Raw genomic sequence first — 52,064 nt, forward strand, 5'->3', positions numbered from 1 at the left:
GGTGGGGTATCGCCTGATTCCAATGGTCGATTTCCAACAAAACGGCGAATTGCTTGGGCGTATCCGCAGCATTCGTAAGAAGTTTGCACAAACCATGGGCTTTTTACCGCCGGTGGTACATATCCGCGACAATCTGGAGTTGAGCCCGTCGGGTTACCGAATTTTGCTCAAAGGGATTGAAGCGGGACGCGGTGAGGCACATCCGGGCCGCTGGTTGGCGATTAATCCGGGCAGTGCGGCGGGAACTTTAGAAGGCGAGGCCACGGTCGATCCCGCGTTCGGTCTTCCTGCCATTTGGATTGATAACGCTTTGCGGGAGCAGGCGCAGATTCAAGGTTTCACGGTGGTCGAAGCCAGCACGGTGGTGGCAACGCACCTTAACCATTTGGTCGGCAATCATGCCAGCGAGCTGTTTGGTCGCCAAGAAGCCCAGCAGCTGCTGGAGCGTGTTACGCAGGAAATGCCTAAGCTGACCGACGATCTGATCCCAGGCACTGTCACCCTGACTACGTTGCACAAAGTTCTGCAAAATCTGCTGGCGGAAAAAGTCTCGATTCGTGATATGCGCACAATCATTGAAACACTGTCTGAACATGCGCCGACGCAAAGTGACCCTTATGAACTAACGTCGGTGATCCGCGTGGCGCTAGGCCGTGCGATTACCCAACAGTGGTTCCCAGGCGAGGGCGAGATTCAGGTCATTGGTTTGGACACGCCGCTTGAGCGCTTGTTACTACAGGCACTACAAGGCGGTGGCGGTTTAGAACCCGGTTTGGCCGATCGTTTATTAGAGCAGGCGCAGCAGGCATTACAGCGTCAGGAACTGCTCGGTGCGCCGCCGGTGCTGCTGGTCAACCACGCGCTGCGCCCTCTGTTAGCGCGCTTCCTGCATCGCTCGCTGCCGCAGCTGGTGGTATTGTCGAATATGGAGATCAGCGACAACCGCCAGATACGAATGACGTCAACCATTGGTTCAGCATAATGAAACGCGCCATTTCACTCACACTTCTGATGATATTTTCCAGCTCTGCCAGCGCCGCTGGCGGCAGTTGGTCGGCAGATAGCACTGGCGCAACGCTCAGCCATAAAGGCGTGAGCGTCACGTCACGCCCGTTAAGTCCTTCAGTGGGAATTCCTGCTGGAGCCACGATTCAAGATGTGGTTTGGCGCTATCAGCTACTAAATCCTGCGCCAGCAGGATTAGCGGTACAGCTTTGCTCCCCGCAACGCTGCTTTTGGCTAGACAGTGCCAATGGACAAAGCTCGGCGCTACAGGGCGAATCCGCCGCATCCCCATTGACGATGACGCTACAAATTCCGGGCAAAGGCGTGATTTACCCACCGGTACGCGTGGTGAGTCAGCAGGTGATTGTGAATTATCGCTGAGGCGAACCATCCCACCGTTTTAAACATAGATAAGTACTAATCCCCATCCCAACCCTCCCTGTAATGGGGGGGAACCAAACTGCGTAAATAGATAGGAAGCTCGATCCGCCTTTCTTTTTAAAAAGGGAGGTTATCTATGCCGTAGGTGGAGAAGTTCAAATGTTATCTTCGAGATATAAGAATATCTCGATCTGCTCCTCCCCCTGCGAAGGGGGAGGCTGGGAGGGGGTATTTCTAGAGGCTCTGAGATATCTGGTGTGGTCGAACTAAATACTCAACTTCCTACCCGTAATCATCCCGCTTTGCGCCTGCCCATCGGGGCCATACAGCGACTGGCCATGACGGCTTTTCAGCGTATCCAGTGCGCCTTGATTGCGAGTGAGGTGTTGGTTAAGCAACATGCCGTTGTGCTGGTTCATATCGTGTAATCTCTTGGTGAGATCCATGATGTTTTGCCACAGCGTGAAAAGTTCGGCATCTTCTGAATGGGGGGCTTGATCGCCGGTATTATGACGATGCTGTTCCTGATGGCGAAGCGTGGCGAGCAGATTCTCTTTTTCTAACGTGGCGGCCTGCAAACGCACAGCGTCTACACGACCGGCACACAATAGCGACTGTTCGTTTTCAAGCTCAACTTCAAGCGTTTTCAGGGTGTCCAACATGTGTTGCAGCACGTCTAACGTTCCGGGCATAAATGACTACCTGTCAGTCGTTTGATTTCAGTAAATCGTGGGTATCCTGCAACAGTGCGTCGGCAATTTTTCCGGTATCCATGCTCAGTTCGCCGTTGCGGATAGCCAGCTTCAATGCTTCAACGCGTTCAACGTTGATGTCTTGGCCGTTAGGCTGCATCAAGCGTGACTGTGCATCGCTTAATTTAACCTGTGCGCCGTCAACCGCAGGTTGGCTGGCCGCCTCTTTGCGTTTCTGTTGCTGAATTTCGGATGCTTCTCTTGGCTGAATCGGACTTACACCGCTCAGCGAATGGGTGCGATCTATGCTCATTGTCATTATCTCACTGGTTAGTTGGCGCTAGCCTGTTCTGTCATTAAACACAGCGACAACGTGTTTTTCTCTGTTTGTACCATCGGCCCGGCAGCCAATAACTTTAGTCATAATTGCTTTTTTCGCTCGGTTTATTGCATTTTTTTTTCAAAAAACGCTAAAAAACGCCGTCAAAGCCTGAAACGATTACATTAACAGCGTTATTGAGCCCTGTTCGGTGGCTTTGCCGGTGATAATTTGTCCTGATGCTAGCCGAACCCGAACGCTGTCGGCGATAGCCGCATTGTTGAGTGCCTTCCCTTCGCTGGTGACGTTGAAGCCGTCTCCCTGAGCCAAAATCTGCACCGACTGTCCCGCTTTGATTATCCATGAACGGCGGATCATAGATGTGGTGACCGTTTGACCTGCGGCTAAATCACGCGTTAATACCGCGCTGTCGAGCTGGCTTATTTCCATAATGCTGCCCGCCGGAAGCTTATCCAAACGTCCCTGCGTCATTTTAAAATCCGCTGGGCTGATATGCTGCCCGCGCGTCAACGGAGATTGAGCAACGGGGTATTCCCCAGTCACTTGAACTTCAACCTGCAAATAGCGTTTATCCTGAGGACATTGGGCAAGCACGCTCACGGTTCCCCAACGACGCGCCGAAGAGGGCATGGAAAACTGTGGCATTTCACACTTTGGCCATTGTGACTGCGGGGAGCGGATATTAACGTTTACCTGCTGATTCTCTGCGCTGTATTGCTGGCTAAAAAACTGGTGCAGCCCTTCTTCAAGCGCTGATGCCGCTTGAGCAGCTGGCAAGAATAAACAGCCTAATAGGGCGGCATTTATGATGAACAGCGGCTTTAATGAGCCAAAACGCATATGGCCTCCGCAGGCGATAATGACGGTATTGGGATAACTTAAGTTCCTTAGTCTAACGTCTTCATCGCAAAATAAAGGCCACAAATAGCGCCGCATTATGCCCTTATTCCTCCCATCACCTGTATTAACCCACGTCTATGCTATCCACTCCAAATTGTCATTCTTGACGATCTGCTGGCCCGTTTTACGCGGCGGCAGCCCGTCCTAAACCACTTAGCGGAGAAGGTATGCTCGATAAACTGGATGCTGCGTTACGTTTTCAGCAAGAAGCTTTAAACCTACGCGCACAGCGTCAGGAAATCCTGGCTGCCAATATCGCCAATGCTGATACCCCTGGTTTCTAAGCCAGAGATATTGATTTTTCATCACAGCTCACGCGAGCCATTGAACAAGGCCGAGTGAACGGCAGCGGTGTCTCTCTGACGACCACCTCCAGCCGTCATATCCCAGCCCAGAATTTCCAGCCACCTGAATTGGACATGCTTTATCGCGTGCCCGATCAGCCTTCGCTGGATGGCAATACCGTAGATATGGATCGCGAACGTACACAGTTCGCTGATAACAGTCTGCGTTACCAAACCGATCTCACCGTTATCAGCGGGCAGATCAAAAGCATGATGTCTGTGTTGCAACAAGGATAACGACCATGTCGATGCTCAGCATTTTTGATATTTCCGGATCGGCGCTAGCGGCTCAGTCGCAGCGTATGAACGTGGCGGCCAGCAACATGGCTAACGCCGACAGCGTAACCGGACCGGACGGCGAACCATACCGCGCCAAGCAGGTGGTATTTGAAGTTCAGGCTGCGCCAGGGCAGGAAACCGGCGGAGTGAAAGTCTCGCAGCTGGTGGACGATCCGTCGCCAGAGCGTTTGGTGTACCAACCGGGTAATCCGTTAGCCGATGCCAAAGGGTATGTGCGGATGCCTAACGTCGACGTCGTAGGGGAAATGGTGAACTCCATTGCCGCCTCACGCAGCTATCAGGCGAACGTCGAAGTCCTCAACACCACCAAATCGTTAATGATGAAAACATTAACGCTTGGCCAATAACAGGAGGCGCTATGGCAGTTTCTGTCTCGCTTAATGATCCGGTTGATATTTCCAGCGCAACCAACAAAAACACCAAAGTTACGGGCAGCGATGGATTAACCAGCCAGAACAGTCAGGACTTAAGCAACAGCTTCCTGACGCTTCTGGTTGCGCAGCTAAAGAATCAGGACCCAACCAATCCACTACAAAACAATGAGCTGACCAGCCAGCTGGCGCAGATCAACACCGTTAGCGGCATTGAAAAACTCAATACCACGCTGGGATCTATTTCCGGCCAGATCAATAGCAACCAGTCTCTACAGGCCAGCAACCTGATTGGTCATGGCGTAATGATCCCAGGCAAAACTATTTTGGCCGGTAAAGAAGAAGGTGACACCACGACCAGCACCACACCGTTTGGGTTTGAGCTGGAAAGTGGGGCGCAAAGCGTGGTGGTTAGCATCAGCGATGCGAACGGCGTGGTTGTTAAGCAAATTGACTTAGGCACCCAAACCGCGGGCGTCCACAGCTACACCTGGGACGGTACGCAAACCGACGGCACCAATGTGCCAAACGGTGCTTACACCTTCAGCGTTAGCGCCACTAACCAAGGCCAGCAGATGGTGGTTCAGCCCCTGCACTTTGGCTTAGTTAACGGCGTAACCAAAAACGGCAATGGCGCATTGCTGGAGCTCGGTATGGCGGGCACTGCTTCGCTTGATGACGTGCGCCAGATTTTGTAGCACTGACGGATTTATCTAATCGCTTATTTTGACCTTCAGATACAGGACCTCACATGGGATTCAACCAAGCAGTCAGCGGCTTAAACGCCGCCGCCAGTAACCTCGACGTTATCGGCAACAACATCGCTAACTCACAAACCGTAGGGTTTAAATCCGGCTCTGTAACCTTTGCCGACATGTTTGCAGGCTCAAAAGTGGGTCTAGGCGTAAAAGTTGCCAGCGTACAGCAGGACTTCACCGACGGTATCACCACCACCACTAACCGTGGTTTGGATGTGGCGATCAGCGGTAACGGTTTCTTCCGTATGCAAGATGCCAACGGTGGCGTTTATTACTCACGTAATGGCCAGTTCACCAAAAATCAGGACAACTACCTGACCAACGCGCAGGGCGTATTCCTGACTGGCTATCCAGCAGCAGGCTCACCGCCAACCATTCAGCAGGGTGCGCAGCCTTCACCAATTCAGATCCCAACCGGCATGATGCCAGCCAAGGCCAGTAGCTCAGGCAACATGAGCATGAACCTGAACTCGGCGCATGAAGTACCGAAGAATAACCCGTTCAAAGTGGACGACGTTGATTCCTATACCTATGCCGCGTCCATCACCACCTACGATTCGCTGGGTAACTCCCACAACATGAATCTCTATTTTGTGAAGGGCCCATCTACCGCGGCAACACCTCCAGCGACTGGTACCACAACACCGTGGACGGTGTATAGCGTGGACAGCGCCGCCGCAACGGGTACTGCACCGCAGAACGCGGGGCAACTGGTGTTTGACCAAAACGGTACGCTGCAAAATTCCGGCACGCCTTTAGCGCTGAACATGGCGGCTAACAACGGTGCGCCAGCGCAAAACTTCAACCTGACCTTCACCGGTTCTATGCAGCAAAACACCGGTAAAGATGGTGTGACCGCCAAGAGCCAAGACGGCTACGCCGCAGGTGAGATGACCGGCTATCAGATTAACGATGACGGCACTATTACCGGTACCTACTCCAACCAGCAAACTCAGCTGCTTGCCCAGATTGTGATGGCCAACTTTGCCAACCCAGAAGGCCTACAGTCTGAGGGCAACAACATGTGGAAAGAGAGCGCGACTTCCGGTCAGGCGATTGTGGGGGTTCCGGGCGCAAGCGGCTTGGGCGCATTGACCAGCGGCGCGGTGGAAGCGTCAAACGTCGATCTGAGTAAAGAACTGGTCAACATGATTGTTGCTCAGCGTAACTACCAGTCCAACGCGCAGACCATCAAAACGCAGGATCAGATCCTGCAAACGCTGGTTAACCTGCGTTAATTATCACTTACCCACATCTTCTGGGCGCAGAGGAAACTCGCTGCGCTCAGAGGTAACAGGCAGATGCTATGGATCACGCGATTTATACCGCGATGGGGGCCGCAAGCCAAACCCTCGAACAGCAGTCAATTACCGCCAACAACATGGCGAACGCCAGCACGCCCGGCTTTCGTGCTCAGTTGGCCGCGCTACGCGCCGTGCCAGTTGAAGGCGATAGCATTGAAACCCGCACGCTGGTCACCGCCTCAACGCCGATGCACGACATGAGCATGGGCAAGCTGGACTATACCGCGCGCCCTCTGGACGTGGCTTTGCAGCAGGATGGCTGGCTGGCAGTGCGTAATGCTGACGGTACGGAAGCCTATACCCGTAACGGTAATTTGCAGATTAACACAGCAGGACAGCTGACCTCGCAGGGCAATTTAGTGATAGGCGATAACGGCCCGATTGCGATTCCCGATCGCGCTGAAGTCACTATCGCGGCTGACGGCACCATCACCGCGCTCGGCGCAGGCGACCAGCCAAATACCACGACTCAGGTTGGGCGTTTAAAGCTGGTGAAAGCCACGGCGCAGGAAGTTCAGCACGGTGACGACGGCCTGTTTCATCTCACGGCTGAAGCACAGCAGCAACGCGGTGCCACGCTGACGCTCGATCCTGAGGTTCGTCTGATGCCCGGCGTGTTGGAAGGAAGCAACGTTAAACCGGTGGATACGATGGTCGATATGATCGCCAACGCCCGTCGTTTTGAAATGCAGATGAAGGTCATTCGCAGCGTGGATGACAACGAACAAAAAGCCAACCAGCTGTTGTCATTGAGTTAATAGCCGCTGCGCGATTTGAATAACTGTAGGAGTGTTTGAATGATCCGTTCACTGTACATCGCAAAAACCGGGCTCGAAGCCCAGCAAACTAACATGGATGTTATCGCCAACAACTTGGCGAACGTCAGCACCAACGGCTTTAAACGCCAACGTGCGGTATTTGAAGATCTGATGTACCAAACGCTGCGCCAGCCGGGAGCACAATCTTCCGAGCAAACGACGCTGCCTTCGGGGTTACAGATTGGTACCGGTGTGCGTCCTGTTGCTACCGAGCGCCTGCATAGCCAAGGCAACCTGTCGCAAACCGACAACAGCCGTGACGTGGCAATCAAAGGTCAAGGTTTCTTCCAAGTACAGCAGCCGGACGGCACGCTGGCCTATACCCGCGATGGTTCATTTCAGGTTGACCAAAATGGTCAGTTGGTAACCTCAAGTGGTTTCCAAATTGTGCCTGCGATCACCATCCCTGCCAACGCCACCAAGCTGACCATCGGCCGTGACGGTATTGTGAGCGTGAACCAGCAAGGTCAAACCGCGACCACGCAGGTTGGACAGCTGACGCTAACCACCTTTATTAACGATGCGGGTTTGGAAAGCGTGGGTGAGAATCTGTATCAAGAAACAGAAAGCTCTGGCGCACCGACCGAAAGCACGCCTGGCCTGAACGGCGCTGGCATGTTGTATCAAGGCTATGTTGAAACCTCGAACGTCAATGTGGCGGAAGAGCTGGTCAATATGATCCAAACTCAGCGCGCCTATGAGATCAACAGTAAAGCAGTGACAACGTCTGACCAGATGCTGCAGCGCTTAACGCAGCTCTAAGGACTGATAGCCGCATGTTTATTGAGACATCAGACGTCAGCTATAACCCCACCTTACCCCATACCTCTGGGGACGGTAGGAATGCGATCGGCTCCTTCCCCTGCAAAGGGGAAGGCTGGGAGGGGTTTCAAGCAAACTTATTATAAGTGCCGCACTGAGTGCGGCTTTACTGCTTTCCGGCTGTGCCTACATTCCACACGATCAAATCGTGAAGGGAACCACCACGGCCTCACCGGCACCGGCGGCACCGCCCATTGCCAATGGTTCTATCTTCCAAAGTGTGCAGCCGATGAACTACGGCTACCAGCCGCTGTTTGAGGATCGCCGTCCGCGCAACGTTGGCGATACGCTCACCATCGCGCTGCAAGAAAACGTCAGCGCGAGCAAAAGCTCTTCGGCGAACGCCAGCCGTAACGGTAAATCCAGCTTTGAAGTGGCCACGACGCCGCGCTATCTGGAAGGGCTGTTTGGCAATGCGCGTGCCGATATGAATATGTCTGGTGACAACCAGTTTGGCGGCAAAGGCGGCGCCAACGCGAACAACACCTTTAACGGCACTATTACCGTGACCGTGGCGGAAGTTTTAGCCAACGGCAACCTGAAAGTGGTGGGCGAAAAACAAATTGCGATTAACCAAGGAACCGAATTTATTCGTTTCTCCGGCGTCGTGAATCCTCGCACCATCAGCGGCAGCAACACCGTGGTTTCAACGCAGGTGGCTGATGCGCGTATCGAATATGTTGGCAGCGGGTATATCAACGAAGCGCAGAACATGGGTTGGTTGCAGCGATTCTTCCTCAACCTTTCACCGTATTAATAAGGTCTGACCCTATGTTGATAAGGAATGGTTTTATAAAAATGAGCTTACTGAAATATGGCTCTATACGTGCGGCATACCGGACAAAAACGCTATTAGTTGGATTGGTAGTGTGTCTTGGTCTGGTAGCACAAAGCGCGAGCGCCGAGCGAATTCGTGATCTTACGACCGTTCAGGGCGTGCGCGATAACGCCCTTATCGGCTATGGGTTGGTCGTTGGGTTGGATGGTTCGGGTGACCAAACCATGCAAACTCCGTTTACCACCCAAAGCCTGAACAACATGTTGTCACAGTTGGGGATCACCGTACCTGCGGGAACCAACATGCAGCTTAAAAACGTGGCTGCGGTGATGGTTACCGCCAAGCTGCCCGCGTTTTCGCGGGCAGGGCAAAACATTGACGTCGTAGTGTCGTCGATGGGTAACGCGAAAAGCCTGCGTGGCGGCACGTTACTGATGACGCCGATGAAAGGGGTTGATAATCAGGTTTATGCGCTCGCGCAAGGTAACGTTTTAGTGGGCGGAGCCGGAGCCTCGGCGGGCGGCAGTAGCGTTCAGGTAAACCAGTTAGCGGGCGGGCGTATCACCGGTGGTGCCACCATTGAACGTGAAATTGCGAGCACCTTTGGTAACAGCAATATCATTAATCTTCAGCTTAATGATGAAGATTTCAGCTTGGCGCAGCGGATTAGCGATTCGATTAACCGTTTTGGCGGAATGGGTTCGGCCACGCCGCTAGATGCCCGTACCGTGCAGGTTTTGGTGCCGCAGGGCAACAGTAATCAGGTGCGCGTGCTGGCGAATATTCAGAACATTGAAGTATCTGTTGGCAGCTTTGACGCCAAGGTTATCGTTAACTCGCGTACCGGCTCGGTAGTGATGAACCGTAACGTTGAGCTGGATTCCTGTGCGGTTGCGCAGGGGAACTTGTCGGTGGTGGTGGATCGTCAAAACACCGTCAGCCAGCCAAATACGCCGTTTGGCGGTGGTCAAACCGTGGTAACGCCAAATACGCAGATTTCGGTTCAGCAGGGTCAAGGCTCGCTACAGCAGGTGCGTTCTAGCGCCAACCTAAACAGCGTGGTGCGCACATTGAACGCGTTGGGCGCAACGCCTAACGATCTGATGTCCATTTTGCAAGCCATGCAAAGTGCCGGTTGTTTACGTGCCAAATTGGAAATTATCTGATGAATGATAGCTTCTCTCTAGGAAGTGCGGCGTATGACGCGCAGGCGCTAAACCAGCTCAAACGCCATACGGCCGCGGGGTCGGATCAAGCGATTCGTGAAACCGCCAAGCAGATGGAAGGGATGTTCGTACAAATGATGCTGAAAAGCATGCGTGCGGCCTTGCCTCAGGATGGGGAGCTAAGCACCGAACAAACCAAGCTGTATACGTCGATGTATGACCAGCAGATCGCGCAGGAGATGTCGGGCAGTTTAGGCATCGCCGATATGCTGGTTCAGCAGCTTTCCGGCAGTAAAACGTCTATTCCAGACAGCGTGGGAAGCACCCCAATGGCGCTGGATGGCGAGACTATCCAAAGTATGCCGGTTCGGGCGCTTGAACAGGTGATGCGTCGAGCGATGCCGCGCATTCCGCAGAATGGTTCACCGATGCCAACCAACAACGGGGAATTTGTCACCCAGTTAAGCGGTGCGGCACGGGTCGCGAGCCAGCAAAGCGGGATACCGCATCAGCTGATTGTGGCGCAGGCCGCGCTGGAATCCGGTTGGGGACAGCGTGAAATACCGACGCCAGATGGTTCGCGTAGCTACAACCTGTTTGGGATTAAAGCAGGGAAAAGCTGGGACGGCCCAACCACGGAGATCGCTACCACGGAATATGAAAACGGGGCGGCACACAAAGTGAAGGCCAAGTTCCGTGTTTATGGATCTTATCTGGAAGCGATCAGTGATTACGTTCAACTGATTACCAATAATCCACGCTATGCCAACGTCGCCAATGCCAATACGCCAGAGCAGGCCGCGCACGCTTTGCAGAAAGCGGGCTACGCCACTGATCCGAACTACGCCAGCAAACTGGTGCAGGTAATAGGACAGATTAAAAACGCCGGTGCGCAGGCGGTGAAGGCTTACACCACGGATTTGGAGAAGTTGTTTTAGGGCGAAGGGTGAGGGTTTCGTTCGCCGGTCAGCATTTGAGTTCCCATGGAGCTGTTGGCGCAGGCGTCCGACGAGAGGTTGCCAGCGCGCAACCTCTCGACTCTCGCGCTTTTAACCGAGCTGTTTGACCGACCGGTTTCGGAGCGCACTTCCTGTGCGCCCTCAACCTACCGCCAACATCCCTGTTGGCGGTTCTAAAATGAATTTCATTTAACACAAAAAGACGAACAATTTGTAAAGCTTAAGCCTTGGTAGGGAGAGCCGACACGACAGGGATGTCGTGTCGGAGTTTGGGGCGCCCTGGATGGGCGATACCAAACCGGAGCGGAAATGGCGTTTCGAATTAAGCGCGCGGGTGTTGGGTGCGCGCGCTGGCGCACCCGACTCGGTCGCCTACGCCAGCGTTTTTATGCAAACACAAATACTGACCGGCGAACGAAACTTTACACCGCCGTTGCATACACGAAGGCGGCGAAATATCACACAGTTACAGATAACCATCGGTGGGAGGAAAAATCGTTAGAGGCAATGATTTTCCCCTCAAGTTTACCCTCACCCCGCCGATAACAACTTCAACAACAAGAGCCTTGCCGCGTGATGACGTGAGGCTTTTTTAAGTTTAAAGGAACCCGAATGGCTAACTTAATCAACAGCGCAATGAGTGGACTGAGCGCCGCACAGACCGCGCTGAGCGTCGCGAGTAATAACTTGAGCAATGTATACACCCAAAGCTATAACCGCCAAACCGTCAGCTTTGCACAAAGCGGCGGAACCAGCACGCCAACGGGCTTTATCGGCAACGGTGTTACCGTGAGCGGTATTAACCGCGAATATAACTCGTTTATCGTTAACCAACTGCGCCAAGGGCAGAGTGACTTTGCCTCGACGACCGCGTATTACCAGCAGGTATCGCAAATCGATAACCTCTTGGCAGACAGCAACAACAGCCTGTCGGCGAATATGCAGGATTTCTTCTCTAACCTGCAAAATTTAGTCAGTAACCCTAGCGATCCGGCTGCGCGTCAGACCGTATTAGCCAAGGCCAATGGCTTGGTGAATCAGTTTAAAACCACTGACGAATATCTGAAGAATCTTGAGAGCAACGCGAATCTGACCGTCAGCAACAGCGTTGAGCAGATTAATAACTACACCAAACAGATTGCCAGCCTTAACGATCAAATCTCACGTCTAACCGGCGCAAGCGGTGGCAATGCACCAAACGATTTGCTCGACCTGCGCGATCAGATGGCAACCGAACTGAACCAGATTGCGAATGTAGAAATCACCATGCAAGACGGCTCGATGAGCGTCTCGTTTGCCGGTGGTTTATCACTGGTGCAGGGCAGCTCTTCCTATAAGCTAGAAGCTATTCCATCGAGCGCCAACCCTCAGCGTCTGACCATTGGCTATAACCGTGGGTCAGGAGCGGCGAGCGAAGTGCCTGAAGGTCGCATCACCGGCGGTAGCCTGAGCGGTATTTTGCAGTTCCGCAGCGGCGCGCTGGATAACGCGCGTAACCAACTTGGACAGATCGCGCTTTCCATGGCTGATAGCTTTAATAAAGTTCAGCAGGCCGGTGTCGATCTGAATGGCGATCTCACGACCAACGAGCCGTTCTTCACCATTGGTCAGCCGTCTTCCTACGCTAACAGCAACAATAACCAAGCGGCGGGCGCATCTATTTCTGCCACCTACACGGACGTGAGCCAAACGAAAGCCACGGACTACCGTTTGGAGTATGACAAAAATGGCCAGTGGCAGGTAACGCGTCTTTCCGACAACAGCAAAATCACCAATGTTAAGCCTGATGCGAATGGCAACTTGGTGATTGATTCCACCGGCAAAGGGGATAACACCAACGCCCAGAAAATGCTGGATCTGCAAAAAGCGCAGACCGTGGGGGGGCAAATCTACCTTCAACGAAGCCTATGCGGGTTTAGTCGGCACGGTCGGTAACCAAACCAACAGCGCGAAAGTAGACAGCACCGCACAGGGCAACGTGGTGAAACAGTTGGCTTTGCAGCAGCAGTCGGTTTCAGGTGTAAACCTCGATGAAGAGTACGGCAATCTGATGCGTTTCCAGCAGTATTATCAGGCAAATGCTCAGGTTATTCAGACGGCGACGACGCTATTTAGCGCTCTGCTTAGTATTCGATAAGAAGGATGTTATTCCATGCGTCTTAGCACCAGCATGATGTACCAACAGAATATGGGTGGTATCACCGATGCACAGTCTGAATGGCAGCGCGTCGGTCAACAGCTCTCCAGCGGCAAGCGAGTCATCAACCCTTCAGACGATCCGCTAGCGGCATCGCAGCTGGTTGGTTTGAAGCAGTCTCAGGCTCAAAACGACCAGTATACGATGGCGCGTGGCTATGCGCGTCAAGGCGTATCGCTGGAAGAGAGCGTTTTGCAGCAGGTGACATCTTCCCTGCAAGATGCGACGCCGGTATTGGTTGACGGCGCGTCTTCAGGCAGCAAAAGTGATGACGACCGTGCTTCTATCGCTAAACAGTTGGAAGGTATTCGCGATCAGTTACTGAATCTGGCCAACAGCACCGACGGCAATGGCCGCTACGTGTTTGCCGGTTTCAAAAATGATACCGCGCCTTTCACTAAAGTGACCGATCCGGCGACCGGCAGCGTGACCGTCACCTATAAAGGTGGTGATACCGCAGTGACGCAAAAAGTTGATGCCGCACGCGATATGACCATCAGCCACACCGGTTCCGATGTTTTCCAACAGGCATCCAGCAACCCGGTAAAAGAACCTGATGGCTCAGTGAATAGCGATATCTTTAGCACCTTGCAAAAGGCGATTGATGCGCTGAAAACCCCGATTGCAGGCGCGGATGAAACGGTGAAGAAAGGCGTGAGCGATGCGCTTGACTCCGCCAACCGCGGTCTGCGTAACACCTTGAATAACGTCTCGCAGGTGCGTGCTGAACTTGGTACTAACCTGAAAGAACTGGATTCTCTGGATGCGGTAGGCAGCGAACGTGCCATGACCCACACCAGCCGAATCAGCCAAACGCAGGACGTTGATTGGTATCAGGCAATTTCAGACTACAGCCTGCGTCAGGTTTCATTGCAGGCATCGTATAAAGCGTTTACGGATATGCAGGGTATGTCCCTGTTCCAGATGATTCGCTAATCTCCGACATCCGCGATATAAACAAAAAGCCCCCGCTAGCAATAACGGGGGCTTTTTTATGCAAGAGAATTACGCGAGCGGCGATATCACAATCCCTGCATACCGCCGATCACTTGGGTTAAGCGCTCGAAAATTTCGCTAAAGAGATGTTCACTGAAAGGCACTAACATCGGCATCATCAGGCTAAGTGAAAGCATACCGATGGTGAGCGTGAGGGGAAAGCCCACCACAAAAATAGAGAGCTGTGGTGTCATGCGGTTAAGCAGCCCCAGCGCGGTATTGAGCGACAGCAGCAAGGTGATGAGAGGAAGCGCCAACATTAAGCCATTAATGAAAATCAGGCTACCGGCCTGAGCAAGCATCAAAAAACCGTTGCCGTTAAGCGGTTGTTCACTGATGGGCAGGGTTTGAAAACTGTCTGCCAGAATAGAAATTAGCCACAGATGACCATTAAAACTAAGAAATAACAACATGGTCAGCAGGTTAAGCAAACGTGCCAAAATCGGCATGTTGGGGCCGCCGGAAGGGTCAAAAAAGGTGGCGAATGAAAGCCCCATTTGCAGACCAATCACTTCGCCCGCGAGACGCACGGCGGCAAAAGCAAACTGCATGGTTAATCCGAGCGCGGCGCCAATTAAGATTTGCTGGATGACCAGCCATAGGCCGCTAATGCTCACCACCGGCGTTGGATTGCTGCCTAAATTAGGCACTAGCAAAAAAGTAATCGCCATCGCCAAGCCAACCTTGGTCTTTTTACTGATGGCTTTTTCACTCAGCAGCGGTGCGGTGCTGATTAATGCCAGCATACGCACAAACGGCCAGAAATATTGCCCCAGCCACAAGGCCAGTTGGGAGGTATCAAATGAAATCATCGCGCGCCTTAGCCGATGATGGAGGGAATACTGGTGAAAAGGGTGCGCATGTAGTCCAGCAATAGGCTGAGCATCCACGGTCCCGCAATGACCATGGTCGCGAACACGGCCAGAATTTTAGGGATAAACGACAGCGTCATTTCGTTAATCTGGGTGGCGGCCTGTAGCAAACTGATCACCAAACCACTGATTAGCGCGGCCAACAGCAACGGCGTTGCCAAGGCCAATCCCACTTTCATCGCCTGATAACCGAGCGCCATTACGGATTCTGGAGTCATATTTTTTACTCAGTGAGTGAGGCGGTTAACTGTAAAAACTCTGCGCCAGCGATCCCAATAGCAGCTGCCAGCCATCGACTAAGACAAACAGCATTAACTTGAACGGCAGTGAAATGGTTGCTGGTGGAACCATCATCATCCCGAGCGCCATCAACACGCTGGCAACCACCAAGTCGATAATCAAAAAAGGGATAAAAATGGTGAAGCCAATTTGGAAAGCCGTTTTTAACTCGCTGGTCACGTAAGCGGGCAGCAGGATACGGATCGGCACCTCTTCTGGCCCCGACATCTGCGGCAGATTGGCTAATTTGGCGTACAGCGCCAGATCGGTTTCACGGGTTTGGCGCAGCATGAATTCGCGCAGCGGCTGGGCACCGCGATCCATGGCGACGTCCATGGTGATTTTGTCTTGGCTAAAAGGCTGATAGGCGTCTTGATAAATTTTATCAAACACCGGTGACATCACGAAAAAGGTGAGAAACAGCGCCAGACCGAGCATCACCTGATTGGGTGGCGCAGACGGTGTGCCTAATGCGCTGCGTAATAATCCCAACACGATGATGATGCGGGTAAAGCTGGTCATCATCAGCAATGCGGCGGGCAAAAACGTTAACGAGGTGAGGAAAACCAGCGTTTGAACCGGCAACGACCAGTTTTGTCCACCGTTTGCCAGCGGCTGCGAAACAATGCCGGGCAGCTGTGCCAGCGCCAATGGGCTAGCAAGAAGTAATGTTATGGCACCAAGGCCAAGGATTAAACGCTGAGTGCGCATTAAGACTTATCTCCGCGCTTACCAAATTGTTGCTGTATCACCTGCTTGAAGATCTGGCTGAAGTCCTGTTTTTTCTCAACAGGTTCGTCTTCAGCAAGGGGCGCAGTGAAAGTGTGCAGATGCGTGACGCTCTGGCTGGTTACGCCGAGCACCAAGCATTGATTGTCCACTTCAACCACCACCACGCGCTCACGTGCGCCGAGCGAACAGCTGGCTCGCACGTTAAGCATGCTATTGCGGCTGCTTTTAGGCGCAAAACCTAAGCGTTTAACCAGCCAGCCGATAACCAAAATCAGCAGCAGTATGGCGCCCAGCGTGCTGCCAACCTGTGTCAGTACGCTGCCCGTTGGCACCGTGGGTGCCGCGGGCGCGCTGGTGGATGTTGAAGTGGCGGGGATCATTAGCGGCTCAGACGACGCATGCGTTCAGATGGCGTAATGATGTCGGTGATACGGACGCCAAACTTATCGGCAACCACTACCACTTCACCTTGGGCAATCAGATAACCATTAATCAGAATATCCAATGGCTCACCGGCCAGACCGTCAAGCGCGACCACCGAACCCTGCGACAAACGCAGCAGCTCTTTGATCGTCATCTTGGTGCGACCTAATTCCACCGTCAGCTTGACCGGAATATCTAAAATCAAATCAATATCGTGCAGATTGCCGGCTAACGGCGATGGATTATCAAGATTTTGGAAAATCTCATCCGCAGCATTTCCGGCCGAGGTATTTTCGGTGGTTTGCTGTTCGTTCATCGCTTCCGCCCACAGGTCGGCGGCGTCGTCATGACCTTCGGCAGACGGCTTGTTGACGTCACTCATTGGGCTGATCCTCGCTCAGAGCATTTAAAATAGGGTTGATTAATCGTTCTACGCGCAGTGCATATTGGCCGTTTTGGCTGCCGTATTGGCAGGTTAAAACGGGAACGCCATCCACATTGGCGATAAGTTTTTCAGGTTTTTCAATGGGCAATACATCGCCTGGTTGAAGCTTAAGGACTTCGGACAGGCGTAAAGGAATATCAACAAAGTTGGCCACCAGCTCCAGCTCAGAGTGTTGAACCTGTTTGCTGAGCGTATCGCGCCAGTGCTGATCTTCCTGCTTGGAGTTTTCTAACGGTGGGTTAACCAGCAGCTCGCGCAGCGGCTCAATCATCGAGAAAGGAATACAGATATTAAACTCGCCGCTCAACGCACCTACTTCAATCGTGAAAGGCGTTGTGACCACGATATCGTTCGGTGAGGTGGTGATGTTGGTGAATTTCACCTGAATCTCGGAGCGAACGTATTCCACTTCCAGTTTGTAAATGGCGCTCCACGCATCGCGATAGGCATCCAGCGCCAACCGCAGCATACGTTTAATCACGCGCTGTTCGGTATGGGTGAACTCACGTCCATCGACTTTGGTTGGGAAACGACCGTCGCCACCAAACAGGTTATCCACCGCCATAAACACTAAGCTTGGCGCAAACACCATGAGCGCGGTGCCGCGTAATGGATTGAGGTGAATAAGGTTGAGGTTGGTTGGCACCGGAAGGTTACGGGCGAACTCATGATAGGGCTGAATTTTAACCGCGCCGACCGTGATATCTGGGCTACGGCGCAGCAGGTTAAACAGCCCCATACGAAACTGACGGGCAAAGCGCTCGTTGATGATTTCTAGGGCTTGCAGACGTTCACGAACTACCCGACGCTGGGTGGTCGGGTCGTAGGGGCGAACGTCGCTTTCGCTTCCCGCTAGCGGAATTTCGTTGTCAGGCTTTCCGTTGTCGCTATCGCCGTTCAGCAACGCGTCAATTTCGGCCTGTGACAGAATGCTATCAGACATAGTGATTACCGCAGGATAAAGGCTGTAAACAACACGTCGCTAACGATCTGCTTTGGCTGACCGGGAGCAATAGGTGGCATGAGCACGGCTTTAATATCAGTCATTAACTGAGTTTTACCGTGTTCACTGGCCAGCGTGGCGGCGTGTTGGCGCGAAAGCAGCATCAATAAACGGCTGCGCATTTCAGGCAGATAATCGTTCATACGTTTACGCGTGGCTTCATCAGGCAAACGTAGCGTTAAACCGATATAAAGCACACGATCGGCATCTTCACCGTCGCTGATCAGGTTAACGGTGAAGGTATCGAGAGGCATAAATACCGGCATTGGCGGCGGAACCGGTTTGCTTTCGGCTAGCTTTTCTTGGTGCTGATAATATTTCCAGCCATAAAAACCGCCACCAGCACCCGCAGCAATAAGAATTAACAGTATCCATACCCACTTGGCACGCCGCTTAGTGTTCTTGGGGAGTGTGGTTTCAGACATAAGGGGATGATTCCTGTTACGGTGCGAAGAAGCGCACATGAATTTTACTTGTGCTGTCTATTATCCTTGGCTCTCGGGTGTTCAATGGGGGGAATAGAGGGTGAAAATGGGGTTAATTGCGGTGGATACCATGCGGATGGTTAATGTTTGGGCTGTTTGGTTGCTACTGATGAGGTATCTTAGTCATGGTGCATATTACGTACGCCTAATATATCCAGCCAGACATCAATATTGTGCAGGCGTCCGTGTCGGAGGGCTCAAGCGCCGCCCTCCGACGCCTCGGCTTGGCACCGTTCTTCAGCCTGCTTCGCAGGTGCCCGAATATCGTCATTCCGGCTTTAACGGAACGAACGGCAATCGCCATCCTGGCTCCTCCGTTCTTTCGCCGACATCCCTGTCGGCGAATCCTAGCCTTCATTCCTCTCTTCGGCTGAAGAACAACGTGCCGGAAAAGGTCAAACCCAAAAACCAAAAGGCAAAAGGCAAAAACCTTATCTGTTTTTAGTTTAAGTCTTGGGAGAAAGAGCAACGCTAACAGGATGTTAGCGTTAGGGGAGGAGGCGCCAAGGATGGCGCATGCCGACCCGGCGCGGAGATGGCGTCTCGGATAAAAGCGCGCGAGTTGAGAGCCCCCGCGCAACGGGGCTCTCATCGGACGCCTTCGACTTGGCTACATATGAGAGCGGTTATTGATAGGCGGTCGAAACCTTACACCTTATGGCACAGATAACAGGCAGCCGAAACCTTACCCACAACCCTATTCAATCTAATGAAATGAAATTTAAACACTGATATCCACTCCCCCAACTCTCACCGTCTTCGCCGATGCACTGGCTGCAACGATCCTATCGTCGATATTCCCATCCAAACTAAATCCACCAGAAGTAGCTTGTCGGTCGGAGGCGTTTTGCTGGCTGCCGTTCCACTGCGGTTGGGCTTCGCTGCCCACGCTGCTTTGTCCTAGCTGAATACCGCTATCCGCCAGCGCGGTGCGCAGTTGAGGGAGGGCAGCCTCCAGCGCTGCGCGTACCTGACTGTGACCCGATGCCATATGCAGCTGCGCTTGGTTGTCATCGATGCGCAAGCTGATTTGTAATGTACCCAGATCCTGTGGATGCAGGCGCAGTTCAGCGCTGTGTTGGCCGCTGCGGTTAAACATGAGGATCTGCTGACCTAACGCCTGCTGCCATTCACTGCTGCCTAGCTGAGCATTAAGTACCGGTGTTGGCATCGGTGCGGCGGGAACCGCGATTGTTTGCTGGGCCACCACTGGGCTACTTACGGCAATATTGTGCATCGCTTGGCTCAGCGTGTGCGCTGGCTGTTGAGAAAGGTTGAGATCGCCGCGTGGTAGACGAACATCCTCCATTTGAGGGGCCAGTTTCAGCGGGATTTCCCCGCTTTTTAGCGAGTTAATGCTGGTTTCAACGCTCGATTTGAGCGCTGATGGATCACTCTTTTTGCTCGGTACAGCCGCTAATGAGAGATCCCATTCCTGACCGTCTGTATCGGCATCCGGCTTATCGGACTTCAATAACGAGCCAAGATCTAGCTTGGCATCTTTTTTATCTTCACCCGTAAGCAAATTCATCAGGGGAGATGTGTGATCGGATGTGGCTGCATTCAACGCATCGTTGATTTCAGCGCTGTTGGCGGTGTCAGACACGGCAATTTTGGGCAGAGCATCGGGAAGCATCGCAAACAAGGCGCTGATGGCGGCTTGTCCCGCTTGTTCAGTGCCTTTGTCTGTTACCGTGTCAGTTAATCCTGATAGATGATCGCCTTTGCCCGCAGGTTTCTTATCTGCGAGCGCGTTGCTCAGTGATGCCAGTAATTTCTGCTGCTGTTTAGGATCCAATGTTGCCAACTGGCCTAACAGCTTCTGTGCATCTTCACCCTTAGCGGACTGATTTTCTAGCGTTTTGGCCAGTGCAGCTTGTAGCGATTTCAGGTCTGTTGTTTCTGCTAAACCTGAAGCCGATTTATTGGTTGCTGTGCGGGGCGTGCGACTTTCTTTGGCCGGTGAATGTGCTTGCGACAGCACGTCGGAGAAAGGCGCAGCCGCTTTTCCCTGTGATTTAGCCGACGGGGCACTCGCATTGGTTGCAGTAGGGTTTGTTATCGCTGCAGCGAGCAGTGGGGACGTCATGATTTTTCTCTCCTCATGGCGGCACGCTGGGCGTACTCATCCATCCGTTTTTGATCTTGTTTATTGAGCTGCATTTTTAACTGATGCTCTTGGCGTTCGTGGAGCGTACAAAATGCATTTAGGCGTTGCTGTTTTTCCTGCCAGCAGCGCGTGGCGGTTGCGAGTCTGACATTGCATTGGTTTAACTGTAGGCGATGCTGGTCAATCGCCTGATCCAAAGTGCGAATAAACTGCTGATAATTTCGCCAGCTGGACGCATCCATACCGCCGCTCATCCCCTGATTGAGACGCTGGCGGTATTCATCTTGATAATTGAGCAGCATAGTCAGCTGCTGTTCTGCATGTAAAAACGCTTGCTGCGATTTGCCTAGTGCGGTGGTGGCATCATCAACATCTTGCTGTGCCAGGTCACGTAGCGTGCCCATAGGTGAAGACATTTTTACCTCCTATCTCTGCGGGTGTACTGAAGTTGTACAACGTGCAGAGATGCCTATTTAGTGCCCCTATGCGGGGAACAAAGCCTGAAGACTTGAGCAAGCATCGGCATAGCCGCTGCGCTCGAAGATCCCTTGTTGCAAAAACGCTTCCAAATGCGGATAAAGTGTAATGGCCTGATCTAATAGCGGATCGGAGCCCTTGGCATAAGCGCCCACGCTGATGAGATCGCGGTTGCGCTGATAGCTCGAAAGTAGCTGTTTAAAGCGTCTGACTCGGGCGTAGTGGTCATCGCTGATGAGCGACGTCATGGCACGGCTGATCGACGCTTCAATATCAATTGCCGGATAGTGCCCCGCCTCGGCTAAACGGCGTGATAGAACGATATGCCCATCCAAAATCGCACGCGCTGAGTCGGCGATTGGGTCTTGCTGATCGTCACCTTCGGTCAGAACCGTATAAAACGCGGTGATCGAACCGCCGCCGTGGGTACCATTACCTGCACGTTCAACCAGCGCCGGTAGTTTGGCGAATACTGAAGGTGGATAGCCCTTGGTCGCTGGCGGTTCACCGATAGCCAGTGCGATTTCACGCTGCGCCATGGCATAGCGGGTGAGGGAGTCCATAATCAGCAACACATGCTGGCCGCGATCGCGAAAATCTTCGGCAATACGCGTGGCGTAAGAGGCACCCTGCATACGCAATAGAGGAGAGACATCGGCTGGTGCAGCGATAACCACCGAACGTTTACGGCCTTCGTCGCCCAAAATATTCTCGATGAAGTCTTTAACTTCGCGGCCACGTTCGCCAATCAACCCTACGACGATCACATCGGCTTGGGTATAGCGCGCCATCATGCCTAACAGCACGCTTTTACCTACGCCGGAACCGGCAAAAAGCCCCATGCGCTGCCCACGCCCTACGGTCAGCAGGGCATTAATGGCACGAACCCCGACGTCGAGCACGTCAACGATCGGCGTGCGCTGCAACGGGTTAAACGGCAGCGTGGTAAGCCCGCCAAGATCGGCGTCTTCCGGTGGTGGAAGTCCGTCGAGCGGCTTTGCGCCGCCGTCGAGCACGCGGCCTAATAACATGGGGCCAAGCGGAAGCTGTTTCCCACCGGACTGTAAGCCACCGCTTTGGGAGCAAACGCGTGCACCAGGCACAATACCGTCAACTTCTTCTAACGGCATGAGAAACAGCTGCTGCCCATTGAAGCCAACGACTTCGGCTTCAACCTGCTGAATTTTCACGCCGTCATGCCGTTCAATCAGGCACGTTGCACCAATGGGCAGCTGTAAACCGCTGGCCTCGAGAACCAACCCTGTTGCTCGGGTTAAACGACCGTAGCGCCGCGCAGGTGGGATCTGTGGAATGCGCTTTTCGAAGGCATCTAAGGTGCCTAACCACGTATTGATGCGTTGGGTCATAGTGGCAACTCCGGTGCTGCCAGTTTGCATAGCTCTTGCCAACGGGTGGCGATGCTGGCGTCAAGTTCGCCGCCCTCGGCGCTGATTTTGCAGCCGCCGCGGTGTAACTGGGTGTCGGCAAGTAAACGCCAACCCTGCTGTTCTAACTGTACGCCGAGCTGCTGCTGAATAATCGGCAAATCTTGCGGATTAACGCGCAGTTGTAAATTGCCGTTAAACAGCGGTTCTTGATTGATCAGATGCTGAATTTGTTGCAGCACCGCGCTGGCGTCGCACACCGGAGACTGGCCGATGATTTGCTTCGCGGCGGTCAGCGCCATTTGCATTAGACGTGCGGCAATCACATTGTCCATGGCCTGCAATGAATGCTGGAACTCTTGGGCAAGCTGCCGCCAATGGTCGAGTATCGGCTGTTGCTCGGTTTGTGCCTGCTGCAATCCCTGAGAACGACCCTCGTTGAGGCCTTGTTGGAAGCCTGCATCGTAGCCCTGTTTTTCGCCTTGCTGTAACCCGTGTTGATACCCCTGCATTTGGGCATCTTCACGCAGCTGCTCTAACTCGGCCTGCGCAATAACGGCGGGGGTAGACTCCGCAGCAGGGGGCAGGGGATCCATTTTAAAGGTCGGCATTTTAGGCTTACGCGGCGCTGAAAAATCACGCATCTCCCAGCGCTGCCACTGCTGATTAGTTTCTTCAATAGTGGCTTTGGGGAATACCGCTTTGCGGAATCCATCTTTCGGATTAGGAGGATTAGACATAAGCATCCTCGCCGCCGCCGATCACAACTTCGCCGCTTTCCGCTAATCGACGAACGATCAACAGAATGGCTTTTTGTTCGCTTTCTACCAGCGATAGACGAACTGGCCCACGCGTGGAGAGATCGTCGCGCAGAATATCGGCTGCACGCTGCGACATATTGCGCATAAATTTCTCGCGTAGCGCTTCGTCGGCGCCTTTGAGGGCGATGAGCAGAGATTCGGACTCCACTTCCTGCAAGATGCGCTGAATGCTGCGATCGTCGACGTCGACCAGATTTTCGAACAGGAACATTTCGTCGATGATTTTCTGCGCCAGCTCGCCGTCGTAAGTACGCATAGCTTCGATAACCGATTCTTCCTGCTGAGTTTTCATCAGGTTGATAATCTCTGCCGCCGTGCGAATTCCGCCCATTTTGCTGCGTTTGAGGTTTTGGCCATCTAACAAACCGTTCAGCACTTCGGTCAGTTCTTGTAGCGCCGTAGGCTGAACACCACCAAAGGTGGCGATACGCAGCACTACGTCGTTGCGCTGGCGCTCGTCAAACTGCGCCAGAATATCCGCGGCCTGAGAGCGTTTCAGGTGCACTAAAATAGTGGCAATGATCTGCGGATGTTCATCGCGAATAATATCGGCGGCGGCCTGAGGCTCCATAAAGTTGAGCGTTTCAATGCCGCTGGCGGTTTCGCGTGATTCGAGAATGTCTTCCAATAGGCTGGAGGCGCGCTCTTCACCTAGTGCTTTCACCAATACCGAACGCAGATAGTCGCTGGCGTTGACGCTGAGCGCTTCGTACTGCTCGGCTTCATCTTGAAACTCGTTGAGCACTTCGCCTAACTGCTGGTGAGAAACCTGACTCATGGTCGCCATCGTGGTGCTGAGGTTCTGCACCTCGCGGGTAGAGAGGTGCTTAAACACCTCTGCCGCACGGTCTTCACCGATGGTCATCAATAAAATGGCGCTTTTTTCAGTTGGGGTCATGGTCATTGCTCGTTACTCATCCATTGGCGAATGACTAGCGCAACCACGCGAGGGTCTTGCTCAGCCATATCCCGGACACGCTGTGCCTGCTGTTCAGCGCTGGCACGCTGCTGTGTTTTACGACGATTCTGTACTTCTTCATTGCTTGGCTTAGCAGGTTGAACCGGCGTGGTGATAATTGGCGTAGGCTCAACGCGACGCGCAGTCTGTGCGTTAGCCAGCTGTTTGTTCAACAGCGGTTTCACCAGTTTGCGCCACAGAATGAAGGCGACAATCAGCACCAACAGGTAACGACCCAACGTCATCAACAGATCAAAGAAGCTTGATTGTTGCCAGAATGGAACATCGCTGCTGTTTTCAACATCGGCGGTAAATGGCGTGTTGACGACGTTTAACGTGTCGCCGCGCGCTGCGGAGAAGCCCATGGCTTCGCGAACCAGTGATGTGACCTGCTCAATTTGCTGTGGCGTTAATGGAATGCTTTTACCGCTAGCGTTGGTGCCATAGTTAACGACGACGGCTACCGACAGACGATCGATGTTGCCCGCTTTTTGCTGGGTGTGGCGGATGGTGCGATCCACTTCATAGTTGATGGTTTCATCACGGCGCGCATTGGACGCTGAGCTACTCCGGCGACCGTTAGTATCAATGGCAGAAGCAGGGCGCTGAGTATTCGCCGCATTGGCCGCGTTGGCATTTGCGCCAGCCTGCGGAGGATTTGTGATATTCCCCGTCGGAGGTGGAGCCGGTTGATTGGTCAATGCGCCAGGGACGCCGCCGGAGAGTTGGCCGCCGGACTGCGAGCTGTCGCTCAGCTGCTGGCTACGAACCGCTGCCTGATTAGTGCCCTGATTGGGTTTGTACTCTTCGTCAGTTTGCTCACGAACGGCATTATCATTTGCGCGGTAACCTGCGCATGCACGTTGCCGTTGCCGACCATCGGCTGCAAGATAGCCTCAATGCGGCGCTGAATTCGGCTTTCGACTTCATTAGCATATTTTAACTGGGTGGCGTTGAGATCGCGTCCTGTGCCGTCTGACTGAGTTAGCAGGTGTCCGCCTTGATCGACCACGGTGACATTCCCCGCGGGCAAGCCTGCAACGCTGCTCGATACCATATAGACAATGGCGTTGATTTGCCCTTCATCTAAAGCGCGACCGGGTTGCAGATTTAAGGTAACGGATGCCGAAGGCTGCTTTTGTTCTCGAACAAACAGTGAAGGCTTGGGTAATGCCAAGTGGACGCGGGCCGTCTGAACGGGGCCTAATGTTTCGATGGTGCGAGAAAGCTCGCCTTCCAACGCGCGTTGATAGTTGATTTGTTCACTGAACTGGCTGATGCCAAATTTTTCTTGATCCAGAAGCTCAAATCCAACGGCTCCCCCTTTCGGCAGACCTTGCTGCGCGAGGCGCAGGCGAGTCTCATGGACCTTTTCCGCCGGAATTAACAGCGCAGTGCCATTATCCGTGAAGCGATACGGAATGTTCATTTGGGTGAGCTGGGTGACAATGGCACCGCCGTCCCGATCGCTGATGTTGCTATAAAGAACCCGATAATCAGGAGATTTAGCCCACAGAGCGAGTACTGCAATAACGGCGATAGCAACCGCACCGGCAATAAGCAGTGGAATTTTGGGGTTAGCACGTAGGCGATTCACTATGCTAGCGATACCGCCATCCCCGCTTTTTGCTGTGGTGCCAGCGCTACCGTTGGCTGAAGCGTTCATGTGCTTACCTTGTCTTTCAGTTGGGCCGGGAAAGAACCCCGGAATAAATTGATATCTTGCAAAACGAACTCCCTGACGCGCTATCAGCGAAATGTATTCAATCAGAGCCTTTTCTTGGAAGGTCTGCGGCTTACAAAAGTAGGCAGGGTATTATTCTGCGGAGAAGGGGAAGTTGATGGGAGAATAAGGCCCTATTTTTGTATCTATTTAGCGGCTTTACTCTTTGATCTCTGTGCTAGGGTGATGCCTTATGGGTAAAAGCCATTTGGTTAACACAGATAAAAAGGGGATCGGCAGTGGCGATAGTGGGTATTGAAGGTGTACTTCAGCAGCTTCAGGCAACGGCTGTATCAGCTGCAAACCGTAGCCAAAATAGCGAGGCTCCACAGGGGGCATTTGCCGCTGAACTAAAAGCCGCAGTAAACCGTATCAGTGATACGCAGAATAGTGCCAAGATTCAGGCGCAAAACTTTGAAATGGGTGTGCCGGGTGTTGGGCTAAACGATGTGATGGTTGATTTGCAAAAATCAGGGATCTCGTTGCAGATGGGGATTCAGGTGCGTAACCGCTTAGTTGCTGCCTATCAAGATATTATGAATATGCAGGTCTAGCATGGTAATGCTATTGTTTTATAAAGAGTTTAACTGTTGCTAACTTTGCTATGGGGCATGGGTGGGGCAAAGTCAGATAATTTCTGGTTCAGCATGGCTACTTGCTCGCTATTTGTTTCCTCCATCCAAGCTCCATAAACCTGATAAACCATTTGGGCGTTAGTGTGGCCCATTTGTGATGCAATGAAGTTTGGGTTAGCTCCAGCAGACAAAGACCAACATGCATACGTATGGCGGGACTGATACGCTTTCCTATGTTTTAGTCCGGCGCGCTTTAACGCAGTATCCCAACTTTGGCTGATCGAACCAACAGAATAATGGTCTCCTGATCTGCCATTTGTGGCGGAAACTGACGGTATAAATACAAACGTGCATTTGTGAGTTGTCTTCCTGCCATACTCTCTCTGAGTTACTGGGATATCGTGCTGCTTGCTCAGTCTAGTTAGCTCTGACTGGTCGCGCAGAATTTCTATCGCCGGTCTTATCAGATTAATGGTTCTTTCTCCTGCGGCAGTTTTTGGAAGCGTAAACTCTCCAACCTTTGCAAGATTTCGACGGACGGATAGTGTCCCTGCTTTTAGGTCAATATCCTCCCACGCCAGTGCGCATATCTCCCCATGCCTCATTCCTGTATAGACTGCTAGTGACCATATATTTCTAATCTGGCGTTCTCTAAAGGCATCTATCATCCTCACAAACTCCTCTCTGGTTAGGGGGTCTGGTTCGGGTTTCCCTTTCCTCAGGGGAGTAATATTTGCGGTTGGATCTGAGGAAATATAATTATTGGCCAGAGCAAAACGGAACAATGATGTTAGTCCGGATATATAGGAATTGACCGTTGGAACAGATCGGCCTTTCCTGATCACTTTGTGCATGTAACCGGGGGTTTGAAATCCGGTAAGTAACTCCTTTCTAAGGTTAAGAATATCTTCTTGTGTAATTGATGAAATCAAGCGGTTAGAACCTATGAATGGAAGTGAGTTTTTTATTTTAGACCGGTATCTATCCAGAGTGCTTCCAGCAATCTCTGTCTCTTTGATTGAAAGCCATTTATCTGCCAAATCTCCGATCGTAATCTCTCGCTTCGTTGTCACGAACCTTGTTAGGTTAGGCGAGCTTGGGAACTGTTCTGCATAATCAAAAGTCCCCATTTTTATTGCAAAACAAATCGAAGTTCTAAGATCTCCAGCTATCTTCCTATTCTTTGGTGTGTCAGGGACACCTAATGATTCCCTGACTCTTTCACCTTTGTAGATGAACCATAGCCGCAAATTGCCACCATGGTTCTCTACACCCGTTGGGTATTTAGCCATTCACACATCCTCATAAGTTAGTGGGGAAGCTATTTAAGCAGATTTCCGACGAGGGATCGCTGCCGGCTGTCCGTCCATCCAGCGCTCAACCATTTTCCAATCATAAAAACAGGTGCTGTTATCTCGTGGTTGCCCGTCTGGAGAGATGTGCTTGTATTCTCGTCCCTCCATCCAGCAATCTTCACGGGCTTTCTTTATGGTGTTCTTTTTGAGGCCTGTTATCCCCATTAGAACGCTTTCTGATACCCATTTAGCTGGTACTAACTGAATTACGTTGTTATCCATCATTTATCCTTATCCGTCACTTTCATGCAGTAGCAAGACAGCACCATCCACGGCTTAAATCTGCCGCATAGTGGCGCTATCTTTGCTGAATGCTTATCGAGTAACTGACGGTATGTTTGAGAATTGTTTTTGCTGCGGAGTTCTATGAGAAGGGCTCTTGCTATATTGCGGATCGCGTTGTCTTGTTCTGCTGTCATGTCATGCCGCTTTCACTCCCGCCATAATGTCGCTGCCGATTGCGATCAGTTCGTCGCGTGATACTGTTGTGAATTGGCAACGTGGTTTGATGAATGGGCGCCAGATGAATAGCAGACTGCCTTTGCTGTTTCCGTTTTTACCGGGCTTTCCGGTGCCAGCGTTGATGAATGACAACCGGCCACCAGTGATTAGACGGACTTCATCAACAGACTCCAGCGCCAGAGAAAACCAACCGGTAGATGTATCGGCAGGGAGCAACATCACAATCGGCTGACTTTGTTCTTTGCACTGCTCGGCGGCCTTTTCTACCCACGGAGTTATGTTTGAGTAGGGAGGGTTACACCAGATAGCGCCGTAGCTTACCCACTCGCTATTCAATGCATCATCGCGCTCTGTCAGATATCTGGCACACAGTGCGTTTCCGTGATCGGCCGCCGCGTCGAGATAGAAACCAAACTCAGCATCAAGCGCGGCGAATACCTCTATCGGCGTCTGCCACCGGTCTTTATGTTCGAGTGGTGTATTGCTCGCAAACTCACTCACGCTGCATTCCCCCACACTTTGGATAAATCCCTTGGCCGCATCATTGACGTAGCCACATATGATTTCTCTCGGTTGATAATCTCTATGAAGAATTTCTCTTCGCTAACTTTGATTGTGTATGTGACGCCTTTCTTGGTTGGCCCATAGTCGCCGTACTTTTCCTGATGCTGATTGAGCGCCGCTTTCATAGCCGCTCTTTCTTTACGCTCTGGATTACCCTTGATGATGTGTCGCATTGTTAAAGTCCTTGAAAGCCTTTTCACACTGCAATGAAACTCGCTCTATTAATTGCTGCATTGCCTGCAATGACTGGGCGTCAGAGAGCAGAACCTCGCGCTGAATTAATGCAGAGATAAGCGTGGAGATTTTTGAGTAGAACCCGATGGACTGAAGCCTCTCTTCACCTGCAGATTTACCTTCCTTTGCTACCTTTTTCTCGTTAAGAATCAGGTTGTATGTGTCACTCGTAATGACGTATTCGCCGATTTCGATTTGCATGTTTTCTCCAAACTTAGGCAATAAAAAAGCCGCTGGTTAGCGGCTATTAATCTTTGTTAACTGGTAAGCACATTAGAACGTGGTTAGGCCGCTTCTCATGAATCAGCTTTATCCATTGTTCACAGGTTTCTTTTGGCATGACTTCAGGTGTAACGGGGAGGGCGTCGCAAGCATCTAATCCGCAGGCGCTGACTAGAAGGATATAACCGGCTATCAGCATCTATTTCTGCTCCTGTGCTGGGGCTGAAACCTCAAGGTCTGAAATAATGTCAATCACAGAACTTAATCGGATAGCCATTGCCGAGGCTTTTTTAGTCGGAACTGGAAGCTCTTTTAATATCCAATTCAAGATTCTATTTAGTATTTCCACCTGCTGACTCAAATCTACAGGCTCGGTCTGTTTAGGTATTACCGGTGCTGCATAAAGCGGCGTAGAGTGAATGCCGTGCGTGGCCTCACCAAGCCCAACAAAGTCTCCATCAGTGGTAAATTGATCGCCTGTGCGCATGTGAACAATCCAAGCAACGGGATTCTTAGCTGCTTGCTCGTATGCCAGAATCTTTTCTTTCGCGATTTTAAACTCATCAATCACATGAAGAGCATCAACAAATATGTCGTAGTTCTCTTTGTCTGCCGGATCGCTGTATGAATCTTGAAACTGCAATAAATCGTCTTGCAGCTTCTCTAACCGCTCAGTTGTTAACTTAGTCATTGTTCTGCTCCACGGATTCCAGTCGAGATTTAATTAGCGCAATCACAATTTTGTATTGCTCGGCATATTTGCTATCGCCATGAGTAGCATTTATTGCCTTTTCAAATTCCTCGATAGATCCAGAGAAGCAACCACGACGAACAACGATAGAGTTATCTTTCTGACGGAAAGCAGTTAAGAAACCACCTTCAGATCCAATTGGCGACACAGTAATGTGATGCGCATTGTCGTACACCTGCGCATCGCCGGACACCTGCGCATTGCCGGACACCCGCGCATTGCCGTACACCTGCGCATTGCCGGACACCCACGCATTGCCGCACACCCGCGCATTGCCGGACACCCACGCATCGCCGGACACCCACGCATTGCCGCACACCCGCGCATTGCCGTACACCAGCGCATTGCCGGACACCAGCGCATCGCCGTACACCCACGCATTGCCGTACACCTGCGCATCGCCGTACACCCACGCATTGCCGGACTGATCCACGCACTCCTCTTTTTCAACCCAGCCGCCTAAATCACCCTTGGAAATATCGCTAAATGAAATCAGTGCGCGAATACGGAATAATTTGCGACCAAAGAACTCTTTAGATAACTCTGCAACCAATTCAAACTTTTTCATTTCATTTTCCTGTGAATTTGTATTTAGCTCTTTGCTATTACTGTGCATCATTAATCCCCTTGCGAAGCTGGGCTGCGAATTTATTAGCCTCTTTGATTACCGACTCAAACTCTTGCTTTAATGCACCGTATGCGATGGTATCTGGATGCATGGTTTCAATCATGTTTGTGTATTTCGCAGCTAAAGCATCAACACCTTTTGCCATCCACTCACGGGTGAATGCGTCGGTGGCTGGGGTATCACTAAGCGCCTCTTTTACTTTTTTATCAGCCATATAAATTGACTGATGCCAAAAGTCAGAATGTGGAGGCATGCCTGCATTCTTTATTTCTTCATTCAAATGGATTCGCTCTGTAATAGCGGATTTTAAATTATGCAATTCAACTAACAGCGCATCACGCTGCTGAACTACTGATTCGTATGTCTCTATTGGTAGGTTGTTCATGAATATCTCCTATGCGGCCATACTTAGCGCAGAAATAGCCGCGTCGATATCAACGTCAGGCTTTAGTCGGTAGATAGTTCCACCAAGATTCACATTCCCCCATGGCTCTGCGTCCAGATATGCTCTAATGCGGCCAATGTGGTTGTATTTGATGTGAGTGGATTCAAGAAAATTTCGCCATGTGTAATATGGCTCGTGATAATTCAGCGTCACCCCGCCAGTAGCACCGCCGCCCAATAGCTTGCCGCCCACTGAGTTAAGCGCTCTGTGGAATTCGGTGATGTTATTGTCGGGGTGCTGGCTGAGGACGCGCAGGATGCTCTGCGGCGTCATGATTGTTACCTGCTAGAAAGGAATGTCGTCATCGAAGTCCATTGGAGGTTCATTGCTTTGTGGCTGAGCTGCTGGAGTGCTCTGAGGGCGAGCCGCTGGCAGTAAGCCGCCGCTGAACTGATTACCCTGTGCCTGACCGCCGCCCATAGGCGCACCGCCACCTTGACGTCCACCCAGCATCTGCATGGTGCCGCCAACGTTTACAACAATCTCAGTGGTGTATTTTTCAACACCAGCCTGATCTGTCCACTTACGAGTCTGCAAAGCACCTTCGATATAAACCTGATAACCTTTACGCAGATATTCACCAGCAACCTCAGCCAGCTTTCCGAATAGCACTACGCGATGCCACTCAGTTTTTTCCTTCTGCTCGCCAGTCTGTTTGTCACGCCAGCTCTCTGATGTGGCTAGCGTGATGTTTGCGACTGCGCCTCCGTTAGGCATGTATCGAACTTCTGGATCATTTCCCAAATTCCCGACAAGGATTACTTTATTTACGCCTCTGCTCGCCATTTATTCAGCTTCCTCAGTTGGTAATAGTTCTGATTTTCTTGCTTCGTATATTTCTTGTGCCTTGGCTTGTTCTGGCGTATCTCTCAATGAACGGTAAGCCTCAGCCCATGCAGACTTCAGGGAATCAAATGATTGGGACTTCTCAGCAACAAGAACGAAGTGGGCTAAGTCTATTTCAGCTTTAGTTCTTCCATCGTTAAGCCAATCGACAAGCTTTTTCCCTACCGAATCGTCAATTACCGTGTAATCCACATTGGAAAAAAGACCTGTCCTATCTTTGGATGCTGTGGCTGTGTGAGTTTCGTGGTTAATATCAAGAACGGTTGTGAACTCGTATTCAACACCATCGCGTTGCTCAGATTTCATGCCAAGTTTTACGACCTTTTTGCTACCTTCCTGTTGCGCTGTTTCAGTCTTGCTTCGCATAGTCGCTACGACATGGCAATTCACTCGTAGTATTGAATCAAGGAACTTGCGATGTCGCGGGGTTAATGCACTCCATGCCGCGTGTGTGTTTCCTTTGAATTTTGTTTTTGCGATCGTATCCAGATCATCAAGACAACCACCAACGCCACCCCACTCGTGAGAGATAGAATCAATAACAAGGTTGTCATACCCAGCAGCTTCGGCGGCTGCTATAGCCTCAATAAATCTCTCGGGGCTAAATGGCGGGTCTAATTCAAGAACATCGAAATCGAACTCATTTGAGTAAAGTGACGCGCTCCCTTTCTCTGTATCTATAACTGCCGTTTTCCCCCCATACTTTTACAGATAACAAGGGCGCTATACGTTTTCCCAGCCCCGCTTGGCCCAGTAAGTGCCAGCCGTAGCTTGGCTTTCTTTCTCATGGCTTTTTCAAATTTCATTAAATTAATCTCTTAGGTAGTGTTGTATCGTAAATCGCATGTCATCTGACATGTCGCTGATGGTGCTTAAAGCCCACTTGAGCCAGCTAGGATCCTCTTTTGCTACCTCAGCGAACGTCTTACCTTTGTGCTTCCCAATTCTCAGTGTTTTTAGTAGGACTGGCTGAGAGCTGATCTCTAGCATTTCTTCAACTGACCAAGACGAATCACGTGAGATGCGAATAAAAAGTGCAGCAGTTACATAGCAATCATATAGCGCACGGTGGGCGTGTAGGTTTTCAGGAACCCACGCATCAAGCCCAAGCGCGTAACGTAGGAACTGGTTGGCGTGGCTATCAAGGTCTGGATAAAGACGCGCCGCTAACTTTCTTGTGCATATCCATTCTCCGCCCATTTCTGGAAGTACGCCTTTATCAAAGTTTGCGTTGTGGGCTATGTAGAAATCAGCACCTTGATAGCGACCAACCACATCATCAATCAATGGCTTATCAGCAACGATATCCTCTGTGATGTGATGAATGGCCATTGCGCTGAATTCGATAGGGCGGTCTGGTTTAACGAAATCACTCATTGGATTAATGATGGATAAGGAGTTCTCAATATCCACACTTGCCACCTCAACAACACCGCCATTCAACCCGCATGTCTCTGTATCAATAACTCTGAGCACACTCATTAATTCCCATCCTTTTCTCTTGCATGTTTGTACGGTGATCTGCCACTGCTTCTAGTTGAGCAATCTGGTCGTTCATCACCGGAATCATCTCTGGTGATCGCATCCACTGGAGTAACTGCTGTTCCAGTGGGTCTATTGTTTGGTTCATGCTGACGCCTGCTTATTGGTTACCGTGAATCCCATGTCATTCAGGTATTCACAAATAGTCTGAATATCCATACCCGCCAGAAGCTCTCTAAGCTCTTTCTCGCTGTTTGGCTGCTCAGCTATGGAAACGCCTTGCAACTCCATTACGAACTCGCCTTGACGCACTCCATGCTTGCTAGCGAACGATGTGCATGTGATGTTCATAGCGGATCACCTTTGATAAATAAGTGCTTAACTACGGGAAGTCGTTTAACCCAGCGCAGAAATCGACAAGCTCTCACCGCTTGGATTCGGCGTGGTTCTCTCATGAAATCAGTCATAGTTATTTGCTCCAGAGTGGTGAGAAGAATTGAGTGACGATACGAACGATACGATCTAGTTGTGATTCGCGAAGAGTGCCCATGCGAGGGCACCCTGCAAAGCTGAGTTCTTGCATGGGGTTACTCCTGTTTGATTGATTAGTAGTTGATGCTGATTGCGGTGATGTTGCCTTTGGCTATAGCCGTGATGCACAGCTTGGCGCATTCTTCCGGCACACCTGCGGAGATAAGGTCTTGTAGTGCTTTGTTGTTTACTATTTTGCGGTGTTCTTTATCTGCGGCGCGGCGAGCTTCTTCATCCTTGATGCGCTTTTCTTCAGCTAATCGAGCCTGTTCCTTCTGCTCGTTTTCACGCTTAATTCGCTCGGCTTCTTCGTGAGCTTTTCGTTGCTCTTCGGCAATGGCTTCCTGCTTTTCACGTTCAGCACGCTCAGCGGCTTCCTGCTTCTCGCGTTCGGCTCGCTGCTCCGCCTCTATGCGGTCGCGCTCCGCCTTCTCCGCCAGCTCTTTGGCTTCACGTTCGGCGCGTTCCTTCGCCAATGTCGCTTCACGTTCTCTGGCTGCTGCCGCTTCGATTTCACGCTTTGCCGCTTCATCTGCTTCGCGCCGTGCTTTCTCTTCGGCCTCACGCTTAATACGTTCTTCATGCTCGCGTTTGGCTTGCTCGGCTTTCTGTCGTGCTTCTTCGCGCTCACGGTCAATCTTCTCGTTCATGAGTAAAGCCATTTCATGATCGGCTTCAATCTTGGCTGCGCGTTGGCGGTCGAACTCTGAATTCATTACCAGCGCTTCTTCATGCATGGCATTCATGGCTTCCTCGGCCTTGATACGCTCCTGCTCAGCTTCCCACTCAGTAAGTGGTCGTCGAACCTCATCCTTCAGCGCATCCAGCCGCTCACGCACTAATCGGCGGCTTTCATCAATCTGCTTTGGCAGCGCCTTTAGTTCGGCTACGAGGTCTTTACCAGCGTTGTCGATATAAGTTTTCGAACGGGCAACTTTATGTGCCATAGATGCGATAGCGTCTCGGCCTTTCTTTGTCGATAAATCCGGCACCAGACTGCGAGCCTCTTTCTCGATAGCCTCAATAAGTGGGTCTAGCTGCTCTTGGCTGGTGAAGACCGCTAGAGCATTGGTCTTCTCAATGACGACTAAATCTGTAATCTCGCTCACTGGCGATCTCCTTTGTTGGTTTCATTGCAAAACGCCTACGCTTTGCGGTGAAGCGGGTATAAAAAAGCCCCTAACGAGAGGGGCAAAACGTGTCAGCTAACCAGAGCAGTCATTCTCCAGTTATGAGCGGGATTGCTCACAGCAGATACTCAGTGAATACCTGCTAGGTGCATTACTCGTCACGGGCTTTTAACATTGCGTCGGCCATTAGATAAGCATCCTTCGCTACGCCATCTCTCCAGCCTTCTTGAACACCATTCTCAGCGGCGTAGTTAAGGTAGTCCGCATAACACAGGCCGAGCGCCTTCGATGCGAAGTAATCGCGAGCAGTTAATTCATCTACAGAATTTGATTTTTCCTCTGGGTATGGCTCATCGTCGAAACGATAAAGCAGGTCGTAATTGCCAGAATCATCGAATGTACTATGCTCATACGCCCATCGGTGACCATTAAACAGGAATGATTTACCTATGCTTGTTTTATCAAAACGGACTTTCATGTAATCAGGGTATTCTTTGGAATCTTTATAAACTTTTAGTGTGTGCTTCATATCTATCTCCATTCTGGGTATAAAAAAGACCGCTAGGCGGCCTCAGTTTCTTCACTTGGCTCTTTAAGCCAATTTGGACGCTCACCCTTACCAAGATAAAAATCTATGATATCTAGCAGCTCAGGGTAGAAGCGCAGTGCTGAACGTCCATTCATATCAGCAATTTCCTGTTTGCTGTACTTGCGCCACTCTGCAACTGTATGGTTCTGGCATCCTGCTCGAACATATTCACCATTGGTGATGGTGATTGGATATTTATGCCCCATGATTACGAACGTGTGATCTGGCAGGTCGGCACTGCACAGGTCGGCACCGCACAGGTTGGCACCGCGCAGGTCGGCATCGCGCAGGTCGGCACCGCACAGGTCGGCACCGCTCAGGTCGGCACCGCTCAGGTTGGCATCGCGCAGGTTGGCACCGCACAGGTTGGCACGTGATCCGTTTTCTCCAAACGACTCAATCCAAATTTTGTGTTCATCAAGAATCTTGCGTAAATCTGCGGTATTCATCTCACACCCCTTGTTCACCCAATAAAAAAGGCCGCCTAAGCGACCTGTTAATCTGCGTCCACACTCTCATGTAGAGCTGTAATTCCACCGTGTTTCTCAATCAACTTCTCAACGACATTCCGAGGGACATAAGCGTAAACGGTACCTGTCGGATCTTGAACGTCTTCACACCAATCCATAATGATTTCGTCTTTTTCACTCGGAAATCCAAGCTCAAAAGAGTGATACATAGCAATATCTTTAAAGTCGCTTCGAGGCTGGCAGTATGCAGAATCACTAGCCTGAATTGACACGCTATAACCATCTGCGCAAATCACTCGGCGATTGAAGTACCAGCGATCTTCAAATCTCGGCGCTCTGGCCTCATTTAGCCAGTCATTCATGGTTTTTGTACCGCTCATACCTACCTCTCTAAATTAAGGGAATGCTCTTCCCGCGAATCTACTTAATAATATGAACCGCTTCTTTGCGTGTATTACGGTGCCCTGCTGCGTATAAAGCGACCTCTGGCAGGCAAACAGAACCTTCGTACTTGCTCACCATGCTAGTGATCGTAACCACTTCAGATTTCATGCAAGGCTTACGCTTACACTGCAATACAACGCGTGATGGGGTAGGGCGATGCATAACCTCTGAGCTTACCGCCTCTTGGCTTTGCAACTCAGCTCTACGTGCACGACGACGAGCTGCTGAAGAACCATTGAACTCTGTTCTGCGAGACATAAATACCTCCTGAGTTAACTTTGGTGATGCGTTGCCAGATGCTGATCTTCTGGTTAGCTCGGAGGCCTGCAATTCATCGCATCCCAAAATTAACTTTGGTATATCTGGCTTTTCAGCCACGTAGGTGAATCCATCACCGTTGTTTAAAGAGCTTCCAACTTCTTGTCGGTTAGTGCGTCCTGCTGTGTTGATGAATGAAGTATACGTATCGTATTCATATGATGCAATACGTTATGTATACAAAATTTGTAATGTATACGTATTGTCATGATTTATATGTGTATTTATTTTTAATATGAGTGTCGTTGATATTTTTATGGTGCTAAAGTGAGCAAAACAGGAGGGAGCATGGAAAAAAACGTGATCGGCTACAACGACCTATGCGATGCGGTGGGAAAGGCAACGTTAAATTTGGTGTCTTACAAGCAAGAGGTGACGAAGGAGTGAGGGCAATAAAAACCCCGCTCTGCGGCGGGGTGAGTGACTGTTTAGTCAATATCTGCTGGTTCTTCAACAAAATCAAAATATGGCAAGTTAACATTTCCATATCCAGAAAGTTGTAAAACTGATTCAATATAGGTTTTTATGTATGGAAACGCTAAATGTGGTGCATCAGACCTAACTGACAGCGACTTTGTAAATTCATCATCAACTTTGCAGTCTGATTTGAAATCGAAGTCATAAATAACTTCAACTTCTGCGGTGTTTTCAGCCAAAACAGTAACATTAAATCTAGCCCTAAATATCGTTTCATCTTTGATATTATTGAATATTTCATTTGTTATTTTAATTTTTATTTTAGGTTTCTTCTTGTCTTTTGCTTCGTGCCTTTTGAGAGACATTCCCTGTACTTTCTTATTAAATAATTTGATGTTCATGATTAATGCACCATCTCTCTAAAGTCTTTGTTGTTTGGGTGGAGGCTATTCTGTTTCATATCAAATGTGACTTCGGTAGTACTGGATGATATTTTATGCAGTTCTTCTGCTTCCTGTGGCCAATAATTCTTCCAATTAGCAGTTTTTTCGGGTATCTCGAACATGATATTCTGTAAGTCTACATTTTCGTCTTTGTCGAATGGAGGTATTGAGCTTATAAGCCGCATCGTTTCATTTAGTGATAGCTTTATAATTTTTCCACTAATTGATCCAATAGCCTCCCAATCATCGAGTTCATGCTGATGTTCCATGTCAGTAGCATCACTCTGAATCAGAACATCTAGAGGTATCCCTAATCCATTATGAATCCTTCTTATCATGGAAAGACTTAAAGGACGCTTTCTATTCAATACCTCTGAAACCTTAGATGCAGACCCAATATATTGTCTCATATCAGCTTGAGTTAAGCCTTGCTGATCCATTCTAAATTTTATTGCTTCAATTGGATCTGGCTTATCAATAGGGTAGTTCTGCTCTTCATATTTTTGAACTAGGAGGTTCAACAACTCAAACCTGTCGAACTCATCAGTCCCTGGTGTTAGGCCTGATTCTAGCAATTGCATGATTTCATTCATGTATTGATCATATTGTTCTTCAGATTTTATGATGCTTACTAAAGACTTACTCATAATTTAAACCCACCTTTTCGGTTCTTTTTATCGTACTCAGCGTGAGTCCCGATCCATTTAACTACAACATATTTACCCACATACTGAACCTCGACTACTAATCTGTGGTTGTTTCCGTTGATGTTAAAAATTACTAAACCATCAACATAATCAGCATGTCGATAAGACGCCCTTATGTCATGAAAATTAGACCAGTTAGCTCTTTTTGTTTCATCAAGCCATGATCGCAATGCACCTGACGCTTGGTTGTGCTTTTTGGAATATTCAGCTATGAGCTTTGTATTCGTTACCATCATGGCCATACTTAACGATGTCCTTATCACTTACTATATATGAAGTTCCCAAAAAGGGAAATACACCTAACTACTGTACAATTAAACACCTTATTCCCCTAAAACGTATCCTCAGGCCACTGGGCTTTGATCACCTTTCCGATGATGCGGCAGTTAATTCCGCACTCTAAGCTCTGGTAACGAGGGTTAGGGTTGAGTGGCTCAAGCCAAGGCTTACCATCTTCAATGACAAATCGCTTGAATGTCACTGCTGTGTCGTTATCAATTCCAGCAACACAATAATCGCCAGAAGCAACGTCCTCAGCAGGATCTACAAGGATTAGCATCCCCTCGGGGAAGCTGGGGCGACTGCCAGTTGGAGCTGTCATTGAGTGACCCTCAACAACAAGCCAGAAAGCCATGTCACTAGCTTTTTTGGTTGTGCCAATCCAGTCCTTAGCATCTTGCTCTGTGTAAGAACCAACTGCGCCGAATGACCCCGCCTGAACACTAGTGAATAGAGGGTATGAATACTGAGGTTCAGGAGGCAAGGTGTCTGGGTTTTCACCATGCTGTAAGCTGAATGTTCCATCAGTATTGAATACAGGATCTTTAATACCTAAACGATTAAAAATTGCCGAGATTTCTTGGAGTGTCGGCTGCCTTCTTCCGTTGAGCCAATGGCTAACCGCTCCCTTAGTAATTCCTAAGTGAACAGCGATATCTTCCTGTGTAACGCCTAGAGCCTTCATGCGCTCTTTGGCTAAGTCATACCATGTCATTTTCATAGCCTAATTATACATTCTGTATAGAACACTCTAAAGTCACAAACCGTATATATTCATTTGATGTTTTGGAATACGATATGTATACTTCCGATTAAATAAGGAGGAGTACATGAATAAATTGCGAGATATTCGCGAAGCCCTTGGGCTAACACAGTCAGAACTTGCTCAGTTGGCTGGCTGCACTCCAGGGACTATCAGCCACTATGAGACTGGGCGTCGCGGCATGGACATCAATCAATGTCGTCAGTTTGTCGGAATTTTTAACCGTTTAGGGGCAAGCGTCGGTTTGGATGACGTTTTCCCACCCAAAGCAGCTTAAGTAACACCGCTCTTTCCCCAACGGACATGAAGTCCTACGTCGCTGAAAAGCGAAATCCACACAAACAAATCACTTGTGGTCATCCCACGGGCTGATCACGTCTTTATTCAACAAAGGAAGTATCACAAATGGAACATGCAAGTTATAGCAAGCGCATCAATGAAGTGGAGACAGAACTCCGCTGCCGGATGATGCAGAAGACTAACCGAGAGTTAGCGAAGGAAGCAGGGTGGCACGAATCGAAAGTAAGCCGCCTAAATATCCGCGACATGGCAACGATGTTCGTACTGCTAGAGAAGGTATGGGAAACCAGTTTGATTCGTGAGGTAGCGCGTCAGGCTGTGGAATCGGTATTGCCACAAAAGAAAAAGTCGCCAACTGCGGTAACAGCTGACGACTCTCAGATCACTATGACTTTCTAGTACTGGATCAATTCACAGGAGTAATTATACATGACAACTACTGGATCAACAACCAGTAAGGAGGTTGCTAATGAGTAACCTCGCTCAACAAATCGTAGTCCCGATAAGACCTGATTTGCAGGTCGTGGAGCAACGTGTGGCAGATATCGATGATGGGTATACCAGAGTCGCTAACGAGCTGCTAGAAGCTATCGCAAGCGCAGATTTAACAGCGCGTCAGTTGAAGGTCATGCTGGCTTACGTAAGAAAAACGTATGGCTTCAACAAGAAAACAGATCGCATTGCCGATGAGCAGATTTCTCAGGTTACAGGGCTGTCTCGACAGAACGTAAACAAGGCAAAAAAAGAGCTGATTTCAATGAATTGCCTGTTACTCGATGGAAACAAAATCGGCGTAAACAAAGAGGTTTCTGCGTGGCAATTTAGCAAGTGTCTCCAAGTTAGCAACTTTGTCTCTAAGTCAGAGACAAAACGTGTCTCCAAGTTAGAGACAATCGATGTCTCCAGTTTAGAGACACACAAAAGACATTCTTTAAAAGACAAGAAAGACAATATTAATAAACCCCCTATAGTCCCCCAAGAATCAAATCCTAAACCCAAGGCGAAATCGAAAGCATCGCTTGATGCGGCATCTGCCGAAATACCTGAATGGCTTAGCAGGGATACATGGCTGTCATGGGTTAGCTACAGGAAAGAAATCGGCAAGACGATTAAATCTGCGCAGACGATCACACAGGCCATCAACACTCTGATGAAAAGCCGTGAAATTGGCTACCAGCCTGAAGAGATTATCAATCAGAGCATCGCTAGCGGCTGGGTTGGGATATTCGTCCCTAAGCAGCCTAAGGCACCAGCCAAGCATGTTACTAAATCGGCACCGGAAAACTTCTCTGGCAAAGACTATGGGCAAACAGACTTACCAGCATGGGCGGAGCAACCATGAACCTGATAGAAAAAATCATCAACGTTGAGAAGCGACTCAATGACCTATCCAAGCCACCAATTGAAATCGAACATACCGTTGTTGCTTACTCAACTGCCGTGTGTGAAAAGCATGGTGAGTTTGAGCAGAGAACGCGGCAGTCGGTCGGGCCCGTGAAAGTCCCATCTTACCCGTCACCATGCACCAAGTGCTTGGCTGAAGAATTAGCGGCCCTCAAGGCAGAGCAACAGGCCACAGACGAACGCGCCAAACAGCGCAGAATCGATAACCTGATGCGAGAGCTAGAGGTTCCAGAGCGATTCGCACCATGCACGCTGGAAAACTACGAACCGGTCAATCCAGAGTCTAAGCGCTGCCTGAATGTCTGCAAGGCGTATGCGGCTAAATGGCCTGAACGACTGAAGCAGGGTGGCGGGCTGGTGATGTGCGGTAAGCCCGGCACCGGAAAGAATCACCTGGCACTGGCTATTGCTAAACATGTGATCCGCGAACATCAGGACTCAGCGCTGTTTACGACTGCGCTACGTGTTGCAAGAAACTTCAAGTCAACATGGAGCAAGACGGCAACCATGACGGAAGCGGAAGTTATTGCGACATACACCGCGCCGGATCTGTTAATCATCGATGAGGTTGGCGTTCAGTTCGGCTCTGACTCTGAAAAGATGATCCTGTTTGAAATCATCAACACCAGATACGAGAAGATGCGCCCGACCATCCTGATAAGCAACTTGACTCGGGAAGAGCTGGTTACGTTCATTGGTGAGCGCGTTCTCGATCGTATGAGCGATGGCGGAGGATGTACGCTGGCGTTTACATGGGAAAGCTACCGATCGAAGAGGGCTGCGTGATGTCAAAAATTAGAACGGTTATCTCCTACATCGAAAAGCATGGCGCGTCTCCAATGGGGGAAATATGCAGAGGGACGGGATTTAGCGTCAGAGAAGTTAACTCAAGCCTGAGATACCTCGCACGAATCGGAATGCTGATCAAAACGGGGAGCCGCGGCAAATATCGGTACGGTATCCCAGAAGCACCAAAACACGCCAAAACCAAGCCGCCAATCCGCAAGAAAACAGTCATTACAGCAAAAGACAATACAGTCACCATCGGGTCCAAGAAGCAGGAAATCGAACAGCTGATTAATCGTGGATTGGTTCGTCGAGCACAAACGGCAATATCTAGTCTTATAGCTGAAGCTCGGGATCTGGACACCGTAAATTGGGCGATGGACAAGGGCAACGCTTGCGGCTTCAGGGCCAAATACTTTTAGGAGATAGTCATGAATAAGTTAATCCTCATAGGCGCATTGCTTCTAGCAGGATGCACAGACCCAAACGAGGCTAGAAAGGTACTTCAGGACAATGGATATACCGACATCCGTATTAGCGGTTACTCATATTTAGGGTGCAGTGAGAAAGATCCAATATCGACTGGTTTTATCGCAAAGGGGCCAACTGGCCGCGATGTTAAAGGTGTTGTTTGCTCTGGTTGGCTGAAAGGGTCAACGATACGTTTTCTCTGATGGAGATAGTCATGACAAGTCGTGAACAGTTTGAAGCCGAATGCCGAAACGGATTGATTAACGGCGGGCTAGCTAAGCATGAAAATGGAAAGTATGCCTCAGAATTAACAGATGCTGTGTGGCGTGGATGGCAAGCAAGCCGCGAGGCGGTGGAGGTTGAGCTACCAAGCCTGAAGCAAATCGATAGCGGTGAGAGATATGTTTGGTCAGATGGTGTATTCAATTTTAAGGAAGATGTAATTAAAGCGATCCGCGCAGCTGGCATCAAGGTTAAGGGGGAGTGATGAATAAACAGGCCTATTTTCTGATAGACCGACACCGACAGCAAAACGCCATACAGTTCATCCAGTCACTCCCAGTCAATCCAGATTCACCCCTCGTAGTAACCATCCAAGAGCGAACCAGAACCCTAGACCAGAATGCGCGCCTATGGGCAATGCTTAACGATATCAGTGAGCAAGTCGTTTGGCATGGTTTAACTCTCAGCAGTGAAGACTGGAAGCACATATTCACTGCATCACTCAAAGGTCAGCGATCGGCGCCTGGCATTGAGGGCGGGTTCGTTGTGCTTGGGCAATCAACTAGTCGAATGACTGTGGGTGAAATGCGTGACCTGATAGAGCTGATACAGGCATTTGGTGCAGAGCATAACGTTAAGTTCGGTGATGATGCCATAGCCGCGATGCGCTGGGCTCAACAACACAACAGGAGTTCAGCAGCATGAAGCGACAGCGAAGTCCGACACAAATAGCGATAGACAACTTAATCTTCAACAAATCCACTCCACGCAGTAAACCACAACCCATATCAACAGTAACTTTCAACTACAGCGCCCACCTGCATGATGTGCGTTGGCTGAGAGTGCGAGCGAGGAATAGACATGACTGATTACAGCAAGATGAGCGACTTTGAGATTAACTGCAAAGTTGCCAATGCACTTGGTATGACTAAACACTTCTTCTTCCTTGATGCAGAGGACGAATTTGATGATGACATTGAACCAAGCGAACGGGGTCCGATCTGGCAAACTAGGGAGCATTTCGTTAATGGATACAGGCCATCGAACGGAAACCCATTCAACCCCTGCAACAACCCATCAGACGCATGGCTGATTATTTGTGAATCCCTTATAAGTATTAGTCCTCATTATAAATTCACAGATGAATCAGAGGAATACATAGCACATAGCAATGAGTGGGTAGCTGATAATGTCATGAGTGATGGAAAGTCATTTAGATATAAAGATATCAACCCCCTCCGTGCCGCCATGATCGTCTACCTGATGATGAAGGAGAGTGAGAATGGCTAAAGGTGAAACCCGCGAAGGGATATACCTACGTATTAACGGAGCTGACTATCGAAAGGTTTACGTAGTAGGAGATTTACACGGCTGCCACGGCCTAATGATGACGTACCTAGAAGATATTAATTTCGACTTTGCCGAAGATTTGCTGATTTCAGTTGGTGACCTAATCGACCGTGGTGGGCAGAACGTCGAATGCCTAGACCTGATTACTCAGCCATGGTTTAGAGCTGTACGCGGTAACCATGAGCAGATGGCTATTCAGGCATTAAACGGCGCCGGCAATGTAAATCACTGGCTAGCTAATGGCGGCGGCTGGTTCTTCTATCTCGATTATGACCAAGAGGTTCTCGCTAAGGCATTAATCACTCATGCAGAAAGTTTACCGCTGATTATCGAAGTCAATTTCCCCAGCAAGCGTTACGTGATCGCCCATGCAGACTACCCATCAAACGAATACGTATTTGGCAAACGTGTTGATGAGGAGGAAGTGGTTTGGAATCGAGAGCGGGTGAGTAACGCGATGGACGGGGTCGGCTGCAACATTACCGGTGCGGACGAGTTTATTTTCGGCCACACGCCAGCTCGCAGCCAGATGAATTTTTTCAATCAGCGCTATATCGACACAGGTGCGGTGTTTGGTCACGGCCTGACCGTTATCCAGATAGGAGATAACAATGGCTAACCTTCGGAAAGAAGCCCAAGGCCGAGAATGCCAAGTGCGTTTACCCGGCATATGTAACGGTAACAGCGAGACGGTAGTGCTGGCTCATTTTCGAATGGCTGGATTATGCGGCGTAGGGATGAAGCCTAACGACTTATTCGGCGCTTGGGCATGCTCTGCATGTCACGATGAAATAGACCGCAGGACAAGGCGCACAGACGCTGGTGAAGCGCATATGGCACACCTTGAGGGAGTAATACGAACTCAGGCCGCGCTGATTGCAGAGGGAAAGCTAAAACTATGAAGGAATACCGGCTAACGCTGCCGTACCCGCCGAGCCTAAACACATATTGGCGACACGCAAGGCAACGGCACTACATCAGCGAGAAAGGCACAAAATACCGACAAAACATTATCACCATCATCCAGCAACAAAACCTCGATATTAACACCACCTCCAGACTCAAATTCTCAATCACCGCCCACGTACCAGACAAACGCCGCCGAGACTTAGACAACCTGCAAAAGGCTGTCTTTGATTCGCTTGTGCATGCTGGATTCATGGAAGACGACGAGCAGATTGATGATTTCAGGGTGCGGCGCGGTGAGATGGTGAAGGGCGGAAAGCTGGAAGTAGTCATCACCGAACTGGAGGGGATATGAATGCCGAAATCCGAACCATACCCGACATGCTAGTCGATACATACGGCAATCAGAGCGAGCTAGCACGACGGCTGCACATCAACAGAGAAACCATATCCAAATACATTCACGACAAAGAGGCCAAGCACCACGCAATAGTGAATGGCGTATTCATGACAGCTCGCGGGGATTGCGGGAAAAATAGGTGGGGTAAGCGATGAGACCAATAGACGCGATTTACACACTGCCCATGGTATTTAGACAGGCAGATTTACGACGACTCTGGTGCCGAGGGAAGAAGACCATCACGCCATCACAGCGAGTGTGGACGCGCTATATGTTGTCGCTCTGGGGCCATTACCTCGGCGGTGATGATGCTCCTTCAGGATGCGTTAACGTAATTGGTCGATTAATGGTTCGTTCAGAGTGGAGCGAAACACAGTCTGAGCGGATAGTTGAAGTGGTGAACAGTCTTCACAAGCAAGGTTATCGAGGTGAAGAGTTGTTCAAGAAGTCCCGTGAAATTGTGATACCAGCATCCTCAGCAAGCAACATCATCGCTCTCGCCAAAGAATCAGATGATGCCGCTTTTGTTGAGTCAGTCATGAAGAAAGCAATTAAGCGTGGAAGCCTGATCCGCGATGTAGCTATTAAACGATATTGCGATCGCAAATGCCCGCAAGACATTGCACGGATGATTTCATACATCACTGGTGCAGATGTTCAATTTTGCCGAAAGCGGGTTATCTGGTGTGAAGAGATACTGGAAGAGGAAATGTACTATGCAATGAAGCATGCAATGGAGAAGGAAATACTTCAAAATGCAGCATGAGTAAAAATATTTTCTATTTCTCTTGATTTTGGGAAATGAAAGTGTATATTTTAGTGCATGCTCGGGAGCAAAAGTGAAAGAGCGCAGTAACAAAGAAAAGGCTGGCTTAATCGCTGGCCTTTTTAGTTTTCAGCACATCACTCAGCGAAGAAGGGTAAACCGGAGCGTTTGGTGTGCTGCACAACTGCATGAGTATTGATTCGATAACCTCCAAGGCTCAACGATGTGGTGCTTGGCAGTGCTCATGACAGTTGTGGATATCCAGAAACACAGGTGCAAGATATGGTGTGATGCCGAAAGGCTTGGACAGACCTGCATCCACAGCAACACATTTTCAAGCCTCGCCATCGTGCGGGGCTTTTTCATTCTGGTGAGGAAGCACATAAGGCATGTGCGGTCGGCTGTTAACCGAATGGTATAGGGTTCGAATCCCTAACTCACCGCCAATTCTAATTTAGCGTCATCCAAAACCAACCAACCGCACTCACATATTCCTTGTCTGGCATGGATACGGATGACGCTATTCCCTAATTAATTACTCAGCGCCTAACCCTACGGGGAGGTGAGACGATGCTACGTATGGACAAAATCACAACAGGTATTTCCTACGGAGCGTCAGGCGGTAGCGCCTTATTCTGGCTTAAACAACTCCTTGATGGCTTCTCACCTGAACAGTGGGCAGCGTTTGGCGTTCTTGGAAGCTTGCTATTTGGCTTCCTGACGTTTCTAACGAATCTCTACTTCAAGGTAAAAGAAGACAGGCGCAAAGCCTCAAGGGGTGAGTTATGAATCCATCCCTGAGAAATAAATTAAGCGCAGCAATGATTACCCTCATCGTATCAGGTGCATCGGCTCCGGTATTGCTTGACCAGTTTCTGAATGAGAAAGAAGGAAGCAGCCTAACGGCGTACCGAGATGGCGGTGGAGTCTGGACGATATGCCGTGGTGCAACCATGGTTGATGGTAAGCCAGTCGTTCAGGGGATGAGGTTAACGCAGTCCAAATGCGACCAAGTAAACGCCATAGAACGCGACAAGGCATTAGCTTGGGTAGAGCGGAATATTCACGTCCCCCTTACCGAACCACAGAAAGCAGGCATTGCATCATTCTGCCCTTACAACATCGGCCCCGGTAAATGTTTCCCTTCAACGTTCTATAAGCGACTTAATTCAGGCGATCGGAAAGGTGCTTGTGAGGCAATCCGTTGGTGGATTAAAGATGGTGGCCGTGACTGCCGCCTGACCAAAGGCCAAAAGAATGGCTGTTATGGTCAAGTGGAGAGACGTGATCAGGAAAGTGCGCTGGCGTGCTGGGGATTGGATGAATGAGCAAGTTAACCACCGCGTTACTTTCGATCATCATCGCTCTACTAGTTGGCATGTGGTACACGACAAGCCAGATGCAGTCGCTAAACACCCAACTGAAAGAAATCACTCAGGTATCCAATCAGCAGAAAGCAGACCTCGAAAACATCCAGCGGCAACGAGTACAGGCCGCCGAGCTCGATATCAAAGTCACTCAGGAATTAGCTAATGCAAAAAGTGAAATTGAAACTCTTCGTGTTGGCCTTAACACTGGCACTAAGCGGCTGCGCATCGCGGCCAGTTGTCCAAAGCTGCCCGAAACCACCGCCGCCACCGGCAAGCCTGATGCAACCAGCCCCCGATATGATGCAGAGTTTGAACGCAATTATCTCAGTCTCGTCGAACGAATCAAACAATCCGAAACAATGATTAACGGGTTACAGAGTTATATCCGCACACAGTGCCAATAGAGCCTCACTTCGGTGGGGCTTTTTACATTCAGAGGAAATAAAATGGCTGCACCAATCATGAAGTATTTCGCATATGAACATCTTCCAGCTCATCTACAGGAAGTTAGCAAGCCAATCGGCGAGCTAGCAAAACTGATGGATGAGTCATTGGCTGATGGTGCTGAAAAATCAGCAGGTCTGCGCAAATTACTTGAAGCTAAAGATGCTCTGGTTCGCGCTAAGCTCGGCTAGGAATTACAGATCTATACCCACGCCCAGTACTTAAAATAATAGGAGGTGACCATGCGGGAAGAAGAGCTAAAAAGGCTTGAACCCTTAAATCTCCTGATTTATCAGGGTAAAGCATCCGTTACCACTTTATAGCCTCACTTCGGTGGGGCTTTTTTACAACTGAAGTAAACCATCAGCGCCACGCTCGGCGCAATTCTACCGTAGAACCTTTCAGGATAAGCCTTGAGGAGATCAGCAGTGGTCTGATGAACCCTCTACGGGCTGGTTCTTCCTGAGCGCAAGGTTTATCACTAAAAGGAAGTCATCATGCAATATCCAACGAATATTGTTATCGAAAATATGCCAGTTCGAAATACAGAATTTGGTACTTACAATCTTAATGATTTACACAAGGCGGCAGTGGCGGCTAAGAAGGCCAAGCTTTGGCAAAAGCCAAGTAAGTTCCTTAAAGCAGATGGTATCAAGGGTTATGTCGATGAAGTGACCAAGGAGCTAAAAAGCACCTTGGAACAAAATCAAATACTTAGAACCATTCATGGAGGCTCCGAGCGAGGTACGTGGGCGCATGAGCTTATTGCTCTCAGATACGCAGCTTGGTTATCTCCAGCATTTGAATTGAAGGTATATCAAACATTCAGAAGCGTGATATTAGGGCAGGTTAGTAAGTTTGCTCAGGCAAACCTGCTAGAGCTTAAATATCAGTCTAAAAAGCGTCGCGTGAGTACTGCCGCCAGAATAATGAACAAATGGGGTGTTGGTGGTGAGAAAAACCAATTGGAGTCTCAGCGTAAATTACTAGCTGAAGAGATTCAGGTTACGATCCCCGGTCTGCCGGAGGGAAAACCATGATGAATAATGAAACCTCATGTGATTTCTTCTGCTCTCGCGTGGCAGAGGCTTATTTACTTCACCTAGTGGCTATATGGCGTCGTCCAATCTACCGATATGCAACTGGGGATATTGAAGTAAGCCACTCATTCTTATGGGGTCTCCTCGACGGATATCCAAAAGACCGAATGACAAGTAGCTATAGAGCAAAGTTTTACTCAAAGCTTCTGAAAAAATTTGATCCCACTCCAGCCAAAGGCGCAGTGATATGCGGCGGTAAAGTTCCAGAGCTAAGCAAGCGCGGCATAAAATATATGAACGCCTTAGTTCATGGATTTGGCGACATGCTAGAAGACATTGGCGACAGGGATGAATATGGGCTGCTAACGATACCGAAAGGTGAGCTCAATGACCAAATCTGAATACAATCGTATTGATTACATAGAAGAAGTCATGGGAAACGCATTTAAGCTTCTCGATACGGGAAGAGTGGCAGCGGCTAAGGAAATTATTCGCGCAGTAAATCTTCAATTACGAGTGCTAAAGCGCACAGGCGAAAAGCGATACGGTAATCCAAGTAAAGCGGAAGAATGAAGTCAGTTAGCACCTCTGCGAAGCGGGGCGAGTCTGGCTAACAAAATTCATTTACCACTCAGTGGTCGTGTTAGTCCATCCCTCTTCACGTAAACACATCTCTCGCGTTTAACAAAGACTCCCTCCAGTAATACTGGTTCTCCTCGGGACGAGTGCGCGGAATAAGATGTAAGGGATAACGCCGGGGTTTTGCACGGTTTGCCCCTCATGGTTCGCGGTGACTGCGATGGCGGATGAAATGTCACTGACAGCCGGAACAGACGGCTCACATTACAGATGGTTCTTACGAGAGCCATGTTTAATGACAATCAAAAGGAATCGACATGGAGCTAACTGAACACCAGAAAGCCCTATTCGATGATCTGACCAAATTACAGCAGAAGTTTGCGTTAGGCATCGTTAAGGGGCTTAGCCAAATAGATGCATATAAACAAGCGGGCGGGAAGGCAAAAAAGGATGAGACGGCCAGTGCTTGCGCTAGCGAAATCCTAACCAATCCTAAGGTGAAAGCTTTCATTGACGAGATGAACAAAGAAGCTATCTCTGATGCCGTTATGTCGCGTCAGGAGGCTCTTGAGCGCCTTAGTTTGATGGCAAGGGCATCACTGCATGAGATGGTCGAGTTTAGCGAAGCAGAGTGCGGTACTGACGATAATGGCAATCCGATTATTCAGGCCGGATGGCGATTCAAGAATTCCGCGCTACAAAGCGCAGGTGCCTTATCTGCTATATCTGAGCTGACTGCTGGGAAACGTGGAATATCGATAAAGCTCCACGACCCAAAGGCGGCAATAAAGCAACTGGCCGATTTGCAGGGATGGGAACCGCCAAAAGAGTCGAAGCTAACCATCACTGCGACAAAACCACTATCGGAGCTTTTTGAAGATGACGATGCTTAATCCAGTATTCAAGCCGTTTATCAAGCCACACCGCTACAAGGTAGCTAAGGGTGGGCGGGGTAGTGGTAAGTCGTGGTCAATTGCAAGGCTCTTGGTTGAAATGGCGCGAAGAGGCTCATATCGATTTCTCTGTGCTCGTGAGTTTCAGGCCAGCATAGCCGACTCAGTTATTCAGCTGATCGCAGATACGATAGAGCGCGAAGGGTATAACAGCGAGTTTGAGATCCAGAAGGTCTACATCAGGCATATTGCTACCAACAGCTTGTTCATGTTCTACGGAATTAAGAACAACATCACAAAAGTGAAATCACTGGAAGGTATCGACATTTGCTGGGTAGAGGAAGCTGAGGCGGTAACCAAAGAGAGTTGGGATGTGCTGATCCCAACCATTCGAAAGCCCGGTAGCGAGATATGGGTAAGCTACAACCCGAAGAACATTTTGGACGATACACACCAAAGGTTCGTTATCAATCCACCTGATGACATTTGCCTACTAACGGTTAACTGGAATGATAATCCTCACTTTCCTGATGTTCTGCGCCTAGAGATGGATGAGTGCAAGCGTAAAGACTTCGATCTTTATCAGCACATTTGGGAGGGGCAGCCAGTAGCGGATAGCGACCTTGCTATCATCAAACCTTCATGGATTGCCGCAGCAGTAGATTCCCATATCAAACTCAAATTCACTGCGTCTGGTGCCAAGAGAATCGGCTTTGACGTTGCAGATGAAGGGGAAGATAGCAACGCCATCACAATGGCACACGGATCAGTTGTTAAGGATGTGCAGGAGTGGAGTCGTGGCGATGTAATCGAGTCTGCCAACCGAGTAAACCAGTATGCAGACAGCATCAGTGCTGACAAGGTTATTTACGACTCAATCGGCGTTGGTGCTGGCGTTAAGGCGCAGCTCAATCGCATTGCCAGAAGTCAGGTAGAGGGATTCAATGCCGCCGCCGCTGTATTTGAGCCTGATAGTGAATACATGCCAGGTAAAACAAACAAAGACATGTTCTCCAACCTAAAGGCACAAGCTTGGTGGATGGTTAGACAGCGCTTCTACAATACATGGAGAGCGATAGAGCATGGTGAAACCTTCCCTGATGACCAACTAATAAGCCTTTCATCCGATATCAAAAACCTCGAATACCTCAAGGCTGAACTTTCACGCCCACGCGTTGATTACGACAATAACGGCAGAGTGAAAGTTGAAAGCAAAAAGGACATGAAAAAGCGCGGCATCCCGTCGCCTAACATGGCCGACTCCTTGATCATGGCCTTTGCGCCAACTTCTAATGCTCTGGCAAGGCTAAAAGCTCTTGCCGGTTAAGGTGAGGCAATGGCTAAACGTAGCAACAGACAGCAAAAGAAACTCAATAAACAACAATCACGCATGGACAGTTATCAAAATGTGTTCATGAACATTGGTACTGGCGGTGACAGGTCGGCATACAGTCGGATCCGCTTCGCACATCTGCTAACCAGAACGACATTAGACAATATTTATCTCGGTGATGGGCTGGGTCGTCGCATTGTCGATTTGGTTGCCGATGAGATGTTTCGCGCCGGATTCACCATTGAAGGTGCCAACAACGAACCGGAGATCATGTCTCGGTGGGATGAGTTAAATCTGACAC

General features: G+C 50.0%; 74 protein-coding genes, 1 tRNA gene and 3 pseudogenes (2 of these 78 cut by a window edge). 40 read left to right on the plus strand and 38 right to left on the minus strand.

From position 1 onward, the window contains the following. A protein-coding gene (gene flhA / locus DSM2777_RS10800) for a flagellar biosynthesis protein FlhA (RefSeq protein ID WP_046458506.1) crosses the window boundary here: on the plus strand, positions 1-982 show its 3' portion. 1,094 nt of this gene lie to the left of the window's left edge; only the last 982 of its 2,076 coding nucleotides appear in the window; its start codon lies off the left edge, out of view; the stop codon is at positions 980-982. Continuing rightward, the gene (locus tag DSM2777_RS10805) at positions 982-1,386 is read left to right on the plus strand and encodes a flagellar protein FlhE (RefSeq protein WP_046458507.1); all 405 of its coding nucleotides are present in this window, start codon (positions 982-984) and stop codon (positions 1,384-1,386) included. The genes flhA and DSM2777_RS10805 overlap by 1 nt, the downstream gene beginning before the upstream one ends. 266 nt (positions 1,387-1,652) lie before the next feature. Here DSM2777_RS10805 and DSM2777_RS10810 read toward each other — a convergent pair whose 3' ends face one another. From DSM2777_RS10810 to flgA, 3 genes are all read right to left on the minus strand, one after another. Next, on the minus strand, positions 1,653-2,078 hold the full coding sequence (locus DSM2777_RS10810; protein ID WP_061553940.1) for a flagella synthesis protein FlgN: 426 nt from the start codon (positions 2,076-2,078) through the stop codon (positions 1,653-1,655). 13 nt (positions 2,079-2,091) lie between these two features. After that, positions 2,092-2,391, minus strand: a complete 300-nt coding sequence (flgM, locus tag DSM2777_RS10815; protein ID WP_025802300.1) for a flagellar biosynthesis anti-sigma factor FlgM — start codon at positions 2,389-2,391, stop codon at positions 2,092-2,094. Between the two features lie 186 nt (positions 2,392-2,577). Beyond that, positions 2,578-3,258, minus strand: coding sequence for a flagellar basal body P-ring formation chaperone FlgA (flgA, locus tag DSM2777_RS10820; protein ID WP_061553941.1), 681 nt, complete (start codon positions 3,256-3,258; stop codon positions 2,578-2,580). 227 nt (positions 3,259-3,485) lie between these two features. Between flgA and flgB the strand changes: the two are divergent. From flgB to flgL, 11 genes and pseudogenes are all read left to right on the plus strand, one after another. After that, positions 3,486-3,899: pseudogene (gene flgB / locus DSM2777_RS10825) on the plus strand (flagellar basal body rod protein FlgB). A gap of 5 nt (positions 3,900-3,904) precedes the next feature. Further along, positions 3,905-4,309, plus strand: a complete 405-nt coding sequence (flgC, locus tag DSM2777_RS10830; RefSeq protein WP_061553942.1) for a flagellar basal body rod protein FlgC — start codon at positions 3,905-3,907, stop codon at positions 4,307-4,309. A gap of 11 nt (positions 4,310-4,320) precedes the next feature. Further along, positions 4,321-5,031 (plus strand): flagellar hook assembly protein FlgD, encoded by a 711-nt coding sequence (gene flgD, locus DSM2777_RS10835; protein WP_061553943.1) that lies wholly within the window; start codon positions 4,321-4,323, stop codon positions 5,029-5,031. Positions 5,032-5,084: 53 nt separating this feature from the next. Then, complete coding sequence (gene flgE, locus DSM2777_RS10840; protein WP_061553944.1) at positions 5,085-6,329, plus strand: flagellar hook protein FlgE; 1,245 nt, start codon at positions 5,085-5,087, stop codon at positions 6,327-6,329. A 68-nt stretch (positions 6,330-6,397) separates the two neighbouring features. Then, a complete protein-coding gene (locus DSM2777_RS10845; RefSeq protein ID WP_046458513.1) occupies positions 6,398-7,153 on the plus strand; it encodes a flagellar basal body rod protein FlgF in 756 nt (251 codons plus the stop codon). 39 nt (positions 7,154-7,192) lie between these two features. After that, positions 7,193-7,975, plus strand: a complete 783-nt coding sequence (flgG, locus tag DSM2777_RS10850) for a flagellar basal-body rod protein FlgG (protein ID WP_046458514.1) — start codon at positions 7,193-7,195, stop codon at positions 7,973-7,975. Positions 7,976-8,090: 115 nt separating this feature from the next. Continuing rightward, positions 8,091-8,792: a flagellar basal body L-ring protein FlgH gene (gene flgH, locus DSM2777_RS10855; RefSeq protein WP_061553945.1), complete on the plus strand. Its 702-nt coding sequence runs from the start codon at positions 8,091-8,093 to the stop codon at positions 8,790-8,792. Between the two features lie 41 nt (positions 8,793-8,833). Continuing rightward, entirely contained in the window at positions 8,834-9,979 is a 1,146-nt protein-coding gene (locus DSM2777_RS10860; protein WP_046458515.1) for a flagellar basal body P-ring protein FlgI, read from the plus strand. Next, entirely contained in the window at positions 9,979-10,917 is a 939-nt protein-coding gene (flgJ, locus tag DSM2777_RS10865) for a flagellar assembly peptidoglycan hydrolase FlgJ (RefSeq protein ID WP_061553946.1), read from the plus strand. The genes DSM2777_RS10860 and flgJ overlap by 1 nt, the downstream gene beginning before the upstream one ends. A 633-nt stretch (positions 10,918-11,550) precedes the next feature. Then, positions 11,551-13,075: pseudogene (gene flgK, locus DSM2777_RS10870) on the plus strand (flagellar hook-associated protein FlgK). Between the two features lie 15 nt (positions 13,076-13,090). Continuing rightward, positions 13,091-14,071 carry a flagellar hook-associated protein FlgL gene (gene flgL, locus DSM2777_RS10875; protein ID WP_061553947.1) on the plus strand — a complete coding sequence of 327 codons (981 nt, stop codon included), beginning with the start codon at positions 13,091-13,093 and terminating at the stop codon, positions 14,069-14,071. Between the two features lie 86 nt (positions 14,072-14,157). Here the strand turns inward: flgL and fliR are convergent, their stop codons facing one another. The 13 genes and pseudogenes from fliR to fliF all read right to left on the minus strand — a co-directional run bounded on the left by fliR (position 14,158) and on the right by fliF (position 25,787). Continuing rightward, the gene (gene fliR / locus DSM2777_RS10880; protein ID WP_025802276.1) at positions 14,158-14,943 is read right to left on the minus strand and encodes a flagellar biosynthetic protein FliR; all 786 of its coding nucleotides are present in this window, start codon (positions 14,941-14,943) and stop codon (positions 14,158-14,160) included. A gap of 8 nt (positions 14,944-14,951) precedes the next feature. Further along, positions 14,952-15,221, minus strand: a complete 270-nt coding sequence (gene fliQ / locus DSM2777_RS10885; RefSeq protein ID WP_008813840.1) for a flagellar biosynthesis protein FliQ — start codon at positions 15,219-15,221, stop codon at positions 14,952-14,954. A gap of 25 nt (positions 15,222-15,246) precedes the next feature. Continuing rightward, a complete protein-coding gene (gene fliP / locus DSM2777_RS10890; RefSeq protein WP_061553948.1) occupies positions 15,247-15,993 on the minus strand; it encodes a flagellar type III secretion system pore protein FliP in 747 nt (248 codons plus the stop codon). After that, a complete protein-coding gene (gene fliO / locus DSM2777_RS10895) occupies positions 15,993-16,394 on the minus strand; it encodes a flagellar biosynthetic protein FliO (RefSeq protein WP_061553949.1) in 402 nt (133 codons plus the stop codon). The genes fliP and fliO overlap by 1 nt, the downstream gene beginning before the upstream one ends. After that, positions 16,394-16,819 (minus strand): flagellar motor switch protein FliN, encoded by a 426-nt coding sequence (gene fliN / locus DSM2777_RS10900; protein ID WP_025802268.1) that lies wholly within the window; start codon positions 16,817-16,819, stop codon positions 16,394-16,396. The genes fliO and fliN overlap by 1 nt, the downstream gene beginning before the upstream one ends. Continuing rightward, positions 16,812-17,825: a flagellar motor switch protein FliM gene (gene fliM / locus DSM2777_RS10905; protein ID WP_025802266.1), complete on the minus strand. Its 1,014-nt coding sequence runs from the start codon at positions 17,823-17,825 to the stop codon at positions 16,812-16,814. The genes fliN and fliM overlap by 8 nt, the downstream gene beginning before the upstream one ends. Positions 17,826-17,830: 5 nt before the next feature. Then, on the minus strand, positions 17,831-18,310 hold the full coding sequence (fliL, locus tag DSM2777_RS10910; RefSeq protein WP_046460143.1) for a flagellar basal body-associated protein FliL: 480 nt from the start codon (positions 18,308-18,310) through the stop codon (positions 17,831-17,833). A gap of 781 nt (positions 18,311-19,091) precedes the next feature. Beyond that, a complete protein-coding gene (locus DSM2777_RS10920) occupies positions 19,092-20,459 on the minus strand; it encodes a flagellar hook-length control protein FliK (RefSeq protein ID WP_061553950.1) in 1,368 nt (455 codons plus the stop codon). Then, complete coding sequence (gene fliJ, locus DSM2777_RS10925) at positions 20,456-20,896, minus strand: flagellar export protein FliJ (protein ID WP_040046484.1); 441 nt, start codon at positions 20,894-20,896, stop codon at positions 20,456-20,458. The genes DSM2777_RS10920 and fliJ overlap by 4 nt, the downstream gene beginning before the upstream one ends. A gap of 66 nt (positions 20,897-20,962) precedes the next feature. Further along, the gene (fliI, locus tag DSM2777_RS10930) at positions 20,963-22,324 is read right to left on the minus strand and encodes a flagellar protein export ATPase FliI (protein WP_061553951.1); all 1,362 of its coding nucleotides are present in this window, start codon (positions 22,322-22,324) and stop codon (positions 20,963-20,965) included. Beyond that, positions 22,321-23,082 (minus strand): flagellar assembly protein FliH, encoded by a 762-nt coding sequence (fliH, locus tag DSM2777_RS10935; RefSeq protein WP_061553952.1) that lies wholly within the window; start codon positions 23,080-23,082, stop codon positions 22,321-22,323. Before fliH ends, fliI begins: the two co-directional genes overlap by 4 nt. After that, positions 23,075-24,067 carry a flagellar motor switch protein FliG gene (gene fliG, locus DSM2777_RS10940; protein WP_061553953.1) on the minus strand — a complete coding sequence of 331 codons (993 nt, stop codon included), beginning with the start codon at positions 24,065-24,067 and terminating at the stop codon, positions 23,075-23,077. The genes fliH and fliG overlap by 8 nt, the downstream gene beginning before the upstream one ends. After that, positions 24,064-25,787, minus strand: a pseudogene (fliF, locus tag DSM2777_RS10945) (flagellar basal-body MS-ring/collar protein FliF). Before fliF ends, fliG begins: the two are co-directional and overlap by 4 nt. A gap of 296 nt (positions 25,788-26,083) precedes the next feature. Between fliF and fliE the strand changes: the two are divergent. Then, positions 26,084-26,398, plus strand: a complete 315-nt coding sequence (gene fliE / locus DSM2777_RS10950) for a flagellar hook-basal body complex protein FliE (protein WP_046459966.1) — start codon at positions 26,084-26,086, stop codon at positions 26,396-26,398. Between the two features lie 29 nt (positions 26,399-26,427). Here the strand turns inward: fliE and DSM2777_RS10955 are convergent, their stop codons facing one another. The 22 genes from DSM2777_RS10955 to DSM2777_RS11065 all read right to left on the minus strand — a co-directional run bounded on the left by DSM2777_RS10955 (position 26,428) and on the right by DSM2777_RS11065 (position 39,451). Continuing rightward, a complete protein-coding gene (locus DSM2777_RS10955; RefSeq protein WP_061553954.1) occupies positions 26,428-27,711 on the minus strand; it encodes a tyrosine-type recombinase/integrase in 1,284 nt (427 codons plus the stop codon). 33 nt (positions 27,712-27,744) lie between these two features. Next, on the minus strand, positions 27,745-27,999 hold the full coding sequence (xisR, locus tag DSM2777_RS10960) for an excisionase family protein (RefSeq protein WP_418009335.1): 255 nt from the start codon (positions 27,997-27,999) through the stop codon (positions 27,745-27,747). Positions 28,000-28,194: 195 nt separating this feature from the next. Further along, positions 28,195-28,737 (minus strand): phage N-6-adenine-methyltransferase, encoded by a 543-nt coding sequence (locus DSM2777_RS10970; protein WP_061553957.1) that lies wholly within the window; start codon positions 28,735-28,737, stop codon positions 28,195-28,197. Beyond that, positions 28,734-28,973: a DUF4060 family protein gene (locus DSM2777_RS10975; protein ID WP_061553958.1), complete on the minus strand. Its 240-nt coding sequence runs from the start codon at positions 28,971-28,973 to the stop codon at positions 28,734-28,736. Before DSM2777_RS10975 ends, DSM2777_RS10970 begins: the two co-directional genes overlap by 4 nt. After that, a complete protein-coding gene (locus DSM2777_RS10980; RefSeq protein ID WP_035502976.1) occupies positions 28,951-29,235 on the minus strand; it encodes a DUF5405 family protein in 285 nt (94 codons plus the stop codon). The genes DSM2777_RS10975 and DSM2777_RS10980 overlap by 23 nt, the downstream gene beginning before the upstream one ends. Positions 29,236-29,455: 220 nt before the next feature. Continuing rightward, on the minus strand, positions 29,456-29,947 hold the full coding sequence (locus DSM2777_RS10985; RefSeq protein ID WP_061553959.1) for a hypothetical protein: 492 nt from the start codon (positions 29,945-29,947) through the stop codon (positions 29,456-29,458). Beyond that, entirely contained in the window at positions 29,940-30,575 is a 636-nt protein-coding gene (locus DSM2777_RS10990) for a hypothetical protein (RefSeq protein ID WP_061555380.1), read from the minus strand. The genes DSM2777_RS10985 and DSM2777_RS10990 overlap by 8 nt, the downstream gene beginning before the upstream one ends. 37 nt (positions 30,576-30,612) lie before the next feature. After that, a complete protein-coding gene (locus DSM2777_RS10995) occupies positions 30,613-31,020 on the minus strand; it encodes a hypothetical protein (RefSeq protein WP_052739797.1) in 408 nt (135 codons plus the stop codon). A gap of 9 nt (positions 31,021-31,029) precedes the next feature. Further along, positions 31,030-31,353, minus strand: coding sequence for a hypothetical protein (locus DSM2777_RS11000; RefSeq protein ID WP_061553960.1), 324 nt, complete (start codon positions 31,351-31,353; stop codon positions 31,030-31,032). 12 nt (positions 31,354-31,365) lie between these two features. Next, positions 31,366-31,866, minus strand: a complete 501-nt coding sequence (locus tag DSM2777_RS11005) for a single-stranded DNA-binding protein (protein ID WP_061553961.1) — start codon at positions 31,864-31,866, stop codon at positions 31,366-31,368. Beyond that, positions 31,867-32,607, minus strand: a complete 741-nt coding sequence (locus tag DSM2777_RS11010) for an ATP-binding protein (RefSeq protein WP_237087847.1) — start codon at positions 32,605-32,607, stop codon at positions 31,867-31,869. A 129-nt stretch (positions 32,608-32,736) separates the two neighbouring features. Next, on the minus strand, positions 32,737-33,408 hold the full coding sequence (exoX, locus tag DSM2777_RS11015) for an exodeoxyribonuclease X (protein WP_046360914.1): 672 nt from the start codon (positions 33,406-33,408) through the stop codon (positions 32,737-32,739). 144 nt (positions 33,409-33,552) lie between these two features. After that, entirely contained in the window at positions 33,553-33,759 is a 207-nt protein-coding gene (locus DSM2777_RS11020) for a hypothetical protein (protein WP_061553962.1), read from the minus strand. A 254-nt stretch (positions 33,760-34,013) separates the two neighbouring features. Then, a complete protein-coding gene (locus DSM2777_RS11025; protein WP_061553963.1) occupies positions 34,014-35,048 on the minus strand; it encodes a hypothetical protein in 1,035 nt (344 codons plus the stop codon). A 172-nt stretch (positions 35,049-35,220) separates the two neighbouring features. Next, positions 35,221-35,598, minus strand: coding sequence for a hypothetical protein (locus DSM2777_RS24955; RefSeq protein ID WP_061553681.1), 378 nt, complete (start codon positions 35,596-35,598; stop codon positions 35,221-35,223). A 32-nt stretch (positions 35,599-35,630) separates the two neighbouring features. Further along, positions 35,631-36,107, minus strand: coding sequence for a pentapeptide repeat-containing protein (locus DSM2777_RS11035; RefSeq protein ID WP_061553964.1), 477 nt, complete (start codon positions 36,105-36,107; stop codon positions 35,631-35,633). 47 nt (positions 36,108-36,154) lie between these two features. Next, positions 36,155-36,508, minus strand: a complete 354-nt coding sequence (locus DSM2777_RS11040; protein ID WP_061553965.1) for a hypothetical protein — start codon at positions 36,506-36,508, stop codon at positions 36,155-36,157. Between the two features lie 40 nt (positions 36,509-36,548). After that, on the minus strand, positions 36,549-36,830 hold the full coding sequence (locus DSM2777_RS11045; protein ID WP_061553966.1) for a transcriptional antitermination N peptide: 282 nt from the start codon (positions 36,828-36,830) through the stop codon (positions 36,549-36,551). Positions 36,831-37,318: 488 nt separating this feature from the next. Beyond that, the gene (locus DSM2777_RS11050; RefSeq protein WP_061553967.1) at positions 37,319-37,708 is read right to left on the minus strand and encodes a protein-export chaperone SecB; all 390 of its coding nucleotides are present in this window, start codon (positions 37,706-37,708) and stop codon (positions 37,319-37,321) included. Positions 37,709-37,710: 2 nt separating this feature from the next. Next, complete coding sequence (locus DSM2777_RS11055; protein ID WP_061553968.1) at positions 37,711-38,397, minus strand: helix-turn-helix domain-containing protein; 687 nt, start codon at positions 38,395-38,397, stop codon at positions 37,711-37,713. Further along, positions 38,394-38,699: a type II toxin-antitoxin system HigB family toxin gene (locus DSM2777_RS11060; protein ID WP_224452323.1), complete on the minus strand. Its 306-nt coding sequence runs from the start codon at positions 38,697-38,699 to the stop codon at positions 38,394-38,396. Before DSM2777_RS11060 ends, DSM2777_RS11055 begins: the two co-directional genes overlap by 4 nt. 89 nt (positions 38,700-38,788) lie before the next feature. Continuing rightward, entirely contained in the window at positions 38,789-39,451 is a 663-nt protein-coding gene (locus DSM2777_RS11065) for a LexA family protein (RefSeq protein WP_061553969.1), read from the minus strand. Between the two features lie 115 nt (positions 39,452-39,566). Between DSM2777_RS11065 and DSM2777_RS11070 the strand changes: the two genes are divergently transcribed. The 26 genes from DSM2777_RS11070 to DSM2777_RS11190 all read left to right on the plus strand — a co-directional run. Beyond that, positions 39,567-39,776, plus strand: coding sequence for a helix-turn-helix transcriptional regulator (locus DSM2777_RS11070; RefSeq protein WP_061553970.1), 210 nt, complete (start codon positions 39,567-39,569; stop codon positions 39,774-39,776). A gap of 128 nt (positions 39,777-39,904) precedes the next feature. Next, positions 39,905-40,198 carry a CII family transcriptional regulator gene (locus DSM2777_RS11075; RefSeq protein WP_061553686.1) on the plus strand — a complete coding sequence of 98 codons (294 nt, stop codon included), beginning with the start codon at positions 39,905-39,907 and terminating at the stop codon, positions 40,196-40,198. Positions 40,199-40,268: 70 nt separating this feature from the next. Then, positions 40,269-41,141 (plus strand): replication protein, encoded by an 873-nt coding sequence (locus tag DSM2777_RS11080; protein WP_061553971.1) that lies wholly within the window; start codon positions 40,269-40,271, stop codon positions 41,139-41,141. Further along, positions 41,138-41,989: an ATP-binding protein gene (locus tag DSM2777_RS11085; protein ID WP_174521853.1), complete on the plus strand. Its 852-nt coding sequence runs from the start codon at positions 41,138-41,140 to the stop codon at positions 41,987-41,989. The genes DSM2777_RS11080 and DSM2777_RS11085 overlap by 4 nt, the downstream gene beginning before the upstream one ends. Next, positions 41,956-42,411 (plus strand): hypothetical protein, encoded by a 456-nt coding sequence (locus DSM2777_RS11090; RefSeq protein ID WP_156088378.1) that lies wholly within the window; start codon positions 41,956-41,958, stop codon positions 42,409-42,411. Before DSM2777_RS11085 ends, DSM2777_RS11090 begins: the two co-directional genes overlap by 34 nt. Before the next feature lie 9 nt (positions 42,412-42,420). Next, complete coding sequence (locus DSM2777_RS11095) at positions 42,421-42,663, plus strand: hypothetical protein (protein ID WP_061553974.1); 243 nt, start codon at positions 42,421-42,423, stop codon at positions 42,661-42,663. An 11-nt stretch (positions 42,664-42,674) separates the two neighbouring features. Next, positions 42,675-42,947: a phiTE_015 family protein gene (locus DSM2777_RS11100; protein ID WP_061553975.1), complete on the plus strand. Its 273-nt coding sequence runs from the start codon at positions 42,675-42,677 to the stop codon at positions 42,945-42,947. Continuing rightward, on the plus strand, positions 42,947-43,387 hold the full coding sequence (locus DSM2777_RS11105) for a recombination protein NinB (protein WP_061553692.1): 441 nt from the start codon (positions 42,947-42,949) through the stop codon (positions 43,385-43,387). Before DSM2777_RS11100 ends, DSM2777_RS11105 begins: the two co-directional genes overlap by 1 nt. Further along, positions 43,384-43,551, plus strand: a complete 168-nt coding sequence (locus DSM2777_RS24465; RefSeq protein ID WP_096080455.1) for a NinE family protein — start codon at positions 43,384-43,386, stop codon at positions 43,549-43,551. The genes DSM2777_RS11105 and DSM2777_RS24465 overlap by 4 nt, the downstream gene beginning before the upstream one ends. Next, positions 43,544-43,972: a phage protein NinX family protein gene (locus DSM2777_RS11110; protein ID WP_061553693.1), complete on the plus strand. Its 429-nt coding sequence runs from the start codon at positions 43,544-43,546 to the stop codon at positions 43,970-43,972. The genes DSM2777_RS24465 and DSM2777_RS11110 overlap by 8 nt, the downstream gene beginning before the upstream one ends. Then, a complete protein-coding gene (locus DSM2777_RS11115) occupies positions 43,965-44,651 on the plus strand; it encodes a metallophosphoesterase (protein ID WP_061553976.1) in 687 nt (228 codons plus the stop codon). Before DSM2777_RS11110 ends, DSM2777_RS11115 begins: the two co-directional genes overlap by 8 nt. Then, positions 44,644-44,934, plus strand: a complete 291-nt coding sequence (locus DSM2777_RS11120; protein WP_025796672.1) for a DUF1364 domain-containing protein — start codon at positions 44,644-44,646, stop codon at positions 44,932-44,934. Before DSM2777_RS11115 ends, DSM2777_RS11120 begins: the two co-directional genes overlap by 8 nt. Then, entirely contained in the window at positions 44,931-45,293 is a 363-nt protein-coding gene (locus tag DSM2777_RS11125; RefSeq protein ID WP_061553695.1) for a RusA family crossover junction endodeoxyribonuclease, read from the plus strand. Before DSM2777_RS11120 ends, DSM2777_RS11125 begins: the two co-directional genes overlap by 4 nt. Next, positions 45,290-45,493: a protein ninH gene (locus DSM2777_RS11130; protein ID WP_061553696.1), complete on the plus strand. Its 204-nt coding sequence runs from the start codon at positions 45,290-45,292 to the stop codon at positions 45,491-45,493. Before DSM2777_RS11125 ends, DSM2777_RS11130 begins: the two co-directional genes overlap by 4 nt. Positions 45,494-45,609: 116 nt before the next feature. Then, positions 45,610-46,104, plus strand: coding sequence for a hypothetical protein (locus DSM2777_RS11135; RefSeq protein WP_156088273.1), 495 nt, complete (start codon positions 45,610-45,612; stop codon positions 46,102-46,104). Positions 46,105-46,473: 369 nt separating this feature from the next. Further along, positions 46,474-46,550: transfer RNA gene (locus tag DSM2777_RS11140), tRNA-Asn, on the plus strand. Between the two features lie 124 nt (positions 46,551-46,674). Continuing rightward, complete coding sequence (locus DSM2777_RS11145) at positions 46,675-46,893, plus strand: class II holin family protein (RefSeq protein ID WP_061553977.1); 219 nt, start codon at positions 46,675-46,677, stop codon at positions 46,891-46,893. Next, a complete protein-coding gene (locus DSM2777_RS11150) occupies positions 46,890-47,432 on the plus strand; it encodes a lysozyme (protein ID WP_061553978.1) in 543 nt (180 codons plus the stop codon). Before DSM2777_RS11145 ends, DSM2777_RS11150 begins: the two co-directional genes overlap by 4 nt. Continuing rightward, entirely contained in the window at positions 47,429-47,878 is a 450-nt protein-coding gene (locus DSM2777_RS24470; RefSeq protein ID WP_043494640.1) for a lysis protein, read from the plus strand. Before DSM2777_RS11150 ends, DSM2777_RS24470 begins: the two co-directional genes overlap by 4 nt. A gap of 42 nt (positions 47,879-47,920) precedes the next feature. Then, positions 47,921-48,109 carry a hypothetical protein gene (locus DSM2777_RS11160; RefSeq protein WP_061553699.1) on the plus strand — a complete coding sequence of 63 codons (189 nt, stop codon included), beginning with the start codon at positions 47,921-47,923 and terminating at the stop codon, positions 48,107-48,109. A 306-nt stretch (positions 48,110-48,415) separates the two neighbouring features. Beyond that, the gene (locus DSM2777_RS11165) at positions 48,416-48,958 is read left to right on the plus strand and encodes a KilA-N domain-containing protein (protein WP_061553700.1); all 543 of its coding nucleotides are present in this window, start codon (positions 48,416-48,418) and stop codon (positions 48,956-48,958) included. Beyond that, positions 48,955-49,359 (plus strand): hypothetical protein, encoded by a 405-nt coding sequence (locus DSM2777_RS11170; RefSeq protein WP_061553979.1) that lies wholly within the window; start codon positions 48,955-48,957, stop codon positions 49,357-49,359. The genes DSM2777_RS11165 and DSM2777_RS11170 overlap by 4 nt, the downstream gene beginning before the upstream one ends. Beyond that, entirely contained in the window at positions 49,346-49,531 is a 186-nt protein-coding gene (locus DSM2777_RS11175; RefSeq protein ID WP_061553980.1) for a hypothetical protein, read from the plus strand. The genes DSM2777_RS11170 and DSM2777_RS11175 overlap by 14 nt, the downstream gene beginning before the upstream one ends. 323 nt (positions 49,532-49,854) lie before the next feature. Beyond that, complete coding sequence (locus DSM2777_RS23765; RefSeq protein ID WP_071889898.1) at positions 49,855-50,430, plus strand: terminase small subunit; 576 nt, start codon at positions 49,855-49,857, stop codon at positions 50,428-50,430. Continuing rightward, entirely contained in the window at positions 50,417-51,757 is a 1,341-nt protein-coding gene (locus DSM2777_RS11185) for a PBSX family phage terminase large subunit (RefSeq protein ID WP_174521854.1), read from the plus strand. The genes DSM2777_RS23765 and DSM2777_RS11185 overlap by 14 nt, the downstream gene beginning before the upstream one ends. A 9-nt stretch (positions 51,758-51,766) precedes the next feature. Then, a protein-coding gene (locus DSM2777_RS11190; RefSeq protein ID WP_061553981.1) for a phage portal protein crosses the window boundary here: on the plus strand, positions 51,767-52,064 show its 5' portion. It continues 962 nt past the right edge of the window; 298 of the gene's 1,260 nt are visible here — the first part of the coding sequence; its start codon is at positions 51,767-51,769; its stop codon lies off the right edge, out of view.

This window comes from Obesumbacterium proteus (assembly GCF_001586165.1).
Taxonomy (GTDB): domain Bacteria; phylum Pseudomonadota; class Gammaproteobacteria; order Enterobacterales; family Enterobacteriaceae; genus Hafnia; species Hafnia protea.

Excerpts from the sequence above, each read along its gene's own strand:
- fliR (WP_025802276.1), bottom strand. The coding sequence starts at position 14,943 with ATGATTTCATTTGATACCTCCCAACTGGCCTTGTGGCTGGGGCAATAT.
- xisR (WP_418009335.1), bottom strand. The coding sequence starts at position 27,999 with ATGATGGATAACAACGTAATTCAGTTAGTACCAGCTAAATGGGTATCA.
- fliP (WP_061553948.1), bottom strand. The coding sequence starts at position 15,993 with ATGCGCACTCAGCGTTTAATCCTTGGCCTTGGTGCCATAACATTACTT.
- DSM2777_RS11060 (WP_224452323.1), bottom strand. The coding sequence starts at position 38,699 with ATGGCCATGATGGTAACGAATACAAAGCTCATAGCTGAATATTCCAAA.
- fliQ (WP_008813840.1), bottom strand. The coding sequence starts at position 15,221 with ATGACTCCAGAATCCGTAATGGCGCTCGGTTATCAGGCGATGAAAGTG.
- DSM2777_RS11170 (WP_061553979.1), top strand. The coding sequence starts at position 48,955 with ATGATGAATAATGAAACCTCATGTGATTTCTTCTGCTCTCGCGTGGCA.
- DSM2777_RS10920 (WP_061553950.1), bottom strand. The coding sequence starts at position 20,459 with ATGACGTCCCCACTGCTCGCTGCAGCGATAACAAACCCTACTGCAACC.
- DSM2777_RS11175 (WP_061553980.1), top strand. The coding sequence starts at position 49,346 with ATGACCAAATCTGAATACAATCGTATTGATTACATAGAAGAAGTCATG.
- DSM2777_RS11070 (WP_061553970.1), top strand. The coding sequence starts at position 39,567 with ATGAATAAATTGCGAGATATTCGCGAAGCCCTTGGGCTAACACAGTCA.
- DSM2777_RS24465 (WP_096080455.1), top strand. The coding sequence starts at position 43,384 with ATGAAGCGACAGCGAAGTCCGACACAAATAGCGATAGACAACTTAATC.
- DSM2777_RS10810 (WP_061553940.1), bottom strand. The coding sequence starts at position 2,078 with ATGCCCGGAACGTTAGACGTGCTGCAACACATGTTGGACACCCTGAAA.
- DSM2777_RS11150 (WP_061553978.1), top strand. The coding sequence starts at position 46,890 with ATGAATCCATCCCTGAGAAATAAATTAAGCGCAGCAATGATTACCCTC.
- DSM2777_RS11085 (WP_174521853.1), top strand. The coding sequence starts at position 41,138 with ATGAACCTGATAGAAAAAATCATCAACGTTGAGAAGCGACTCAATGAC.
- DSM2777_RS11090 (WP_156088378.1), top strand. The coding sequence starts at position 41,956 with ATGGGAAAGCTACCGATCGAAGAGGGCTGCGTGATGTCAAAAATTAGA.
- DSM2777_RS11165 (WP_061553700.1), top strand. The coding sequence starts at position 48,416 with ATGCAATATCCAACGAATATTGTTATCGAAAATATGCCAGTTCGAAAT.
- DSM2777_RS10995 (WP_052739797.1), bottom strand. The coding sequence starts at position 31,020 with ATGAACAACCTACCAATAGAGACATACGAATCAGTAGTTCAGCAGCGT.
- flgL (WP_061553947.1), top strand. The coding sequence starts at position 13,091 with ATGCGTCTTAGCACCAGCATGATGTACCAACAGAATATGGGTGGTATC.
- DSM2777_RS23765 (WP_071889898.1), top strand. The coding sequence starts at position 49,855 with ATGGAGCTAACTGAACACCAGAAAGCCCTATTCGATGATCTGACCAAA.
- flgA (WP_061553941.1), bottom strand. The coding sequence starts at position 3,258 with ATGCGTTTTGGCTCATTAAAGCCGCTGTTCATCATAAATGCCGCCCTA.
- DSM2777_RS11160 (WP_061553699.1), top strand. The coding sequence starts at position 47,921 with ATGGCTGCACCAATCATGAAGTATTTCGCATATGAACATCTTCCAGCT.
- DSM2777_RS11130 (WP_061553696.1), top strand. The coding sequence starts at position 45,290 with ATGAATGCCGAAATCCGAACCATACCCGACATGCTAGTCGATACATAC.
- DSM2777_RS11020 (WP_061553962.1), bottom strand. The coding sequence starts at position 33,759 with ATGAACATCACATGCACATCGTTCGCTAGCAAGCATGGAGTGCGTCAA.
- fliI (WP_061553951.1), bottom strand. The coding sequence starts at position 22,324 with ATGACCCAACGCATCAATACGTGGTTAGGCACCTTAGATGCCTTCGAA.
- DSM2777_RS24470 (WP_043494640.1), top strand. The coding sequence starts at position 47,429 with ATGAGCAAGTTAACCACCGCGTTACTTTCGATCATCATCGCTCTACTA.
- exoX (WP_046360914.1), bottom strand. The coding sequence starts at position 33,408 with ATGAGTGTGCTCAGAGTTATTGATACAGAGACATGCGGGTTGAATGGC.
- flgJ (WP_061553946.1), top strand. The coding sequence starts at position 9,979 with ATGAATGATAGCTTCTCTCTAGGAAGTGCGGCGTATGACGCGCAGGCG.
- DSM2777_RS11005 (WP_061553961.1), bottom strand. The coding sequence starts at position 31,866 with ATGGCGAGCAGAGGCGTAAATAAAGTAATCCTTGTCGGGAATTTGGGA.
- DSM2777_RS10990 (WP_061555380.1), bottom strand. The coding sequence starts at position 30,575 with ATGAAAAAGTTTGAATTGGTTGCAGAGTTATCTAAAGAGTTCTTTGGT.
- DSM2777_RS11065 (WP_061553969.1), bottom strand. The coding sequence starts at position 39,451 with ATGACATGGTATGACTTAGCCAAAGAGCGCATGAAGGCTCTAGGCGTT.
- DSM2777_RS11075 (WP_061553686.1), top strand. The coding sequence starts at position 39,905 with ATGGAACATGCAAGTTATAGCAAGCGCATCAATGAAGTGGAGACAGAA.
- flgC (WP_061553942.1), top strand. The coding sequence starts at position 3,905 with ATGTCGATGCTCAGCATTTTTGATATTTCCGGATCGGCGCTAGCGGCT.
- DSM2777_RS11095 (WP_061553974.1), top strand. The coding sequence starts at position 42,421 with ATGAATAAGTTAATCCTCATAGGCGCATTGCTTCTAGCAGGATGCACA.
- fliM (WP_025802266.1), bottom strand. The coding sequence starts at position 17,825 with ATGTCTGATAGCATTCTGTCACAGGCCGAAATTGACGCGTTGCTGAAC.
- fliN (WP_025802268.1), bottom strand. The coding sequence starts at position 16,819 with ATGAGTGACGTCAACAAGCCGTCTGCCGAAGGTCATGACGACGCCGCC.
- DSM2777_RS10975 (WP_061553958.1), bottom strand. The coding sequence starts at position 28,973 with ATGCGACACATCATCAAGGGTAATCCAGAGCGTAAAGAAAGAGCGGCT.
- fliH (WP_061553952.1), bottom strand. The coding sequence starts at position 23,082 with ATGTCTAATCCTCCTAATCCGAAAGATGGATTCCGCAAAGCGGTATTC.
- DSM2777_RS11050 (WP_061553967.1), bottom strand. The coding sequence starts at position 37,708 with ATGAACATCAAATTATTTAATAAGAAAGTACAGGGAATGTCTCTCAAA.
- fliL (WP_046460143.1), bottom strand. The coding sequence starts at position 18,310 with ATGTCTGAAACCACACTCCCCAAGAACACTAAGCGGCGTGCCAAGTGG.
- DSM2777_RS24955 (WP_061553681.1), bottom strand. The coding sequence starts at position 35,598 with ATGAAGCACACACTAAAAGTTTATAAAGATTCCAAAGAATACCCTGAT.
- DSM2777_RS11055 (WP_061553968.1), bottom strand. The coding sequence starts at position 38,397 with ATGAGTAAGTCTTTAGTAAGCATCATAAAATCTGAAGAACAATATGAT.
- DSM2777_RS11040 (WP_061553965.1), bottom strand. The coding sequence starts at position 36,508 with ATGAGCGGTACAAAAACCATGAATGACTGGCTAAATGAGGCCAGAGCG.
- fliO (WP_061553949.1), bottom strand. The coding sequence starts at position 16,394 with ATGATCCCCGCCACTTCAACATCCACCAGCGCGCCCGCGGCACCCACG.
- flgD (WP_061553943.1), top strand. The coding sequence starts at position 4,321 with ATGGCAGTTTCTGTCTCGCTTAATGATCCGGTTGATATTTCCAGCGCA.
- DSM2777_RS10845 (WP_046458513.1), top strand. The coding sequence starts at position 6,398 with ATGGATCACGCGATTTATACCGCGATGGGGGCCGCAAGCCAAACCCTC.
- flgE (WP_061553944.1), top strand. The coding sequence starts at position 5,085 with ATGGGATTCAACCAAGCAGTCAGCGGCTTAAACGCCGCCGCCAGTAAC.
- DSM2777_RS10805 (WP_046458507.1), top strand. The coding sequence starts at position 982 with ATGAAACGCGCCATTTCACTCACACTTCTGATGATATTTTCCAGCTCT.
- DSM2777_RS10985 (WP_061553959.1), bottom strand. The coding sequence starts at position 29,947 with ATGACTAAGTTAACAACTGAGCGGTTAGAGAAGCTGCAAGACGATTTA.
- DSM2777_RS11105 (WP_061553692.1), top strand. The coding sequence starts at position 42,947 with ATGAATAAACAGGCCTATTTTCTGATAGACCGACACCGACAGCAAAAC.
- DSM2777_RS11110 (WP_061553693.1), top strand. The coding sequence starts at position 43,544 with ATGACTGATTACAGCAAGATGAGCGACTTTGAGATTAACTGCAAAGTT.
- DSM2777_RS11135 (WP_156088273.1), top strand. The coding sequence starts at position 45,610 with ATGTTGTCGCTCTGGGGCCATTACCTCGGCGGTGATGATGCTCCTTCA.
- DSM2777_RS11185 (WP_174521854.1), top strand. The coding sequence starts at position 50,417 with ATGACGATGCTTAATCCAGTATTCAAGCCGTTTATCAAGCCACACCGC.
- DSM2777_RS11120 (WP_025796672.1), top strand. The coding sequence starts at position 44,644 with ATGGCTAACCTTCGGAAAGAAGCCCAAGGCCGAGAATGCCAAGTGCGT.
- DSM2777_RS11035 (WP_061553964.1), bottom strand. The coding sequence starts at position 36,107 with ATGAATACCGCAGATTTACGCAAGATTCTTGATGAACACAAAATTTGG.
- flgM (WP_025802300.1), bottom strand. The coding sequence starts at position 2,391 with ATGAGCATAGATCGCACCCATTCGCTGAGCGGTGTAAGTCCGATTCAG.
- DSM2777_RS11080 (WP_061553971.1), top strand. The coding sequence starts at position 40,269 with ATGAGTAACCTCGCTCAACAAATCGTAGTCCCGATAAGACCTGATTTG.
- DSM2777_RS10980 (WP_035502976.1), bottom strand. The coding sequence starts at position 29,235 with ATGCAAATCGAAATCGGCGAATACGTCATTACGAGTGACACATACAAC.
- DSM2777_RS10955 (WP_061553954.1), bottom strand. The coding sequence starts at position 27,711 with ATGGCTAAATACCCAACGGGTGTAGAGAACCATGGTGGCAATTTGCGG.
- DSM2777_RS11115 (WP_061553976.1), top strand. The coding sequence starts at position 43,965 with ATGGCTAAAGGTGAAACCCGCGAAGGGATATACCTACGTATTAACGGA.
- DSM2777_RS11045 (WP_061553966.1), bottom strand. The coding sequence starts at position 36,830 with ATGTCTCGCAGAACAGAGTTCAATGGTTCTTCAGCAGCTCGTCGTCGT.
- DSM2777_RS11000 (WP_061553960.1), bottom strand. The coding sequence starts at position 31,353 with ATGACGCCGCAGAGCATCCTGCGCGTCCTCAGCCAGCACCCCGACAAT.
- fliJ (WP_040046484.1), bottom strand. The coding sequence starts at position 20,896 with ATGTCTTCACCTATGGGCACGCTACGTGACCTGGCACAGCAAGATGTT.
- fliG (WP_061553953.1), bottom strand. The coding sequence starts at position 24,067 with ATGACCATGACCCCAACTGAAAAAAGCGCCATTTTATTGATGACCATC.
- DSM2777_RS11100 (WP_061553975.1), top strand. The coding sequence starts at position 42,675 with ATGACAAGTCGTGAACAGTTTGAAGCCGAATGCCGAAACGGATTGATT.
- DSM2777_RS11145 (WP_061553977.1), top strand. The coding sequence starts at position 46,675 with ATGCTACGTATGGACAAAATCACAACAGGTATTTCCTACGGAGCGTCA.
- DSM2777_RS10860 (WP_046458515.1), top strand. The coding sequence starts at position 8,834 with ATGAGCTTACTGAAATATGGCTCTATACGTGCGGCATACCGGACAAAA.
- flgG (WP_046458514.1), top strand. The coding sequence starts at position 7,193 with ATGATCCGTTCACTGTACATCGCAAAAACCGGGCTCGAAGCCCAGCAA.
- DSM2777_RS11125 (WP_061553695.1), top strand. The coding sequence starts at position 44,931 with ATGAAGGAATACCGGCTAACGCTGCCGTACCCGCCGAGCCTAAACACA.